The 42,215-nt window shown below is 37.9% G+C and carries 53 protein-coding genes; 9 read left to right on the top strand and 44 right to left on the bottom strand.

The window, feature by feature from the left end:
* From BM327_RS09740 to BM327_RS09545, 40 genes are all read right to left on the bottom strand, one after another.
* The coding region (locus tag BM327_RS09740) for a hypothetical protein (protein ID WP_139230326.1) at positions 1-2,040 on the bottom strand (2,040 nt) is incomplete at its 3' end.
* A gap of 4 nt (positions 2,041-2,044) precedes the next feature.
* Entirely contained in the window at positions 2,045-2,407 is a 363-nt protein-coding gene (locus BM327_RS09735) for a hypothetical protein (RefSeq protein ID WP_139230325.1), read from the bottom strand.
* Positions 2,408-2,511: 104 nt separating this feature from the next.
* Positions 2,512-3,795 (bottom strand): phosphopyruvate hydratase, encoded by a 1,284-nt coding sequence (gene eno, locus BM327_RS09730; RefSeq protein WP_090248886.1) that lies wholly within the window; start codon positions 3,793-3,795, stop codon positions 2,512-2,514.
* Positions 3,796-3,797: 2 nt separating this feature from the next.
* On the bottom strand, positions 3,798-4,901 hold the full coding sequence (gene carA, locus BM327_RS09725) for a glutamine-hydrolyzing carbamoyl-phosphate synthase small subunit (protein WP_090248884.1): 1,104 nt from the start codon (positions 4,899-4,901) through the stop codon (positions 3,798-3,800).
* Positions 4,902-5,035: 134 nt separating this feature from the next.
* Complete coding sequence (gene rplQ / locus BM327_RS09720) at positions 5,036-5,533, bottom strand: 50S ribosomal protein L17 (protein ID WP_090248882.1); 498 nt, start codon at positions 5,531-5,533, stop codon at positions 5,036-5,038.
* 21 nt (positions 5,534-5,554) lie between these two features.
* Entirely contained in the window at positions 5,555-6,547 is a 993-nt protein-coding gene (locus BM327_RS09715) for a DNA-directed RNA polymerase subunit alpha (protein WP_090248880.1), read from the bottom strand.
* A 16-nt stretch (positions 6,548-6,563) separates the two neighbouring features.
* A complete protein-coding gene (gene rpsD, locus BM327_RS09710) occupies positions 6,564-7,169 on the bottom strand; it encodes a 30S ribosomal protein S4 (RefSeq protein ID WP_090248878.1) in 606 nt (201 codons plus the stop codon).
* A gap of 83 nt (positions 7,170-7,252) precedes the next feature.
* Complete coding sequence (gene rpsK / locus BM327_RS09705) at positions 7,253-7,636, bottom strand: 30S ribosomal protein S11 (RefSeq protein ID WP_090248876.1); 384 nt, start codon at positions 7,634-7,636, stop codon at positions 7,253-7,255.
* A gap of 8 nt (positions 7,637-7,644) precedes the next feature.
* Complete coding sequence (gene rpsM / locus BM327_RS09700) at positions 7,645-8,019, bottom strand: 30S ribosomal protein S13 (RefSeq protein WP_090248874.1); 375 nt, start codon at positions 8,017-8,019, stop codon at positions 7,645-7,647.
* Positions 8,020-8,036: 17 nt separating this feature from the next.
* Positions 8,037-8,153, bottom strand: a complete 117-nt coding sequence (gene rpmJ / locus BM327_RS09695) for a 50S ribosomal protein L36 (RefSeq protein WP_090248872.1) — start codon at positions 8,151-8,153, stop codon at positions 8,037-8,039.
* A gap of 28 nt (positions 8,154-8,181) precedes the next feature.
* The gene (infA, locus tag BM327_RS09690; protein WP_090248870.1) at positions 8,182-8,400 is read right to left on the bottom strand and encodes a translation initiation factor IF-1; all 219 of its coding nucleotides are present in this window, start codon (positions 8,398-8,400) and stop codon (positions 8,182-8,184) included.
* 8 nt (positions 8,401-8,408) lie between these two features.
* Positions 8,409-9,722: a preprotein translocase subunit SecY gene (secY, locus tag BM327_RS09685; protein WP_090248868.1), complete on the bottom strand. Its 1,314-nt coding sequence runs from the start codon at positions 9,720-9,722 to the stop codon at positions 8,409-8,411.
* A gap of 28 nt (positions 9,723-9,750) precedes the next feature.
* Positions 9,751-10,197: a 50S ribosomal protein L15 gene (gene rplO, locus BM327_RS09680; RefSeq protein WP_090248866.1), complete on the bottom strand. Its 447-nt coding sequence runs from the start codon at positions 10,195-10,197 to the stop codon at positions 9,751-9,753.
* Positions 10,198-10,218: 21 nt separating this feature from the next.
* Positions 10,219-10,395, bottom strand: a complete 177-nt coding sequence (gene rpmD / locus BM327_RS09675) for a 50S ribosomal protein L30 (RefSeq protein WP_090248865.1) — start codon at positions 10,393-10,395, stop codon at positions 10,219-10,221.
* A gap of 12 nt (positions 10,396-10,407) precedes the next feature.
* Positions 10,408-10,926: a 30S ribosomal protein S5 gene (gene rpsE / locus BM327_RS09670; RefSeq protein ID WP_090248863.1), complete on the bottom strand. Its 519-nt coding sequence runs from the start codon at positions 10,924-10,926 to the stop codon at positions 10,408-10,410.
* Positions 10,927-10,931: 5 nt separating this feature from the next.
* The gene (rplR, locus tag BM327_RS09665) at positions 10,932-11,285 is read right to left on the bottom strand and encodes a 50S ribosomal protein L18 (RefSeq protein ID WP_090248861.1); all 354 of its coding nucleotides are present in this window, start codon (positions 11,283-11,285) and stop codon (positions 10,932-10,934) included.
* A 17-nt stretch (positions 11,286-11,302) separates the two neighbouring features.
* The gene (gene rplF, locus BM327_RS09660) at positions 11,303-11,854 is read right to left on the bottom strand and encodes a 50S ribosomal protein L6 (RefSeq protein ID WP_090248859.1); all 552 of its coding nucleotides are present in this window, start codon (positions 11,852-11,854) and stop codon (positions 11,303-11,305) included.
* Between the two features lie 27 nt (positions 11,855-11,881).
* A complete protein-coding gene (rpsH, locus tag BM327_RS09655) occupies positions 11,882-12,280 on the bottom strand; it encodes a 30S ribosomal protein S8 (protein WP_090248857.1) in 399 nt (132 codons plus the stop codon).
* An 18-nt stretch (positions 12,281-12,298) separates the two neighbouring features.
* Positions 12,299-12,568, bottom strand: coding sequence for a 30S ribosomal protein S14 (gene rpsN, locus BM327_RS09650; RefSeq protein ID WP_090248855.1), 270 nt, complete (start codon positions 12,566-12,568; stop codon positions 12,299-12,301).
* 3 nt (positions 12,569-12,571) lie between these two features.
* On the bottom strand, positions 12,572-13,123 hold the full coding sequence (gene rplE, locus BM327_RS09645) for a 50S ribosomal protein L5 (protein WP_090248853.1): 552 nt from the start codon (positions 13,121-13,123) through the stop codon (positions 12,572-12,574).
* Complete coding sequence (gene rplX / locus BM327_RS09640) at positions 13,123-13,440, bottom strand: 50S ribosomal protein L24 (protein ID WP_090248851.1); 318 nt, start codon at positions 13,438-13,440, stop codon at positions 13,123-13,125. Before rplX ends, rplE begins: the two co-directional genes overlap by 1 nt.
* Positions 13,441-13,453: 13 nt before the next feature.
* The gene (rplN, locus tag BM327_RS09635) at positions 13,454-13,822 is read right to left on the bottom strand and encodes a 50S ribosomal protein L14 (protein ID WP_090248849.1); all 369 of its coding nucleotides are present in this window, start codon (positions 13,820-13,822) and stop codon (positions 13,454-13,456) included.
* A gap of 9 nt (positions 13,823-13,831) precedes the next feature.
* A complete protein-coding gene (rpsQ, locus tag BM327_RS09630; RefSeq protein ID WP_090248848.1) occupies positions 13,832-14,089 on the bottom strand; it encodes a 30S ribosomal protein S17 in 258 nt (85 codons plus the stop codon).
* A 26-nt stretch (positions 14,090-14,115) separates the two neighbouring features.
* Positions 14,116-14,310: a 50S ribosomal protein L29 gene (gene rpmC, locus BM327_RS09625; RefSeq protein WP_090248846.1), complete on the bottom strand. Its 195-nt coding sequence runs from the start codon at positions 14,308-14,310 to the stop codon at positions 14,116-14,118.
* Positions 14,311-14,318: 8 nt separating this feature from the next.
* Positions 14,319-14,747 (bottom strand): 50S ribosomal protein L16, encoded by a 429-nt coding sequence (gene rplP, locus BM327_RS09620; protein WP_090248844.1) that lies wholly within the window; start codon positions 14,745-14,747, stop codon positions 14,319-14,321.
* Between the two features lie 26 nt (positions 14,748-14,773).
* A complete protein-coding gene (gene rpsC, locus BM327_RS09615; protein ID WP_090248842.1) occupies positions 14,774-15,481 on the bottom strand; it encodes a 30S ribosomal protein S3 in 708 nt (235 codons plus the stop codon).
* A gap of 6 nt (positions 15,482-15,487) precedes the next feature.
* Positions 15,488-15,886, bottom strand: a complete 399-nt coding sequence (rplV, locus tag BM327_RS09610; RefSeq protein WP_090248839.1) for a 50S ribosomal protein L22 — start codon at positions 15,884-15,886, stop codon at positions 15,488-15,490.
* Positions 15,887-15,904: 18 nt separating this feature from the next.
* Positions 15,905-16,183: a 30S ribosomal protein S19 gene (rpsS, locus tag BM327_RS09605; protein WP_090248837.1), complete on the bottom strand. Its 279-nt coding sequence runs from the start codon at positions 16,181-16,183 to the stop codon at positions 15,905-15,907.
* Positions 16,184-16,186: 3 nt separating this feature from the next.
* On the bottom strand, positions 16,187-17,011 hold the full coding sequence (rplB, locus tag BM327_RS09600) for a 50S ribosomal protein L2 (RefSeq protein WP_090248835.1): 825 nt from the start codon (positions 17,009-17,011) through the stop codon (positions 16,187-16,189).
* Between the two features lie 11 nt (positions 17,012-17,022).
* Positions 17,023-17,319 carry a 50S ribosomal protein L23 gene (gene rplW, locus BM327_RS09595; protein ID WP_090248833.1) on the bottom strand — a complete coding sequence of 99 codons (297 nt, stop codon included), beginning with the start codon at positions 17,317-17,319 and terminating at the stop codon, positions 17,023-17,025.
* A 6-nt stretch (positions 17,320-17,325) separates the two neighbouring features.
* Positions 17,326-17,952 (bottom strand): 50S ribosomal protein L4, encoded by a 627-nt coding sequence (gene rplD, locus BM327_RS09590; protein ID WP_090248832.1) that lies wholly within the window; start codon positions 17,950-17,952, stop codon positions 17,326-17,328.
* A complete protein-coding gene (rplC, locus tag BM327_RS09585; protein WP_090248830.1) occupies positions 17,952-18,566 on the bottom strand; it encodes a 50S ribosomal protein L3 in 615 nt (204 codons plus the stop codon). The genes rplD and rplC overlap by 1 nt, the downstream gene beginning before the upstream one ends.
* A gap of 17 nt (positions 18,567-18,583) precedes the next feature.
* Positions 18,584-18,889: a 30S ribosomal protein S10 gene (rpsJ, locus tag BM327_RS09580; RefSeq protein ID WP_090248827.1), complete on the bottom strand. Its 306-nt coding sequence runs from the start codon at positions 18,887-18,889 to the stop codon at positions 18,584-18,586.
* A gap of 11 nt (positions 18,890-18,900) precedes the next feature.
* Positions 18,901-21,036 (bottom strand): elongation factor G, encoded by a 2,136-nt coding sequence (gene fusA / locus BM327_RS09575; protein ID WP_090248825.1) that lies wholly within the window; start codon positions 21,034-21,036, stop codon positions 18,901-18,903.
* Between the two features lie 10 nt (positions 21,037-21,046).
* The gene (gene rpsG / locus BM327_RS09570; RefSeq protein ID WP_090248823.1) at positions 21,047-21,517 is read right to left on the bottom strand and encodes a 30S ribosomal protein S7; all 471 of its coding nucleotides are present in this window, start codon (positions 21,515-21,517) and stop codon (positions 21,047-21,049) included.
* An 18-nt stretch (positions 21,518-21,535) separates the two neighbouring features.
* A complete protein-coding gene (gene rpsL / locus BM327_RS09565) occupies positions 21,536-21,910 on the bottom strand; it encodes a 30S ribosomal protein S12 (protein WP_090248821.1) in 375 nt (124 codons plus the stop codon).
* A gap of 317 nt (positions 21,911-22,227) precedes the next feature.
* Positions 22,228-22,839 carry a MarC family protein gene (locus BM327_RS09560; RefSeq protein WP_090248819.1) on the bottom strand — a complete coding sequence of 204 codons (612 nt, stop codon included), beginning with the start codon at positions 22,837-22,839 and terminating at the stop codon, positions 22,228-22,230.
* Positions 22,840-22,877: 38 nt separating this feature from the next.
* The gene (locus BM327_RS09555) at positions 22,878-23,465 is read right to left on the bottom strand and encodes a sugar transferase (protein WP_090248817.1); all 588 of its coding nucleotides are present in this window, start codon (positions 23,463-23,465) and stop codon (positions 22,878-22,880) included.
* The gene (locus BM327_RS09550; protein WP_090248814.1) at positions 23,465-24,676 is read right to left on the bottom strand and encodes a DegT/DnrJ/EryC1/StrS family aminotransferase; all 1,212 of its coding nucleotides are present in this window, start codon (positions 24,674-24,676) and stop codon (positions 23,465-23,467) included. Before BM327_RS09550 ends, BM327_RS09555 begins: the two co-directional genes overlap by 1 nt.
* Positions 24,677-25,170: 494 nt before the next feature.
* Positions 25,171-25,698 (bottom strand): hypothetical protein, encoded by a 528-nt coding sequence (locus BM327_RS09545; RefSeq protein WP_139230324.1) that lies wholly within the window; start codon positions 25,696-25,698, stop codon positions 25,171-25,173.
* A gap of 220 nt (positions 25,699-25,918) precedes the next feature.
* Between BM327_RS09545 and cmk the strand changes: the two genes are divergently transcribed.
* Positions 25,919-26,623 (top strand): (d)CMP kinase, encoded by a 705-nt coding sequence (gene cmk, locus BM327_RS09540; protein ID WP_090248811.1) that lies wholly within the window; start codon positions 25,919-25,921, stop codon positions 26,621-26,623.
* Between the two features lie 9 nt (positions 26,624-26,632).
* Here the strand turns inward: cmk and BM327_RS09535 are convergent, their stop codons facing one another.
* Positions 26,633-27,925, bottom strand: coding sequence for a TlpA family protein disulfide reductase (locus BM327_RS09535; protein ID WP_090248809.1), 1,293 nt, complete (start codon positions 27,923-27,925; stop codon positions 26,633-26,635).
* A gap of 59 nt (positions 27,926-27,984) precedes the next feature.
* The gene (locus tag BM327_RS09530) at positions 27,985-29,505 is read right to left on the bottom strand and encodes an FAD-dependent oxidoreductase (RefSeq protein ID WP_170853728.1); all 1,521 of its coding nucleotides are present in this window, start codon (positions 29,503-29,505) and stop codon (positions 27,985-27,987) included.
* Positions 29,506-29,705: 200 nt separating this feature from the next.
* Here BM327_RS09530 and BM327_RS09525 point away from each other — a divergent pair, with 200 nt between their 5' ends.
* Both BM327_RS09525 and BM327_RS09520 read left to right on the top strand, forming a co-directional pair.
* Entirely contained in the window at positions 29,706-30,662 is a 957-nt protein-coding gene (locus tag BM327_RS09525) for a transglycosylase SLT domain-containing protein (RefSeq protein WP_090248805.1), read from the top strand.
* A gap of 179 nt (positions 30,663-30,841) precedes the next feature.
* Positions 30,842-33,136, top strand: coding sequence for an ATP-dependent helicase (locus tag BM327_RS09520; protein ID WP_090248803.1), 2,295 nt, complete (start codon positions 30,842-30,844; stop codon positions 33,134-33,136).
* A gap of 6 nt (positions 33,137-33,142) precedes the next feature.
* Here BM327_RS09520 and porQ read toward each other — a convergent pair whose 3' ends face one another.
* On the bottom strand, positions 33,143-34,183 hold the full coding sequence (gene porQ / locus BM327_RS09515) for a type IX secretion system protein PorQ (RefSeq protein ID WP_090248801.1): 1,041 nt from the start codon (positions 34,181-34,183) through the stop codon (positions 33,143-33,145).
* Positions 34,184-34,226: 43 nt separating this feature from the next.
* Complete coding sequence (locus BM327_RS09510; RefSeq protein WP_317614731.1) at positions 34,227-34,712, bottom strand: metallophosphoesterase family protein; 486 nt, start codon at positions 34,710-34,712, stop codon at positions 34,227-34,229.
* 160 nt (positions 34,713-34,872) lie between these two features.
* Here BM327_RS09510 and lysA point away from each other — a divergent pair, with 160 nt between their 5' ends.
* The 6 genes from lysA to BM327_RS09480 all read left to right on the top strand — a co-directional run bounded on the left by lysA (position 34,873) and on the right by BM327_RS09480 (position 42,149).
* Positions 34,873-36,042 carry a diaminopimelate decarboxylase gene (gene lysA, locus BM327_RS09505; RefSeq protein WP_090248797.1) on the top strand — a complete coding sequence of 390 codons (1,170 nt, stop codon included), beginning with the start codon at positions 34,873-34,875 and terminating at the stop codon, positions 36,040-36,042.
* 103 nt (positions 36,043-36,145) lie between these two features.
* A complete protein-coding gene (locus BM327_RS09500) occupies positions 36,146-37,606 on the top strand; it encodes a hypothetical protein (RefSeq protein ID WP_139230323.1) in 1,461 nt (486 codons plus the stop codon).
* Positions 37,603-38,367 (top strand): SDR family NAD(P)-dependent oxidoreductase, encoded by a 765-nt coding sequence (locus BM327_RS09495; RefSeq protein ID WP_090248793.1) that lies wholly within the window; start codon positions 37,603-37,605, stop codon positions 38,365-38,367. Before BM327_RS09500 ends, BM327_RS09495 begins: the two co-directional genes overlap by 4 nt.
* Positions 38,368-38,486: 119 nt before the next feature.
* Entirely contained in the window at positions 38,487-40,592 is a 2,106-nt protein-coding gene (gene recQ / locus BM327_RS09490) for a DNA helicase RecQ (protein WP_090248791.1), read from the top strand.
* Positions 40,589-41,791 carry a tRNA lysidine(34) synthetase TilS gene (tilS, locus tag BM327_RS09485; RefSeq protein WP_090248789.1) on the top strand — a complete coding sequence of 401 codons (1,203 nt, stop codon included), beginning with the start codon at positions 40,589-40,591 and terminating at the stop codon, positions 41,789-41,791. The genes recQ and tilS overlap by 4 nt, the downstream gene beginning before the upstream one ends.
* 67 nt (positions 41,792-41,858) lie before the next feature.
* On the top strand, positions 41,859-42,149 hold the full coding sequence (locus BM327_RS09480; protein ID WP_090248787.1) for a hypothetical protein: 291 nt from the start codon (positions 41,859-41,861) through the stop codon (positions 42,147-42,149).
* Positions 42,150-42,215 lie beyond the last annotated feature (66 nt).

The raw sequence follows: 42,215 nt of genomic DNA, 5'->3' as shown, positions 1-42,215 counted from the left end.
CTGCACATCATAAGCTCCCACCTCTGGTATATTTACAGTTAATGGATCTACATTCATATAAGCACTATCATTACTTAAATTCCAGTACCAATTTCCAACCATAGTAGGGTCTGTATCATTGGTCAACGTAAAGGTACCCGGAGCACAATCTTCTGTTATATCTGCACTGAATTGAACATCTGGTTCTGGTAATACTGTTACCGTTACCTGCTGTGGGAAAGGTGTAGATTCACATCCATCGGTAATGATGGCCGTATACGTTGTTGTAGTTGCAGGGTTTGCAGAATAAGTATTTGCTGATCCTACTGGATTTCCTGCGGCATCTAACCAATTGTAGTTGTAAGGTCCACCATTTCCTCCAGAACCATCAGCAACAAGTGTTGTTGGGTAACCCGGACAAATATCAACATCTGGACTTATTGTTCCACTCAATGGTGGATTAACGCTTACCACAATAGAATCTGGATCTGAAGGACAGTTATTCTGGTTGTAAGCGATTACATCAACTGTTGTAGTCGCTGTTGGACTGTAACTTTCTGTTGTACTTGTGTTGGTAGATGTACTCCAGTTATACACAAAAGCTGAACCTCCGGTTGCTGTTGCAGTCATGGTTGCCGTACCATTTTCACAAACCGTAGTATCGTTACTTGTTGTTAAAACCACTGGTGCAGGATCTGTTAAGACAACAGTAGCGTCATCTGTACATCCATATTGGTCTACAATTTCAACATCGTAAGAACCTGCTGCCAATCCTGTTAAGAAGTTTGCGGTCTGATACGTTTGACCTCCATCAAAACTGTATTGTGAATTTCCAACTGAATCTAAGTATATCTCACCATCGGCAAAGCCATTACAGCTCGGATCTATCAATGAATCTTGAAGTTGAGGTACAGAAACATAGACGTAAACACTGTCTGTGGCATCTGGACAAACTCCGTTGGATTCTGTTAGATAAAGTGTAAACATACCACTACCCAGGGTTTGGAACTGAGGATTGATAACATCATTACCCGGTGCAAAGAAAGGCGTAGCAGAACCTGTGGCGGTCCACATAAATTCATTGTTCGGGTCTGACGGGATACCTTGAAGGTAAGCGATGGCTCCTTGACAAATCGCTGTATCCGTTCCTGCATCTACAAAAACTGGAGGTAAAACGTTTATAATAAAAGATACGGTATCATATACACCTGTTGTATCTGATAACTCCACAAAATACTCCGTAGTGTCAGAAGATAAAATTGAAAGTTCTGGCCAATTCGCTGAACTCACTAAATCAGATGCATTATTTAAAAATTGAAAAGTAACATAATTAGAGTCTATCCCTCCTAAATCTATGGTAGCCAAAGCAGTATCACCTAAACAAACTGTAGAACCCAAAGCTGAAGGGTCACAAGTTACAGAAGCTGTAGTTGTGCTTGATGAATTACCAGGAATATCTGTTCCTGTATAAACAGGCACCAATTGGTTTTGTAAGCCTGAAAAATTCGAAAAACACAAGACATACTGAGAACCCGCGGTTACAAAAATTGCATTTTCAAAATTTGTCTGTACTGCACCTGTTGGTAAATTTCCGGGTTGACACATTCCTGTATACCCCTGAGAAGAACCGTTCCAGTTACAAGCAACAGGAGGCAATAAGTTGTTGGTAATGTCTGAACACGCATCATTACTTGATAAATTCCCACCACCGGCTTGATAATAAGGCCAAAGTGCCCAATCATAGAATCCTCCACTTCCTGGTGAACCTAAAGTAAACTCGAACCATCCATCCTGTTGAATAGTAAAAATCATCCAAGTTGGATTCAACTCATTCGATAACAAACAGCCTGAATTCCCAGCTGAACCCGGGTTTGTAGAAGGGTTTGAAACATTGTTCCCAGAAGGTAAATCATTCATGTTTCCCTGACCTATACCTGCGGTAAAATCATTTATTGTACATCCGAATACAGCTACGTTACAATCTGCTGGATTTGTGGTTGTTTGTGCATAACCATTGAAAAACGATGCAATTAATGCTAAGCTTGCTAAAATTCTTTTCATACCTCTATTGATTTACATTAGAACAAAAAGAATTATCGAAGGCCAAGTGGTCATCAAACCCTTGTATACCTATACGCGAACATTCTATCGTATTTTCATAATTCCCCATCCAAGACAAAAGATCGTCTTGTTTAAAATCACTCAACTCTTTGGTCACAATGAGTAATCCATTGGTAATCCTATCCAAACGAACGATGTAACAGTTGGGATTGTTTCGAATAGAAGTTTCTATTGCATCTTGAATACTTGCATCATTGGTGTTTAATTGAACTTGTGCAAAGTACTTCAAGTTTTGATTTCCTCCTCCTTGAAAAGAAGAGGATAGTAGTAGCATAACTACACAAAGTAGTAATGTTTTAAATTTCATAGTTTCTAGCTTTCCTACCTTGACGTAAGCTATAAACTAGTGGTTGCTCTAAAATAAAAAAGAGGGGTTAAAAACCCCTCTTTTTACACTATTGTTTGTATCTGTTATAAAAACTTAAAGTCTTTACCAGGATAAACCGCAGCTTCTCCTAATTCTTCCTCTATTCTTATCAACTGATTGTATTTTGCCATTCTATCTGAACGAGATGCAGATCCTGTTTTAATTTGACCACAGTTCAATGCAACCGCTAAGTCTGCAATGGTATTATCTTCTGTTTCTCCAGAACGGTGAGACATTACAGAAGTGTACTGGTTACGTGTAGCCAATTGTACAGCTTCTATAGTTTCCGTTAATGATCCAATTTGGTTTACTTTCACCAAAATAGAATTTGCTATACCTTGATCAATTCCTTGTTTCAGACGCTTAGAGTTGGTAACAAATAAATCATCACCTACTAACTGTACTTTATTTCCAAGAACTTCAGTAGCTTTTTTCCATCCAGCCCAGTCATCTTCTGCTAAACCATCTTCAATAGAAGCGATAGGGTATTTATCACACCATTGGTTCCAGAATTCAACCATTTCATCAGAAGTCATTTCATCTCCAGTAGATTCGAAAATGTACTTCCCTTTTTCTTCGTTGTAGAATTCAGAAGAAGCAGCATCCAAGGCGATCCACATATCTTCACCTGGCTTGTACCCTGCTCTTTCAATCGCTTCTAAAACAACTTCTATAGCCTCTTCGTTAGATCCTAAAGACGGTGCAAAACCTCCTTCGTCACCAACGTTTGTAGACATTCCTTTTTCTTTTAAAACTGCTTTCAAGTGGTGGAAAACCTCCGTACCCCATCTTAGTCCTTCTGAGAAAGAAGAAGCTCCGAATGGCATCACCATAAATTCTTGAATGTCAATTTTATTATCAGCGTGAGAACCACCATTTAAGATGTTCATCATAGGTACTGGCATTGTTACTGCACCTACACCACCGATGTATTTGTAAAGCGACATACCTGTTTCAGATGCAGCTGCCTTAGCCACTGCTAAAGAAACACCTAAAATTGCATTCGCTCCTAATTTACTTTTGTTATCTGTACCGTCTAAAGCGATTAATTTGTAGTCAATTGCCTTTTGATCCAACACGTAATCCCCTTCTAACTCTTCGTTGATTACAGTATTGATGTAATTCACTGCATTTAATACCCCTTTTCCTAAGTATCTTCCTTTATCTCCGTCTCTCAATTCAACCGCCTCATGAACTCCAGTTGATGCACCTGATGGCACTGCTGCTCTACCAAATCCACCATTAGAAGTATACACATCAACTTCAACAGTTGGGTTACCTCTAGAATCTAAAATTTGTCTACCTACAATTTTAGCTATATAACTCATTTCTAATTGTTTTTCATGTTATCAATAAACTGGTCGAACAAGTATCTTGAATCGTGTGGACCAGCTGAAGCTTCTGGGTGATATTGTACAGAGAATACTGCTTTATTCTTTAAACGAATACCTGCAACCGTATTATCATTTAAGTGAATGTGCGTTAACTCTACATTTTCATTGTTCTTTAAACTCTCTTCATCTACTACGAAACCATGGTTTTGAGAAGTAATTTCTCCTTTACCCGTAATTAAGTTCTTTACAGGGTGATTTAAACCTCTGTGTCCGTTAAACATTTTCTTCGTAGATAAACCTTGAGAAAGTGATAATAATTGGTGACCTAAACAGATACCGAATATAGGCGTATCACCTTCAACCAAAGTCTTCACTTTTTCTATTACCTCAGGCATAGCTGATGGATCTCCAGGTCCGTTAGACAACATAAAACCATCAGGGTTGTATGCTTTTAACTCTTCTACTGAAGCATCCATAGGGAATACTTTCACATCACATCCTCTTTCTTGTAAACATCTAACGATATTTTTCTTTACTCCGAAATCGTATAACGCTACTTTGTATTTAGATTCTGTTGTTGCTTTTACTTCGAAAGCTTCTTTGGTACAAACTTTAGATGAAAGCTCCAATCCCTCCATAGAAGGAACCTCTTTCACTTGTTGTTTTAATGCCTCGATATCTATGTTTTCTTCCGTTGAGATGATAGCATTCATCGCACCTTTATTACGAATGTATCTAACTAGGGCACGTGTATCCACATCACAGATACCTATCTTGTTATCCTTAACCATGTTCTCTTCTAAAGAACCTGATGCTGATGCTCTTGAATAAACTTCTGAGAACTTTTTGATTACGATACCAGCAATCTTCATTTCATCTGACTCTATTTCTTCTGCATGTACACCGTAATTACCGATGTGAGAAGTTGTCATCACTAAGATTTGTCCGAAATATGAAGGGTCTGTAAATACTTCTTGGTAACCTGTCATCCCCGTATTAAAGGCGATTTCTCCATAAGTTACACCTGGTTTACCGATTGATTTTCCGTGAAAAACCGTTCCATCTTCTAGTACTAGAACTGCTGGATTTCTTTCTTGCATTTCAAAAAGTTTTTGCAAAGTTAATGTATAAATAAGGTTTAAAGAAATGTTTTGAGCAACTTTTCTTCACACTTTAAAAAATGGGCATAAAAAAAGGCAATCCTAAGATTGCCTTTTTTCTTCGAAAAATAAAATTATTCTTCTTCGTCTTTTGCTTCAGTAGATGCTTCAGCTTCAGAAGTTGTTCCTTCTGCTGCAGTATCAGCTGCTTTTGATGCTCCACCTCTTCTAGAACGACGAGTCGTTTTAGCTGGCTTATCATTTAACATCAATTCGTTGAAGTCTACTAATTCTACCATACACATTTCAGCATTATCCCCTTGTCTGTTACCGATACGGATGATACGCATGTATCCACCTGGACGGTCAGCAATTTTAGGAGCTACTTCACGGAACAATTCCGTTACTGCTTCTTTGCTTTTCAAGTAGCTAAATACAACTCTTCGAGAGTGAGTAGAGTCTGTCTTTGACTTTGTCAATAAAGGCTCTAAGTATACTTTCAAAGCTTTTGCTTTTGCTACGGTAGTATTAATTCTTTTATGTTCTATAAGCGAACAAGCCATATTAGAAAGCATAGCTTTTCTGTGTGCTGACTTTCTGCTTAAATGATTTACTTTTTTACCGTGTCTCATTTTCTTTTAATTCTAAGATTCTTAATCCTTGTCTAATTTATACTTAGACACATTCATTCCGAATGAAAGACCTTTAGCTTCCACTAAATCTTCCAACTCAGTTAGTGATTTTTTACCGAAGTTTCTGAACTTCAATAGATCGTTCTTGTTGTAAGAAACAAGATCTCCTAAAGTTTCAACGTCAGCAGCTTTCAAACAGTTCAATGCTCGAACTGATAAATCCATATCTACTAACTTCGTCTTCAATAACTGTCTCATGTGTAGAGAAGTTTCATCAAACTCCTCAGTTTCAGACTTCACTTCGCTATCTAAAGTAATTCTTTCATCAGAGAATAACATGAAGTGATGGATCAAAATCTTAGCTGCTTCTTTCAAAGCATCTTTAGGATGAATTGAACCATCAGAAGCAATCTCCATAACTAATTTTTCATAGTCAGTTTTTTGCTCTACACGATAGTTCTCTATAGAGTATTTTACGTTCTTAATAGGAGTAAAAATAGAGTCTATAAAGATAGTACCAAAAGGAGCTCCTGATACTTTGTTCTCTTCTGCTGGCACGTATCCACGACCTTTAACGATAGATAATTCCATCTCTAATTTCACAGAAGGCTCCATATTACATAATACAAGATCCGGATTCAATACTTGGAATGCTGAAGTAAATTTACCTAAATCCCCTGCAGTAAGTTTATCTTGACCAGAAATAGAAACAACAACTGTTTCAGTATCTTGATCTTCTATTTGCTGCTTAAAACGAACTTGTTTTAAGTTTAAGATTATCTCAGTAACATCTTCAACGACTCCTTTAATAGTAGAGAACTCGTGGTCTACCCCTTCGATTCTAATTGAAGCGATGGCAAATCCTTCTAAAGAAGAAAGTAAGATTCTTCTTAAAGCGTTACCTACTGTGATTCCGTATCCTGGTTCTAATGGACGAAACTCGAATTGACCTTCGTGCTCATCAGATTGAATCATAATTACCTTGTCAGGCTTTTGGAAGTCTAAAATAGCCATGTTAATGCGTTATATTTTATTTAGAGTATAATTCGACGATAAATTGTTCGTTAATGTTCTCAGGGATCATATCTCTTGTTGGAACACTAATCATAGAACCAGCCATTTTAGCTGAATCCCAATCTAACCAGTCGAATCTATTATTACTAGAAGCCAATGAAGATGTAATTGCTTCTAATGACTTTGACTTTTCTCTTACACCTACAACATCACCAACTTTTAACTGGTAAGATGGAATGTTTACCACTTCACCGTTAACTGTAATGTGTTTGTGAGATACTAATTGACGAGCACCTCTTCTTGTAGGAGCGATTCCCAAACGGAAAACAGTATTATCTAAACGGCTCTCACAAAGGATTAACAAGTTTTCACCAGTAATACCTTTCATTGCAGATGCTTTCTTAAATAAGTTAGAGAATTGCTTCTCTAAAATACCGTAAGTGTACTTCGCTTTTTGTTTTTCTCCTAATTGGATAGCATATTCTGATTGCTTTCCTCTTCTTTTGTTAGGACCGTGTTGTCCTGGACCGTAACTTCTTCTCTCCAACGCTTTGTCTGGACCGAAGATTGGTTCTCTAAATCGACGCGCGATTTTTGATTTTGGACCTGTATATCTTGCCATTTTATTAAGTAATGAGTGGGGTTATGAATTAAGGCTTTATTCCTTCGATAACCATAAATCCACTCGGGTTAAAAATTCTTTTATTAAACTCTTCTCTTTTTCGGTGGTCTACAACCGTTGTGTGGTAATGGAGTAACGTCAACGATTTCAGTTACTTCAATTCCTGAGTTATGTAAAGATCTGATTGCTGACTCACGTCCTGCTCCAGGCCCTTTTACAAAAACTTTAACTTTACGTAATCCGAAGTCATGAGCTTCTTTGGCACAATCCTCAGCAGCAACTTGTGCAGCGTATGGAGTGTTTTTCTTAGAACCTTTGAATCCCATTTTTCCAGCTGATGACCAAGAAATAACTTGTCCAGCATTGTTAGTTAAAGAAATAATGATGTTGTTGAAGGTAGCTTGAATATGCGCTTCACCAACTGCATCTACTTTAACATTTTTCTTCTTCTTTTGTGCTTTTGCCATCTTACTTATTATTTAGTTGCTTTCTTCTTGTTTGCAACTGTTTTTCTCTTACCTTTTCTAGTACGAGAGTTGTTTTTTGTTCTTTGTCCTCTTAAAGGTAATCCAGCTCTGTGACGAATACCTCTTTGACATCCGATATCCATTAAACGTTTGATGTTCAATTGTACTTCTGAACGTAAAGCCCCTTCAACTTTAATTGTGTTGATAGACTCACGGATAAGTCCTAATTGCTCATCAGTCCAATCTTGAACTTTGATGTTCTCGTCGATGTTGTTCTCAGCTAAAATTTTCGCTGCTGTAGAACGACCGATTCCAAAGATGTATGTTAAACCAATAACACCTCTCTTGTTCTTTGGTAAATCTATACCTGCAATCCTTGCCATAATTCAAATAATTAAGCCTAACCTTGTCTTTGTTTAAGTTTAGGATTCTTTTTGTTTATCACGTAAACTCTTCCTTTTCTCTTAACGATTTTGCAATCTGCACTACGTTTTTTTACTGAAGCTCTTACTTTCATCTTCTTTTTGTTTTTATTCGGATCTCTCCTACTTGTATCTAAAAGTTATTCTCCCTTTTGTTAAATCATAAGGAGACATTTCTACTTTCACTCTATCTCCAGGAAGAATCTTAATGTAGTACATTCTCATCTTTCCTGAAATGTGTGCGGTGATCACGTGTCCATTCTCCAACTCAACTCTAAACATTGCGTTAGATAAAGCTTCGATGATCGTTCCGTCTTGTTCTATAGATGCTTGCTTTGCCATTTTTTATCTTAAAATCCAGATACTTCTCCGGCTGTTCTACGTCCTCTGATTTTCGTTCCTTCCATTAATCCATCATAGTGTCTGTTTAAAAGGTACGTTTCAATTTGCTGAAGCGTATCTAAAACAACTCCTACCATAATCAATAGAGAAGTTCCTCCAAAGAACAATGCAAAAGCTTGTCCAACACCTGCCATGTAAGCAACCGCTGGTAAAACTGCAATCAATGCCAAGAAAATAGATCCTGGTAAAGTAATTCTAGAAACTAGGGCATCAATGTAGTTAGCTGTTTCTTCACCTGGTCTGATACCTGGAATGAATCCACCGCTACGCTTCATATCGTCCGCCATTTTCTTAGGATTAATCATGATAGCAGTATAGAAATAAGTAAATACTACAATCAATACAGCTAATACCAAGTTGTACCAGAATCCGAAGATTCCGAACGTAGACGCATCAAACACCATTACTGGAACAGCCATAATAGCTTGAGCAAAGATGATAGGCATTACACCTGATGCATTTACTTTAATTGGCAAGTAAGATCTAGCAGATTGATCACCTGCTTCCGCTCTTCCTGAAGCTACTCTCTTCGCGTAATTCATAGGAACCTTTCTTACACCCTGTACAATTAATACAGTTGCTAAAACGATAGCCATGAAACATACGATTTCAAGTAAAATTGGAATAGCTGGACTTTCCTTATCAATTGCTTCTGCAAAAACCGCTTGTGGGAAACGTGCTAAAATACCTACAGTAATCAATAACGAAATTCCGTTACCAACTCCTTTGTCTGTAATTCTCTCACCTAACCATACAGCGAACATTGCTCCACCTACTAATACCATAACAGATTGTACCCACCAAATTGGAGAGCTCATTAATTCTGCCGGAATAGCACCTTTTGAACCAACATAAGCACCAATGTAAGTTGGCGCTTGAACAGCACAAATGATAATCGTTAGTATACGTGTATAGTTGTTAATTTTCTTACGCCCACTTTCTCCCTCACTCTGCATCTTCTGTACAGCAGGAACTGCCATACCTAATAACTGCATAATGATGGAAGCGGAGATGTAAGGCATAATACCCAATGCTAAAAATGAAGCATTGGTAAATCCTCCACCCGATAACAATCCTAATAAACCTTCAAACGTACCAGCAGATTCTGATAAGTCAGAAGTTAATTTAGAACTATCTACACCAGGTAGAACGATATAACATCCTATACGGTAAACAAGAATAAGAGAAAGGGTTATTACTAACCTCTTTCTCAATTCTTCAACTTTCCAGATATTCTTAATATTTTGTATAAACTTTTTCATTTTGGGTTAAAATAGTTGGCAAAGTTAATTAGATTTCTGTACAATTCCCACCTTTATCTTCAATTCCTGCTTTAGCAGTTGCTGAAAACTTGTGAGCAGTAACGTCTATCTTCGATTTCAACTCTCCTCTTCCCAAAACCTTAACTAACTCATTACGAGAGCACAAACCGTTCTCACGCAATACTTCAGGGTTTATTTCTGTTACTCCTTTTTTGTCAATTAAATTCTGAATAATATCTAGATTAATTGCTTTGTACTCTACACGGTTAATGTTTTTGAAACCGAATTTAGGTACACGTCTCTGTAATGGCATTTGACCACCTTCGAAACCGATTTTTCTTTTGTATCCAGATCTTGACTTAGCTCCTTTGTGTCCACGAGTAGCTGTACCACCATGTCCTGAACCTTGACCTCTACCAATACGCTTATCGCTTTTGATAGAACCATTTGCTGGAGTTAAATTATTTAGATTCATCTTTCTTAATTTTTATAGGTTCTACTCAACTACTTCAACTAAGTGTTGAACTTTTTTCACCATACCAAGAATTTGAGGAGTTGCTTCCTTCTCAACAACTTGGTTTAACTTCTTCAATCCCAACGCTTGAATCGTTCTCTTTTGTCTTTGTGAACGATTAATTGCGCTTCTTACTTGCTTAATTTTAATTGTAGCCATTTTCAGATATTATTAACCGTTAAACACTTTATCCATAGAAACTCCTCTTTGCTTCGCTACAGCTACAGCATCTCTCATTTGAGATAATGCATCCATAGTTGCTTTAACCACGTTGTGTGGGTTAGAAGATCCTTGAGACTTTGCTAATACGTTGTGGATACCAACACTTTCCAATACAGCACGCATCGCACCACCTGCGATAACTCCTGTACCGTTAGAAGCTGGCTTAAGTAGAACGCGAGCTCCACCAAATTTACCTTTTTGTGCGTGAGGCACAGTTTGGTTGATGATTGGAACTCTGATTAGGTTCTTCTTCGCATCATCAATTCCTTTAGAAATTGCTTCAGTTACTTCTTTTGCTTTACCTAATCCGTGACCTACAATCCCGTTCTCATCACCTACTACTACGATAGCTGAGAAAGAGAAAGTACGACCACCTTTAGTTACTTTAGTAACTCTATTAATACCAACTAATTTATCTTTTAGTTCGATATCAGATGATTTTACTCTATTAATATTGTTTGCTGCCATAACAATTAAAATTTAAGTCCGCCTTCTCTTGCTGAGTCAGCCAACGATTTAATTCTACCGTGGTATAAGTATCCATTTCTATCGAAAACTACTTTTTCCACGCCTGCTTTGATTGCTGCTTCAGCGATCATTTTTCCAACAAATGCTGCTTGCTCTACCTTTGGTAATTTCTCAGCGTCTTTGTTTCCTAAAGAAGATGCAGATGCAATAGTAACTCCTTTGTTATCGTCAACGATTTGTGCGTAGATTTGTTTGTTACTACGGAAAACTGTTAATCTTGGAGTTTCTGAAGTACCGAAAATATTCTTTCTGATTCTTCTTTTGATCTTAGCTCTTCTTGCTTCTTTACTAAATGCCATTTAATCAAAAATTAAGATTATTTACCTGCTGCTTTACCAGCTTTTCTTCTAACTTCTTCACCTTGGAAACGAATACCTTTACCTTTGTAAGGCTCTGGTTTACGGAAGGAACGAATTTTGGCAGCTACTTGTCCTAACAATTGTTTATCGTGTGATTCCAACGTAACAACTGGTGCTTTACCCTTTTGAGTATCAGCAGTAACCTTAATTTCATTTGGAAGTTCTATGATAATTGGGTGAGAGTAACCTACTGACAAGTCCAATTTTTGACCTTGCGTAGTAGCTCTATAACCTACTCCAATTACTTCTAAAACTTTCTTGTACCCTTCCGATACTCCAACAATCATGTTTTGTACTAATGCACGAGATAACCCGTGTTTTGCTCTGTGATCAGGAGCGTCAGATGCGCGGTTAAAAGTTAACACACCGTCAACGTTCTCAACAGTGATTGCTGAATCTAAAACTTCAGTCAATTCACCTTTAGAACCTTTAACAGTGATTGTTTGTCCGTCAACTTTCACTTCAACTCCACTCGGGATTGTGATGGGGGATTTACCTATCCTTGACATTTTAAACTTTTTACTTATTCTTAACTATTAGTATACGTAGCACAATACTTCACCACCTACGTTCAATTTTCTAGCTTCTTTATCAGTGATAACACCTTTAGAAGTAGAAACGATTGCGATTCCTAAACCATTCAAGATTCTAGGTAACTCAGTTGAGCTACTGTACTTTCTTAAACCTGGCTTAGAAACTCTTTGCAATTTTGTGATTGCAGGAACCTTCGTAGAAGGATTGTACTTCAAAGCGATCTTAATTACGCCTTGTTTGTTATCCTCTTCAAACATGTAGTTAGAGATGTACCCTTGATCAAATAAGATCTTAGTCAACGCCTTCTTTGTGTTTGAAGCTGGAATCTCAACTATCTTGAGTTGAGCACTACTCGCGTTACGAACGCGAGTAAGAAAATCTGCTATAGGATCTGTTACCATATCTTTCCTAAAAAACGATTACCAACTTGATTTTTTAACTCCTGGGATCTTACCAGCTAATGCCATTTCTCTAAAAGTTACCCTTGAGATACCAAACTGACGCATGTAACCTCTTGGACGACCAGTTAAAGAACATCTGTTGTGTACTCTAACTTTAGATGAATTTTTTGGCAACTTCTGAAGAGCATCCCAATCACCAGCTTCTTTCAAAGCGGCTCTTTTCGCAGCGTATTTTTCAACTAACGCTTCTCTCTTGCGCTCACGCGCTTTCATTGATTCTTTAGCCATTTCTTATTTTTTTGTAAATGGGAATCCAAATGCATCTAACAATGCTTTTGCTTCTTCGTCACTGTTCGCTGTTGTAACGAAAGTGATGTCCATTCCTAAAATTTTATTAACCTTATCTATATCAATCTCTGGGAAGATGATGTGTTCTTTAACTCCCATGTTGAAGTTACCACGTCCATCAAATCCTTTTGCAGGTACTCCTTTAAAATCACGAGTACGCGGCAAAGATACAGAAATGAAACGATCTAAGAAATCGTACATTTTATCTCCACGTAGAGTAACTTTCGTTCCTACAGGCATCCCTTTTCTTAATTTGAAGTTAGAGATATCCTTTTTAGACATAGTAGCTACTGCTTGCTGACCAGCGATGATTGATAAATCTGCTACTGCAGAATCAACCAATTTCTTATCAGCTACAGCTTCACCTACACCTTGAGATAAAACTATTTTAGTTAACTTAGGTACACGCATAACCGTTTTGTACCCAAATTTTTCAGTCAATGCTGGAATGATCTCAGCACTGTACTTTTCGCGAAGTCTTGGTGTATAACTCATTACTTAATCTCCTCCCCTGACTTTTTAGAATAACGTACTAATTTACCCGCATCGTTTAACTTACGACCAACTCTTGAAGCTGTTCCGTTAGCTACTACCATAAGGTTAGAGATGTGGATAGTTCCTTCTTTCTCTTCAATACCACCTTGTGGGTTAGATGCACTTGGCTTAGTATGACGTTTAATCATTTTTAAACCTTCTACTGTCGCGCGGTCGTTTTTCTTGTCAATAGCAAGAATTTTTCCTTCTCTACCGCGAGCTTCACCGCTAAGTACCTTAACAGTGTCTCCTACTTTAATGTGTAATTTCTTTTGCATGACTTTACAATTTTTAAAGTACCTCAGGAGCTAATGAAACAATTTTTAAGTAATTGTTTTCACGAAGCTCTCTCGCTACTGGTCCGAAAATCCTTGTACCTCTCATTTCTCCCGCTTGGTTCAATAGAACAACAGCGTTATCATCAAAACGAATGTAAGATCCATCTGCACGACGGACCTCTTTTTTCGTTCTTACTACCACAGCCTTGGCTACCTGACCTTTCTTAACTCCACCAGAGGGCATTGCGTTCTTTACAGTAACAACTATTTTATCTCCAACAGATGCATAGCGACGTTTTGTACCACCTAATACGCGGATACACAACACCTCTTTAGCACCACTGTTGTCTGCTACTGAAAGTCTTGATTCTGTTTGTATCATTACTAATGATTATTTAGCTCTTTCAATAATTTCTACTAATCTCCAGTTCTTTGATTTACTCAAAGGACGTGTTTCCATGATGCGAACTGTATCACCTATGTTACAGTCGTTATTTTCATCATGGGCCACAAATTTAGTAGTTTTTTTTACGAACTTACCATATTTTGGGTGTTTTACTTTTCTTTCTACAGAAATAACGATAGATTTTTCCATCTTATCGCTAGTAACAACCCCAATACGTTCTTTTCTTAAATTACGCTTTTCCATTTCAAGCTTATTTCTAATTTAACAGGTTACGCCTGCTTTTGTCTTTTTGTCATCTCTGTATTCAATCTCGCGATTGATCTTCTCAAATCCTTGATTTGTAAAGGGTTCTCCAATGGAGAAACGGCGTGCGTTAACTTTAACTTAGCCATTTTCTCCATAGATTCTTCAATACGATTCTTCAAGTCTTCTACTGACAATTGATTGATTTCTTCTTGTTTCATTACCTTAATTATTTACCAGGTATTACATAATCCGGGCGAACCACGAATTTACATTTAACTGGAAGTTTTTGAGCTGCAAGACGCATAGCCTCTTTTGCAGTTTCATAAGGAACTCCTTCTGCTTCGAATAAGATTCTTCCTGGTTTTACTACAGCAACCCAGTGACTTGGAGCACCTTTACCTTTACCCATCCTTACCTCTGCAGGCTTAGAAGTTACAGGCTTGTCTGGAAATATTCTAATCCAAACTTTACCTTCTCTTTTCATGTAACGCGTAACAGCGATACGAGAAGCTTCAATTTGTCTAGAAGTAATCCATCCTGGTTCCAAGGTTTTTAATCCGAAAGATCCAAAAGCAACTTGACTCCCTCTGTGAGCTAAACCACGATTACGACCTTTCTGTGCTTTTCTAAATTTGGTTCTCTTTGGTGATAACATCTTCGAGTTTTTTAAAAGTCAATAACTTATTTCTTCTTTCTTCTTCCACCTTGCTTAGATCTTCCTCCTTTTTGAGAAGCCAATCCAACGTTTGGTGATAAATCTCTCTTTCCGTACACTTCACCTTTACAGATCCATACCTTGATACCGATACGACCGTAAGTTGTGTGAGCTTCAGCTAAAGCGTAATCGATATCAGCTCTAAATGTATGCAATGGAGTTCTTCCATCTTTGTACATTTCTGAACGTGCCATCTCTGCTCCGTTCAAACGACCTGAAATCTTAACTTTAATACCTTCAGCTCCCATTCTCATTGTAGATGCAACAGCCATTTTGATTGCTCTACGGAAAGAAATTCTTGCTTCGATTTGACGAGCGATTCCATCTGCAACTAATCTCGCATCAAGTTCTGGTCTCTTGATTTCGAAAATGTTGATTTGGATTTCTTTTTTCGTCAATTTCTTTAACTCTTCTTTAAGCTTGTCAACTTCTTGACCACCTTTACCAATGATCACACCTGGGCGTGATGTATTGATAGTAACAGTAACCAATTTCAACGTACGCTCGATGATAATCTTTGCGATACTTGCTCTTGACAAACGTGCGCGAAGGTAACGACGGATCTTATCGTCTTCAACGATTTTATCTCTGTAGTCTTCTCCTCCGTACCAGTTAGATTCCCATCCTTGGATGAAACCTAATCTATTTCCTATTGGATTCGTTTTTTGTCCCATTACATCCTAATTTTTTACTCCATCTACGACAAGCGTAACGTGGTTTGATCTTTTTCTAATTCTGTGAGCTCTTCCTTGAGGTGCAGCCTGAATTCTTTTCAACATTCCTGCTGGTGAAACTTCGATCGACTTAACGATTAATGTTTCATCCTCAAGAACCTTATCTTCGTTCTTCTGCTCCCAGTTAGCAATTGCTGAACGCAATAACTTCTCTAGACTCTTTGAAGCCTCCTTAGGATTATGTTGCAATATGTTAAGAGCCTTATTAACTTCTACTCCCCTTACAAGATCTGCAACTAATCTCATCTTTCTTGGAGCGATCGGAGAATCTTTCAACTTAGCGATTGCCGTTGTAGCCTTCTCTGCTTTTAATTGCTCTGCTTTTAATCTTTTTCTAGCGCCCATGTCACTACCGATTTAATTCTATCTTCTTTTATCTTTCTTATTACCACCGTGACCACGGAAGTTACGAGTTGGAGCAAATTCACCCAACTTGTGACCAACCATATTCTCTGTCACGTAAACAGGAATAAATTTCTTCCCATTGTGTACGGCAATTGTCAATCCTACGAACTCTGGAGTTATTGTAGAAGCACGAGACCAAGTCTTGATTACTCCTTTCGCTCCAGTTTCCTGTGCTGTATCCACTCGTTGCATCAATTTGTAATGAACAAATGGTGGTTTTTTTAACGAACGACTCATAACCTATTTCTTTCTTTTCTCAATGATAAACTTATCTGAATACTTATTCTTTGCACGTGTTTTGTATCCTTTAGCTGGCATACCGTTACGTGATCTTGGGTGTCCTCCAGAGTTACGCCCTTCACCACCACCCATTGGGTGATCAACTGGGTTCATAACTACACCACGAACGCGTGGACGACGACCTAACCAACGAGAACGACCTGCTTTACCAGATACTACTAAACTGTGCTCAGAATTAGAAACAGAACCGATTGTCGCAAGACAAGTGATTAAGATCATTCTAGTCTCACCTGAAGGTAATTTTACTGTAGCGTATTTTCCTTCACGTGCGTTTAACTGAGCGTAAGTTCCTGCTCCTCTTGCGATAGCTCCACCTTTACCAGGCTTTAACTCGATATTGTGAATCACAGTACCAAGTGGAATATCACTTAAGAACATTGCGTTACCAACTACTGGAGTAGCAGTTTTTCCTGAAACTACTGTATCTCCAACTTTTAAACCTTCCGGAGCGATAATGTATCGCTTCTCTCCATCTGCATAATACAACAAAGCAATACGAGCTGTTCTGTTTGGATCATACTCGATAGCTTTAACCGTTGCAGGTACATCGTGTTTCTCTCTTTTGAAATCAACAACTCTGTACTTCTGCTTGTGACCACCACCGATGTAACGCATAGTCATCTTACCTGTGTTATTACGTCCACCAGACTTCTTTTTAGAAGCTACTAACGCTTTTTCAGGAGTAGACTTAGTTACCTCTGAGTAATCACTAATGATTTTGTGTCTTTGCCCTGGAGTTGTAGGCTTTAACTTTCTAAGACTCATTCGTCAATTAATTAAATGTTATTAAACAAATCAATCGTTTCTCCATCTGCAACAGTAACGATAGCTTTTTTCCAAACTGAGTTACGTTGCTCAACGATACCTTTGTTAGTATATTTAACAGAGGATTTACCACCGCCATAAGTCATGGTACGAACTTTCTCAATCGTTACTCCGTACATGTTTTCGACAGCTTTCTTTATTTCAATCTTGTTAGCTCTTCTATCAACTACAAATGCAAATCTGTTGTTTTCCTCAGAATCCAACGTTGCTTTTTCTGTGATGATTGGCTTTTTTATAATTTGATTCATTCCAAATTAGTTTAAGATCTTTTCAATTGCTTCAACAGAGCTCGCTGCTAAAACTACTTTTCTTGCATTTAACACATCGTAAGTGTTTAATGAATCTGCAGTTACAACTTTTGCTCTCTGAAGGTTACGAGATGATAAGTATACGTTATCATTCTGACTTCCTACTACTACAAGAACTTTCTCGTTCTCTAACTTTAAGTTACCTAAGAACGCTTTAAAATCAGCAGTCTTTGGAGATGCCATAGACATATCTTCAACTACCATTAATGCATCGTTCTGTGCTTTGTATGCTAAGGCAGACTTTCTTGCTAAACGCTTCAACTTGATGTTTAACTTGAAAGAGTAGTTTCTTGGACGAGGTCCAAAGATTCTACCTCCACCTACACGCGTACCAGACTTAATGTTACCTACACGAGCAGTACCTGTTCCTTTTTGCTTCTTGATCTTCTTAGTAGACCCAGCGATCTCAGCTCTTTCCTTAGCCTTGTGCGTACCTTGACGTTGGTTAGCCAAGTATTGCTTAACGTCTAAGTAAATTGCGTGATCGTTTGGTTCGATACCAAAAATTGAGTCTGAAAGCGTAACTTTTGTAGAAGTTGCTTTACCTTGTGCGTCTAATACTTTTACTTCCATTATTTCTCAATTATTACAGTTGAACCTTTTGCTCCAGGGATAGACCCTTTAACAACTACTAAATTCTTGTCAGTTAAAACTTTAAGAACTTGTAAGTTCTCAATAGTAACCGTTTTGTTTCCAGTTTGACCCGCCATACGCATTCCTTTGAATACTCTTGCTGGGTAAGACGCTGCACCGATAGAACCAGGAGCTCTTAATCTGTTGTGCTGACCGTGTGTTGCTTGACCAACTCCACCGAATCCGTGTCTTTTTACAACCCCTTGGAATCCTTTTCCTTTAGAGGTACCAGAAATGTTAACAAATTCTCCTTCAGAGAAGATATCAACACCAACTGCGTCACCAATGTTAAGACCGTCAAATCCATCAAATTCAACTAATTTTCTCTTTGGAGAAGTGTTAGCTTTTTTGAAGTGACCTTTTAGTGCGTTTGGAGTGTTTTTTTCTTTACGCTCTCCAAAGCCCAATTGTACAGCCTCGTAACCGTCACGATCTACTGTCTTGAGTTGAGTTACAACACAAGGACCAGCCTCTATCACTGTGCATGGTGTTGCCTTACCCTCGGCACTGTAGATGCTAGTCATTCCGACTTTTCTTCCTATTAATCCAGGCATTCTTTATTTATTACTAATTAAACTTTAATTTCTACGTCAACCCCACTTGGTAACTCTAATCTCATCAATGCATCTACTGTTTTAGATGAAGAGCTGTAGATATCTAACAATCTCTTGTATGATGATAATTCGAATTGCTCACGCGCTTTCTTGTTTACGTGTGGAGACTTTAATACTGTGTAAATTCTCTTGTGCGTTGGTAATGGAATTGGACCACTAACTACTGCACCTGTAGTCTTTACTGTTTTAACAATCTTCTCAGCAGATTTGTCTACTAAGTTATGATCGTATGATTTTAATTTGATTCTAATTTTTTGACTCATCTTACTTTAAATTAAGCAGTAACTTTTCCTTTTGCTTTTGCAACTACATCCTCTTGAACGTTTCTTGGTGCCTCTGCGTAGTGAGAGAACTCCATAGTAGAAGATGCTCTACCTGATGAAATCGTTCTTAAAGTAGTAACGTAACCGAACATTTCTGATAACGGAACATCAGCTTTAACAACTTTAGCTCCAGCTCTATCATCCATACCTTTCATCAATCCACGACGACGGTTAAGGTCAGCTACAACGTCACCCATGTTTTCTTCTGGAGTAACAACTTCTAACTTCATGATAGGCTCTAACAATACTGGGTTAGCTTTAGGCAATGCGTGTCTGTATGCCATTTTCGCTGCAACCTCGAAAGATAAAGAATCTGAATCGACTGCGTGGAAAGATCCATCATTCAACTCAACTTTTAATGAATCGATAGGGTAACCTGCCAATACACCATTCTTCATAGCTTCTTTGAATCCTTTCTCAACTGAAGGGATAAATTCTCTTGGAACGTTACCACCTTTAATGTTGTTAATGAATTCTAAACCTAATTTCTCTTCATCTTCTTGCGGCATGATTTTCACAACGATATCTGCGAATTTACCACGACCACCAGACTGCTTCTTGTACGTCTCTCTGTGTTCAACTGTACCAGAGATTTTCTCTTTGTAAGATACCTGAGGAGCTCCTTCGTTCACTTCTACCTTGAACTCACGCTTTAAACGATCGATCAATACTTCTAAGTGAAGCTCACCCATTCCTGAGATTACAGTTTGACCTGAATCCTCATCAGTGTTGATTTGGAATGTTGGATCCTCTTCAGCTAATTTATTTAAACCTACAGATAATTTGTCCATATCCGCTTGAGTTTTAGGCTCAATAGCGATACCAATAACTGGCTCTGGGAACTCCATAGATTCAAGAATGATAGGTGCTTTCTCGTCACATAAAGTATCTCCTGTACGGATATCTTTAAATCCAACACATGCACCGATATCTCCTGCGTCTAATACGTCAATTGCATTCTGCTTGTTAGAGTGCATTTGGAATAAACGAGAGATACGCTCTTTCTTGTTTGTTCTTGTGTTAAATACGTAAGAACCTGCTTCGATCTTACCTGAGTAAGCTCTAACGAAACATAAACGTCCTACGAATGGGTCTGTAGCGATCTTAAATGCTAAAGCTGATAATGGAGCTTCGTTAGAAGGCTCTCTTGTAGCTTCCTCATCTGTTTTAGGATCGATACCAACAACTGCTCCCTTATCCATTGGAGAAGGTAAGAATGCCATAACAGCATCTAACATTGTTTGTACCCCTTTGTTTTTAAATGCAGATCCACACATCATTGGTTGGATAGACATGTTGATAGTAGCTACACGAATAGCTTCCATCATCTCTTCAACTGTGATAGAATCTGGATCTTCGAAGAATTTCTCCATCAATTTGTCGTCAGACTCAGCAACTGCTTCAACCAATTTCTCTCTCCACTCGTTTGCCTCATCTACTAAATCTGCAGGAATATCGAACTCTTCGTAAGTCATTCCTTTATCTTCCTCATTCCAAGAAATTCCTTTCATTGTGATCAAATCAACAACTCCTGCGAAATCATCTTCCGCTCCGATAGGAATTTGTAAGGGAACTGGATTACCTCCTAAACGCTCCTTAACTTCGTTGTAACATCTAAAGAAGTCAGCTCCTGCACGGTCCATTTTGTTTACGAAACAAAGTCTTGGAACCTTGTACTTATCTGCTTGTCTCCAAACTGTTTCAGACTGAGGCTCAACTCCTGATGCAGCACAAATTAATGCTACAGCACCATCTAAAACTCTTAACGAACGCTCCACCTCAACTGTAAAGTCAACGTGACCTGGAGTGTCAATAATATTTACTCTGTAATCTTTAGTACCGTCTACTGCTTGCCCTTGAACTGTTGGGTATTTCCAGAAACAAGTAGTTGCAGCAGAAGTAATAGTAATACCTCTTTCCTGCTCTTGCTCCATCCAGTCCATTGTTGCAGCACCATCGTGTACTTCTCCAATTTTGTGACTAATACCTGTGTAATACAAGATACGCTCAGTAGTTGTTGTTTTACCAGCATCTACGTGGGCCATAATCCCGATATTACGCGTGTATGTAAGATCTCTTTTTGCCATGACTTTATTTTTAGAATCTGAAGTGAGAGAACGCTTTGTTTGCCTCAGCCATTCTTAATGTATCTTCTTTCTTTTTGTAAGCAGCACCTTCTTCTTTCGATGCAGCAATAATTTCGTTAGCTAATCTTTGCGCCATTGATTTCTCGTTACGCTTTCTTGCGTATCCGATCAACCATTTCATTGCTAATGACTGCTTTCTTCCTTCACGTACCGGAGTAGGAATTTGGAAAGTAGCACCACCAACACGACGGCTTCTAACTTCTACTGAAGGAGTTACATTGTGAAGAGCTTTCTTCCAAATCTCTAATCCTTCTTCTTCTTCAACTTTTGTATTTACGATCTCAATAGCTTCGTAAAATATCTTAAACGCAAGGTTCTTCTTCCCATCCAACATCAAGTTGTTAACGAACTTAGTTACTACTACTTCGTTAAACTTAGGATCCGGAAGTATCTGAATCTTTTTGGCCTTTCTTCTTCTCATCTCTAAAAAGCTTTAAAATTATTTCTTAGGTCTTTTTGCTCCATACTTAGAACGACGTTGAGTTCTACCCTCAACTCCAGCAGTATCCTCTGCTCCACGAACGATGTGGTAACGTACCCCAGGAAGATCTTTTACTCTTCCTCCACGTACTAACACCATCGAGTGTTCTTGTAAGTTATGACCTTCTCCACCGATGTAAGCATTTACTTCCTTACCGTTTGTTAAACGTACTCTGGCTACTTTACGCATTGCCGAGTTCGGCTTCTTAGGAGTAGTGGTGTAAACCCTTACACATACCCCTTTACGCTGCGGACAAGAATCAAGTGCTGCTGACTTGCTCTTCTTTACCGGCGCTGTTCTACCCTTGCGAACTAACTGTTGAATAGTTGGCATATTTCTATTTATTATTTACAAAAAATTACTCCCCCAAACACACTTTGGGGGGTGCAAATGTACACAATTTAATTTATAAACCAATACCGAATTGAATAAAGTTGCTGATTTTTAACACAGTGCTGTTCAAAGTTATCAACATGTGTGAATAGCATTTTTGGATTTTGAAGAAGAAAATTCCAACTCCTTCTTTCCAGTGATTTTAGAAAAACCTGAGTAAAACAAGCCCTTTGATTGATTTTTGACTTTTCTTATTGTTTTTCAAGGAGTTAAATCTAACCGGTTGAATGGCTCAAAATTGAGCTTAAATAAAATTCTTATAAATTTCCGATAAAACCTTTCAAACCACTCAACACACTTTGCACCGCATAAGAGGCTAAAATGAGTCCCATAATTTTACTAATTACCGTAATTCCATACTCACCTATCCTCTTTTGAACCCAATTTGCCGCCAATAGTATTACAAGCGTCAATCCTACAACTAACACAACCAACAAAGTTGTGATTGCTTGCTGCTCTATAGAATAAAGATGATTATCTGTCATTAGCACTACGGCCATAATTGCACCTGGAGATGCGATAGAAGGTATAGCTACCGGAAAAATAGTTACATGCTTATAATCTTTGATGAGATGCTTTTCCGACTCGGGCTTACCTTCTCCAAAAATCATGGTTAAGGCAAAAAGAAACAGTATGACTCCTCCAGAAATTTGAAAAGCATCCAGAGATATCTCCATAGCTTCTAAAATGAGCTGACCAACCACAATGAAAAACAAAAGCACACCTAAAGCTATAAGTGATGCTCTCACAGCTATAATACGTTTTAGTTTTTCGTTGAAATTTTTTGTAGCCTCCAAGTAAACGGGAACCGAACCAAAAGGATCTAATACTGCAATAAGGAAAAATATCTTTGTGATAAGCTCTGTCATGCCGCAAAGATAATAACAGAAACTTTCATTATTGTGAATTATGAAACAATCTTCTTAAATGTCAACCACATGATTTTAATATCTGTCCCAAGGGTGGGCGATGCGATATACTTCATGTTTAATTTAAGTTTAGCGGGCATTACCTCTTCTATATAGGTCTTTTGAGGATCATCACTTTCACCCAATATTCTATTCTCGTCGAAATACTCCAAAGAGGCGTAATCTGTAATTCCTGGTTTTACGTCTAGAACTTTCGCTTGTTCAGGTGTATATAGATCGACATACTCTTTCACCTCGGGACGTGGACCAACTATACTCATTTCCCCTTTTAACACATTGATAAATTGAGGAAACTCATCTAACTTGTATTTACGTATGAACTGACCTGACTTTGTAATACGATTGTCTTTCATTCCTATGGTAAGTCGACCTTGCTTATCGGCATCCTTACGCATAGAACGGAATTTGAACAAATAAAAAGGCACGCCGTTTTTACCGATGCGTTCTTGTTTGTAAAACACACCCCCTGCACTTTCCAAAGCTATCCATATTCCCAAGACGATACCAAAAGGAAGAATGATTAGAAGTATCACAATAGAAACTACTACATCGAACAATCTTTTCATTACCCTATCACTTTTTGAACCGCATGTTTAACTGCAGCGATTACCGTTTGTACTTGTTCATCATTTAAATCGAAGTACACGGGTAAACTAATCTCATTGGCGTATTTATTCCATGCCTCTGGGTAATCTTCCATTTTGTATCCACGCTTTTTGTAGGCTGTTAATAAAGGCAAAGGTTGGAAGTGAACATTTACAGATACATCTTGTTCAAAGATTTCTTGTATGATGGCATCGCGCTGCGCTTCTGTTACACCAGCAATACGCAATAAGTATAAATGATAACTACTTGTTTTATCTACTGTCTTGTAAGGAGGGATAATGGCCCATTCTTCTTTTTCGAAAGCTGAAGTATAAGCCGCGAAGATTTCTTTTCTCCTTGCTAAATTTTCTTCATAACGCGAAAGCTCTACCAATCCTATAGCAGCTTGCAAATCTGTCATGTTACATTTGAAACCTGGTTCTTCTACATCATAACGCCAGTTTCCCTTTTGGGTTTTAGCCAAAGCATCTTTAGATTGACCATGGAGAATAAGAGCATTGAATTGCTTGTAGATATCTTCATGATCGAAACCCGCCGGCATATTAAAACAAACCGCACCACCTTCAGCAGTAGTCAGGTTTTTAACCGCATGAAAAGAGAAAGCTGTGATATCTGCACACGAACCAATGCGCTTACCTTTGTATTCAGCACCGAATGAATGGGCAGCATCAGACAACACCAAAATTCTCCCCAACTGTTTTTGCAAATCATTCGAAGGCTTGAACTGTGCTTTTGCAGCATCACTGTTTACTACATCGTAGATTTCATCGAAGTCGACCGGGAAACCGCTAATATCTACACCCATTATCGCTTTCGTATTTGGAGTAATAGCCGCTTTAATGGCCTCAACACTTGCATTGAAATCTTCTTTATTCAAATCAACCATTACAGGAGTTGCACCCGTATGCACGATAATGTTTGCTGATGCACAGTAAGTATATGCAGGAATGATTACCTCATCACCTGGACCTATGCCCCACCAACGGAGCACTACCTCCATTCCGTTTGTCCAAGAACTTACACATAATGTTTTCTGTGCACCCGTATAGTCTGTAATCTCTTGTTCAAACTTTTTGGTACGCGGACCTGTAGTAATCCAACCACTCAATAAAGCTTTGCTTACTTCATCTACAACTGCTTGGTCTATCCTTGGCGGAGAAAATGGAATCATATACCTGTATTAATTTGAGGCAAAAATAGGGAATTAGACTTTTAGACGGTTAGATTTTTAGACATTTAGATTCGAAGATTTTTAGACCTTTAGACAGTTAGACTTTTAGATGACTCTACTTTTAGACACTTAGACAAGCTACACACTAGTCTTTTTCAACCTCTACACTCCATATTCACACTCAAAACTGTAATTCTGTTAGGGATATGAGCGTATACCCCGCAGGAGACTTTAGGTGTAAAACTTAATTGACACAGGCGACTTAAGAAGCCTGATGGAGATTTAGTTGCACCCTAAAGGAAACCAAGCGTAGCAGCGTTAGCCTGTTAAAACAGCCTAAAAAATAAACTGAGACTTTTAGACAGTTAGATTTTTAGACCTTTAGATCACTAAAACTTTGACCTATTAAAATTAAACGATAAGTAAGATTAGGGAAAAGAAAAATGGAGCTCATGTTACATGAACCCCATTTTCATTTTTTATTGAAATTTATCTTATTGATAAGTAACGCTAAACTCTCCCTCAGTTATACTGTAGGAATCATTTCCTGTACTAAACTCATATTCTTCGGCATCAAAACTGAAAAAACCTCTAATTTCACCTTCGTCGCTAAAAGTAGAAGGAGAGTTATATGTAATATTCAAAGTTCCTGTTCCAGTTGGACAAGCATATGGACTATCCCCGTCGTTATAATAACCACCTAGATCCCCAACAAACGGATTTGAAAAACTGTATGTCCCCACTGCTTTTTGCTTCGGTACGTTTAATAATATTCGTGTATTGTTCGGTCCTGAAGCCTTAATGGTCAACGTACCAGAATTATACGTTACCTCTACATCCGTTTCAACAAACTCTACACCATCTACTTTTGCATAAAACTCTTCTGTTGGCTGAGTAGGCTGATTTGTATTGCCATTTCCATTGTTGTTTGTTGTCGTGTTTGTTGTTGGCTCGACTTCCTCTTTTTTACATGCCATAAACACTAAAGTAAGCGCAAGCGCTGCGAAAAAAATTCTTTTCATAGAATTATAATTTAAGTTAATTAAGTTAAGTGCAGTTCATCTAAAATTTAAACCACACCCTAAAATTATATTTTTTTTCAAAACCGATGGATTCATTTGCACTTGAACTTAATTAGGCTTTAGCAAGGACTATCCATTAAATCAATAAAAAATACCACAGTGGATTAAATTACTTCTTAAAACAAGATTATCTTCGCAGAATACATCTAAGATTACAAACATGAAAAAACTTACGATAGCAATAGACGGATATTCTTCTTGTGGAAAAAGCACTTTGGCAAAAGCATTGGCAAAAGAATTGAACTACATTTTTGTAGACACGGGCGCCATGTATAGAGGAGTGAGTTTATATGCCATCGAAAATGAATTGATCTTGGATGGACAAATTGCCGAAAACGTTTTGATTTCTCGTTTACCTGAAATTGATTTGAGTTTTGAGTTCAATGAAAAAGAACAACGACCTGAATTGTTATTGAACGGTAAAAACGTAGAACACAAAATTAGAACGCTGGAAGTTTCTCAAGTGGTTTCTCAAGTGGCCAAGATTAGCGAGGTAAGATCTTTCTTGGTCGACAAGCAACGCAAGATGGGTGAAACGGGCGGTGTTGTAATGGACGGTAGAGATATAGGTTCTGTGGTATTCCCCAATGCTGAATTGAAATTGTTTGTAACGGCTGCACCTGAAATTAGAGCCGATAGACGCTTTAAGGAATTGCAAGCAAAAGGCGAAGATGTGAACTTGGAAGATGTAGCTGCCAACTTGAAAGAAAGAGATGAGTTAGATACCTCGAGAAAAGAGAGTCCCTTAATACAAACCGACGACGCCATTGTTTTAGATAATTCAAATCTTACCCCAGATGGCCAATTGGAATTGGTTTTGAAATGGGTTGGGAGAATACAAAACGGACATGTGGTTTATGAGTAGACTTTTATTCTACTGTTCAAGTAACTCCTTTAATCGCTTTATTGCTCTTTCATCATAAAAAGGTATAAAACGTGGTTCCAAGATCTGTCCATCTCTTCCTATTACAGTATAACTAGGAGCTGCGATTAATAAATAGAATAACAACTCTGGATTATTGAATTGTTTAAAAGCGATTAGATGATCACCTCTGTAACCCATTTCTTCTATTGTTTTCTTCCACCTCTCTAACTTTGTTGAATCTGATTCTAATGCTATGTTTAAAAACACGATAGAATCCTTTGAGAACTTCTCGAAAGTCTTTTCATATTTAGGAACAGACTCCAAACATGGTCCGCACCATGTGCCCCAAAATGTAATTGCGACAAGCTTACCTTTATAATCATCCAAGGAAACACTATCACCCAACTGGTTCAACAGTGTAAAATTAGGAGCGTTGGAACCTGGTTTTATTTTTTCAAATTTTTCAAACCATCTCTTTAAATAGATATCGAAAAAATTAGAATTACCCATGTTAATTCCGGCACAAAACTTCTCAATACGGCTATAGGAAGTTGAAAAATCAGTGGTGTAATTCATCCTCTGATTTTTTAAATGGTTATACATAGCGATCATTCTATCAACATCATTAAAAACACTATCAATGAAGTTCAATTTATATTCTTCAAATTTTTCAACACTCTTTTCATCTTCCCTTAGGTTCTGATAATAATAATTCGCATTATACTCTACTTTTTTACTGAGCAACCTAGAATATTGTGGATTCATAAATACAAGCTTAGAACTAAAACCTAACCACTTCTCAAGGTTCTTACCTATAACCGTATCTGGAAGAAGCTCAAATTCACCTCTGGTATATAACACATGATAATTGAGGTAATTATAAACCTCAATAGCTACATTGGTTTGCAGCATAATTTCTAAACTCAACTTCAACTGAAAATCATTTATAGGCTTGTATAATACATATATACTGTCCAATCTTTCTCGATACAACTCGTACAAATACGAATTATACTCTTCACTTGACAATTTATAATCCTTACTCGTGAACTTTAACTGTGTTAACCTATACAATTGTTCAATAAGTATACTATCCAAATCCTTACTAAAAACAGGTTTACTAGAAACATATTCTCCACGCGGAGTATCTTCAACCTGGAAATAAAATGATGGGGTTTGTTCCATCTCCAGATCTGGAGAAACTTTAAACCCAAAAGCATCATAATACTCTTGACCCAAAACAATTGAGTTAAGTGAAACGAGGAATATGAAGGAGGCGATTAAGAATAGTATTTTTTGCATTTATAAAACTTCATTGAGTCTATAAATATATTATTTCCAAATAAAACTCACCTATAGTTTCAATCAGCCAATCCTTTCACCGCCTGTATTCCAGAATCCAGCGCTTCAAAAAACAAGGGTAAATTACCGGTATCAACACCTGCGTAGGTAAAGTTTTGTATGGGTCTGTTTTGGTTCCAATCGTTTAACAAATATCCTGGTTTGGGCAAAGGCATCGCATGACCGAGTATGTTAACATTCGCATACTTTAGTTTCTCGGGATAATTTCCTCCCAGACTTTCTTTGAGGTAGACTATGGTTTGTTCTATAATTCCACTCGGGTCTTTTTCAAAGGCAATTAACTTTTCTCTTTCCTCCGGTGCAAAACAATAATAAGCCGTTAGTACATCGTACTTTTCTATGTAATCGAATTGGGCGCGAGAATCAGAGAAGCCCATGAAGTTTTTATTTTCTCCTATGAAGTCGTTTTGCCAAAAGACGTGCTCCACTTTTTCTTTTGGACGAGTATATACAAAATTGATACTTATCCAAGCACTAGCTTCAGCCATGAGTTCTGGTCGGTGCGCTTTAGGAAAGACATATTGCAAACTGTGTTTTTGTCCGGCATAAACAATTTGCTTTGCCCTAAACTTTTCTACTTGGTCTTTTTCAAAGTTATAGGCCTTCACATCAAAACCATTTTCTGTTTCTTGGATATGTGCGGCCAAAGTATTAAGGTGAATGTTTTGGTAATCACTCAAACCTAAAAGCTTTTCTACAAAGTATAGATTGCCTTCTGGTGGAGAAAGTAATTCCGGAGATTTGCTATAATCTCTACACATGTAGTAATGTATACCTGCAATTGCCGACACTTCTTTTGAAGTCCCTCCCCAATCATCTAACATTTGATAATCTACAGCTCTAATAAATTCATCGGAAAAAGAATGTTGCTGCATTAACCAAGTATGGAAATCGATTTTGTTTAGTTCATGGAGCTCTTGTGGAATGAGTCGGGTGGGCATAGGCATCTTGCCCAAGTAGGGTTGTAAGAGTTTTTCAAAGACGGGCAAATCTTCAAAGTCCGACAAAGGTTCATGCACACGTTCTCCAAAACGCATACAGGTACTTTCCTTTTTGGGATCAATGAGATATTGGGTATCTATAAAATGATATTCCTTGGTAAACTCATTTTGCGTTATGACCTGAGCCTTTTGCAAAAGACCCAATGCATCCTTTCCGTAATAAGAAGGATAAATTAAATCGTAGTGGGCACCTTTGGCAAAACGGGCAGATTTAAAATTACCTCCTCCGGCACTTCCTCCTAAATAAGAATTGGTTTCGAGCAGGGCAACATTCCTTCCTTCTTGCTGGGCCGTAACATAAGCAGCCACTCCGGCCACTCCTCCACCGATTACCAAGAGGTCGTTTTCAAAAGTTCGAGAAACAGGTTTACTCAATTGTTCACGCAAAACATGTCCACGCAAACGATTACTATCTATAGCAACATCGTACCCCTCTTCAATTTCCGGCAAACTACATGCGCCAAAAAACAAAGGGATACTTCCGAGTCCTGTCAATTGTATAAACTTTCTTCTCTCCACAGCTTTCAAAGATAATTGAGTCTTTGAGATTATTAGACTTTTAGAAGATTAGACTTTTAGACCATTAGATTTTGAAAGACTGAATTTCAACTAAAACCTTAAGCTACTTTTCAACAAAGCGCTTTTTGTTAATAATGCGTTAACCTCTTTTTCACACATACTTTATTTGCTAGATTTACGTTGAAACCAAAAGTAAACGCATGAAAACTTTATTCACTATACTCGCCCTTTTTCCTTTTCTATTGTTTGCCATAGAACCAGACACAACGGCTCAACACCATTGGAAGGAAGAGTTTCGAAGTTTTCAACCGGCGTTTGATACCAATGAGTTAACCATCCTCTCTACACATCAGATATTTGAGGAATGTTGGGATGAATTGGCGCATCCTAATTTTTGGAAGACCATCATGCGTTTGTCGCCCGACTCATGCGTAATCAATATTGCAGCTACAAGAACTATTGTTCAAAAAATGGCCATTAAGGATTGGGACAAGAATTCAGAAGAAAGAAAAGATGCCATAAGAGATTCTATTCGCACTGCTCATGGATTAAGTGCTGAAGATAAAATTTACATGACCACAGGAAAAAACGATTTCTATCAGTTTGAAAAAGTAATTCCGAGTTTAGCAAAAGGGGTAGAAGTTTTTCATCAGGAAGGTGTAGATCCTTGGTACGCCCAAGCTATACTTTTAATTGAGAGTCCAGGTAAATTAGCCAAATCTAATGTAGGAGCTTACGGTGCATTTCAGTTAATGAAGGGTGTAGCCCGTTCTCATGGTTTAAGAGTAGACAAATATGTAGACGAACGCAAAGATTTCACGAAATCTGCTCAAGCAGCAGCAAGTTTATTGTCCAACACTTGTATTCCACATGCGAGAAGAATTTTAGACGAGCACGATTTAACCTACAATGAAAATGATTTATGGTTTAGACTTTTTGTTTTGCACATCTACCATGCAGGAGCTGGAAATGTAGAAGCTGTTGTTAACGTTATCAATCCTGAATACGGAGGAATGAATGTTATACAAGACATGTGGGTGAATTCAGCCGCGCATTTCAAAAACAGTTCACAAAACTATTCTCAATTGGCCTTGGCTTCTTTAATGATTTTAGATGAGATTGTACACGCTTCTTCTGCCCTAGCTGGAATAGAATAAAAATCTTATGGGGTTAATGCCCTTATTAAATTTCTTTGCTTCAGAAGACCATCCTTCCAGAATTTTGACGTAACTTAAAAAAGAGAAATACGTCAACTTTTAACCAACATCTAAAGAGTTCTTATGAAGATTTTTTCAAATCTGAGGGATACTCTAGAGAAGTTTCTATTTTTGTTTTTATGGATTATTTGGAGGGATTAAATAAGAGTCAGCGCGTAGCCGTTGAACATATTGATGGACCTATAATGGTCATTGCGGGTGCGGGATCTGGAAAAACCAGAGTATTAACCTATAGAATAGCGCACATGATGAACAGAGGAATTGATTCCTTTAACATCTTGGCACTTACCTTTACCAATAAGGCAGCACGTGAAATGAAGGAAAGAATCTCTCAAATTGTGGGAGATCAAGAGGCTAAAAATTTGGCCATGGGTACTTTCCACTCGGTGTTCGCCAAACTCCTTAGATACAATGCTGAAAAGTTAGGTTATCCTTCTAACTTCACGATTTACGATACGCAAGATTCAAGAAGTTTGATTAAATCTGTCATCAAAGAATTGAAGTTAGACGACAAGGATTACAAACCGAACTCTGTACACGGAAGAATTTCAAGTGCAAAAAACAACTTGATATCTCCAGAAGAATATGCCAACAATGCAGAAATCGTTGGAGAAGATAGAATGTCGAAACGACCACTTATCTATCAAATCTATAAAATGTACATGGATAGATGTTTCAAAGCAGGAGCGATGGATTTTGATGATTTGTTGTACCAAACCAATGTATTGTTGAGAGACTTCCCTGAAGTTCTACATCATTACCAACAAAAGTTCAGATACATCTTGGTAGATGAGTACCAGGATACCAATTACAGTCAGTATCTTATTGTTAAGAAATTAGCAGCGGTGTATGAAAATATATGTGTTGTAGGTGATGATGCCCAATCCATCTACTCTTTCCGTGGAGCGAATATCCAAAACATCTTAAACTTCAAAAGAGATTACCCTGATTTCACATTATACAAATTGGAGCAGAACTACAGGTCTACCAAAACCATAGTAGATGCAGCCAACAGTGTGATAGAAAAAAACCAAGACCAAATAAAGAAGAACGTTTGGACAGATAACAATCAGGGAGATAAAATACGAGTAATTCGTTGTTTGACCGATAACGAGGAAGGTAAGGTAATTACCAACTCTATCTATGAAATTAAACAGGGTCAAGGTTTACAATATTCTGACTTTGCCATTTTATACAGAACCAACGCACAATCGAGATCATTCGAGGAAAGCTTGCGTAAGTTAAACATGCCCTACAAGATTTACGGTGGTCTATCTTTCTACCAACGTAAAGAGATAAAGGATTTGATTGCCTACTTTAGGTTAAGTGCCAACTCGAATGATGAAGAAGCATTAAAACGTGTGATTAACTATCCGAAAAGAGGTATAGGAAACACGACGATGGAACACATTATTATTGCAGCGCAGCAGTATGATGTGAGTCTATGGGAGGTTATGAGTGATTTTAACCGTTACCCATGTAATGTTAATGCCTCTGCACAAAAGAAGATTTCTGATTTCGTTAGAATGATGCAAAGCTTTACAGCAGATTTGGATAGAGTACCTGCTTTTGATTTAGCACAACGTATAGCTACCACAACTGGTTTATTGAAGACTTTACACGAGGACAAGACGCCAGAGGGTGTTACTCGTTACGAGAACATACAAGAACTTTTGGCCGGGGTAAAAGAATTCTCTATTGCCAACAAGAACAGTGAAAACAATTCTTTAAGTGACTTCTTGATAGATGTAGCTTTGATGACAGACGCTGATGACGAATCAGAAGACGACAAAAACAAGGTTACTTTAATGACCATACACGCTTCAAAGGGATTGGAATTTCCACACGTGTATGTAGTAGGTTTAGAAGAAAACCTCTTCCCTTCTCAACTCTCTATTAACTCAAGAACAGAGTTGGAAGAAGAAAGAAGATTGTTCTACGTAGCCATTACGCGAGCAGAAAAGAACTGTACCTTGAGTTATGTACAGAGTAGGTTTAGATTTGGTCAGTTAATCACTTCAGAATCGAGTAGATTTATTGATGAGATAGACGAACAATTCTTAAACTTTGAATCGACCTATTCGGACAAAGGAACTTCGGGAAGATCATTGAACGCAAGAAGAGGATTGGATAGTAAGTTCAGTAACCCTGCTGCAACTGGAGGTTTATCAGGATTGAGTCAGCGAAGGTTGAAAAAAGTAAATGTGAACGACATAAGCTCTACCCCTTCGAAAAGTGGAGGAACTACAACAGACTTAAAAGTAGGATTCAACGTAATGCACGATAGGTTTGGAAAAGGTAGAGTTACCGCATTAGAAGGTACTGCACCAAACCAAAAAGCTACTGTCTTCTTCCCTAGAGTAGGAAACAAAACATTGATATTAAAATTTGCAAAACTAGAGGTGCTTGATTAAGCACCTTTATTTTTTCCACCTATCCAGATTGGTGGTTAGTGTAAACATGTTGCTGTAACCTGCCTGCGAATAAATATTCAATCCGTAATCTAGCGAAAATCGCTTGAAGTAGAATCCTGCTCCAAAACTAAAACCAGCTAAACCTGGTCGTGTTTCCACCGCCATAATATATCTTCTATGTACATCAAATGCCGCGCGTACATGTACATGGTCACCAAACAAAGCTTCCAGCTGAAAGGTAAAGTGATGCGAAAGCTTTCCTAAAAAGTTAGCTCCTGTATCAACCAGTGTATCCCCGCTAATAGCGTCTATGGACTCTGCCTGACTCGGATCAAAATAAGACAAATCCCAACGGTTTAGATCATGAGCAACCAAAGAGAACCTAAAAGGTGCGTGGGCCAATTTGTGTGAAATAGCGACTTGTGCATCGGTACGAAGGGCTTCTCTATTTTTACTTGTATAGGATTTAAGTTGAGCACCTGCATTTTTTACCAACACAGTTAACATAGTTCTGTCTTCCGTACCTATTTTATAATTCGCTCCTAAATCTATCCCTAAACCGAAAGACGAATAAGTATCCAGTTGAGAATAAATCATATTAAAGTTTGCTCCAACAGAGATTCTAGGATTTAACACCCTTGCCAAACCAGCTCCCAAAGCAAAATCATTGGCAGAAAAAGTTCCTTGTTCTATTCCGAACTCGTCTCTTCTAGACATTTCAACGTAAGAAACATAGCGCAAGTGAGTAGACAGGGTTAAATCATCTTTTAAACTTTGCCCAAAACTTACCATTCCATAATTAATCCCACCGGCTAAAAAACCATGGTTAAACCCTAATTGATGGTGCATACCTTTGTTTAATAAAGAAGGATTGATTACGCCTAGATTGATGTCCTCATCTTGAACAGCGATGAAATCATTCCCTAGCGCATTCGCTCGGGCGTTATACCCTAAGTTTAAAAAACTATACACGTGTTCTCCTCCCGTTTGGGCAAACAATGTACTAGCAGCAAATAGTATAGTGGTTAAAGCAAAAATCTTTTTCATAATCTTCTTGAAGAACGTAATTCTAATTTAAAAATTGTAGGACCTAACGATTTCTATCCCCTAATTCAATAACTTCCATGTTTTGGATATTTTCACCGTCAATTTCAAAACGCAACAAAGTCCTCACCTTATGAAAACCTTTATAGCCGCAAGCTCCTGGATTTAACCACAACATCTTATAACACGCATCCATTTTTACTAACAATATATGACTGTGACCACAAACTAAGATCTTGGGCGCTCCATTTTTTTCCAATTCATCATACAAAGGTTTGGAATATTTCATGGGTTTACCTGCAATGTGCGTCATCAGCACCTCTACTCCCTCCACTTTAAAACGATTGAATTCTGGAGCCTCTAACCTTATCTTATGATCATCAATATTTCCATATACAAAACGCGTAGGTTTAAAAGCGCGAAGGTCATCGATTAGCTGAACATCACCTATATCACCGGCATGCCACACTTCATCAACTTCTTTAAAATGCTGGTACACTTTAGGATCTATCCATCCATGTGTATCCGACATCAGTCCTATCTTTTTCATCCTAAACCTCTCCTAAAACACAAAGTACCACACTATTTCATAAAAGCTTTCAACTTCCTTTTCACAATGTGTTAAAATTTAAACTTTATGTTATTTATATTAAAAACCGCTTTATATTTGCCTAAAAATAATAGAAAAAGACATGAAACAATCAGGAACATACCAAGAGCCGCATTACAGATATGATATTTCTTTATTAAGAAAGACATTGAAGAAGGCGAAGGCTGCAGCTGAAGTTCATGCTACTGAATTGTACTATGCAGTTAAAGCAAACAATGAGGCTGTTATTTTAAAAGAGATACAACAGATGGGCTTAGGAGCAGACTGTGTATCTATGGAAGAGATTGAAAGAGCTTTACAAATTGGTTTCCCAGCAGAGAGAATTGTTTTCGCTGGATCAGGAAAAACGATTCGTGAGATTGACTACGCTACAGCTCAAAACATTGCAGTTATTCACTGTGAGTCTGTAGAGGAGTTTGACATCATCCAAGAATTTTTGGAAAGCAATAATTCTACAACAAAAGTTGCTTTGCGTATTAATCCAGATTTAGAAGCGGGTACACACAGCAGAATATCTACAGGTAAAAAACACCACAAGTTTGGGATGCCGTGGGAAGATGCAATGGAACTCATCTCTATTCACAAAAACATCGTTGGTTTCCACTTCCATATTGGTTCTCAGATTTTGGACATGACTTACTTCGAAAACTTATCTTCTCGTATAGCTGAATTGTTGTTAAGTACGCCACTAGATTTCAAAACAGAATACTTAAACATGGGTGGTGGTTTAGGAATAGACTACGAAGACCCTATTAAAAATAACATCGCCGACTTCGAAGGATGGATGAGTGCGATTAGAAAAAACCTTCCCAAAAGAACTTACCCTGTGATTCGTTTAGAACCAGGAAGAAGTATCGTTGGACAATGTGGAATGTTGGTAGGTCAAGTGCAGTATGTAAAGCACAGAGAAACTTGTCCTACAGCAATCTTAGACATAGGAATGACAGATTTACTTCGTCCTATGCTCTATGGAGCGAGACATAAAATAACTACGGTTATAGATTCGTTAACGCTCATTCCACAAACCATAGCAGGACCATCTTGTGAAAGCACAGATGTTTTTGGGAAAAATTACTACCTACCAGAATTGAACCGTGGAGACATCGTTCGTGTACACAGTGCGGGAGCGTATGGATCTAGCATGAGGTTAGGCTATAATTTAAAAAGTCCAATTAAGGCTATGTATATCTATAGCGAAAGCAAAACAACTTTCAACGCCAACTACAAAGAAAGAACGAAAGTAGCGGTTTAAGTTTGTTCATTATTTTTACTATTGCCTCGATACACAAGTATCGGGGCTTTTTTATGATTAATCGTATAGAATTCCCTAAGAAAAAGTACTTTTAAATGCAGAAATGGCACCATACGTACTTACATCTTTACTCCTTGTCCTCCTACTTTTCACACTTTACAGAAAAGGGAAGAAAATGGGAGAATTTCCTGGGTATTTTTTACCGCTACTCTTTGTTGTAAAATTATTGGTTGCAAGTTTTTTCCTTTACGTTTACACCTATATCTATGGTGGTGGACTTCTTACCCACGACGCAGGAGAATTTTTAAGAGAAAGTAAAATCCTTCATGATGTTTTCCATCAATCCCCTAGGGACTACTTCACTTTTCTTTTTGGTTGTGAACCCAATACTGATTTCATACTCAAACACCTCGGTGAAACCAACCACTGGTCTGCCTACGGTAAACCCTTTTTTAATGATTCCCAAAATGTAATTCGACTCAACTCCATCGTTTACTTCCTATCAAAAGGATGGGATTTCACTCACGTTCTAGTAGGATCCTTTTTTTCCTTTGCCGCTATTTTCATTACTTATCAATGGGTGAAACTAAGAAGTAGCTTACCAAAAAAGACCCTCTTCCTCCTACTTTTTCTTTTACCAAGTTTACTCTTCTGGAGTAGTTCTTTTTTGAAAGAACCCTTCATGCTTTTTGGTTTAGCGCTTTTGTGCTACGGAATATTCAACAACAGCATCAAATGGCCGCTGAGATTATTTTCAATAATTACAGGAATACTTTTCTCGCTTTTATTCAAACCCTACGTTGTAGTAATATTTGCCGTAGCCCTCCTCTTTTACCTCATCCATTTATTCCTCAAAGGTTTTAAAACCCGCATTAAATTGGGAGTATACTTCTCCTTTCTTCTACTGGTTTTAGCCATCCCAAATATTCATTCTTCCGTCATCAATAAACTAACACGACAACAAACCAATTTTATAAATGTGGGTGCCGGGGGCTTACATATTGCGCGTAACGACAGTATTCTTTTTTTCACTACCAAAGATGTGGAAGGATTAAGGGTTGAGCACAACAAGGCATACGTGGACAAGGAAACAGAGGGTTTCTATGTAACCAATAATGTACGCTACACCTTTGTACCTCATACAGTACAACCCAGCAAAGTGCCTTACACTGTAATTTACCAAAGAAAAGGTTCTGCATCTCACTTTGAGATCACACGCTTAAACTATAGCTGGAAGAAACTTCTTTTCTCCATTCCGGAAGCCATGGGTAACAGTTTCTTTCGACCTTTTTGGTCAGACAGCGGCACATGGTTGATGACTCTCGCTAAAATTGAAAACCTACTACTTTTGGTCTTGACTTTGTATTTCTTTTACAAAGCCAATTTCAAAAACAATCCCAACCTTCCAATAATAATTACCTTCGCTTTATTCTTACTAATGCTTATGTTAATCATAGGTTATACTACACCGGTTACAGGAGCAATAGTCAGATACAAAATCCCTGCGTTATTGGCGCTAGGTATAATGATAATTTTAGGCTTTAATACAAAACAAAAAACGTGAAAACTATACTAATTACAGGAGCTACTTCTGGCTTTGGTTTGGCCATCGCTAAAAAATTCTATGCTCAAGGATACAACCTTATTTTAACTGGTAGAAGAAAAGAGAGGTTTGCAGAAATTGAAAGTATTTTAACAGAATTGGGTGAAGGTAAAATTCACTTTTTACACTTTGATGTAAGAAATAACGAAGCTGTAAAACAAGCCGTGAATCAAATTCCTGCAGACTTAGCAAACTCTTTATCGATACTTGTAAATAATGCTGGCTTAGCCTTAGGTAGATCTACCATAGACGCAGGAGTTACTGAAGATTGGGATGCAATGATGGACACCAATGTAAAAGGACTTTTATACGTGAGTAAAGCAGTAATACCTTTACTTCAAAACAACGGTGGAGGTCAAATTGTAAACATTGCAAGCATTGCCGGAAAAGAAGTTTACCCGGGAGGAAATGTTTATTGCGCCAGTAAGCACGCGGTTGATGCCTTAAGTAGAGCCATGCGCATAGATTTACTCAAAGACAATATTGCTGTGAGTAACATTGCTCCAGGAGCTGCAGACACAGAGTTTAGCCTTGTCCGCTTTAAAGGAGATGCGCAAACGGCTAAAGACGTTTACAAAGGCTATACACCTTTATTTGCCGAGGACATAGCAGATGCCGTTGAATTCGTGTGTAACCGTCCGAGACACGTAAATATAGACGATCTTCTCATTATGCCCCGCGCCCAGGCAAATGCAACTATTTTCAAGAAAGAAGAAAATTAATTTTATACGGTCCTAAGTTCTACTTAGGACTTTTTTTATGCCTTTTTCTGCCCGAAAATTTATTTGAATTTCTTTGCAAATTCTTGTAACTTTAATACTCAACCTAATACCTTTGTATCATGATGCAATCCGCACTCAACGTATTAAAATCTGTATACGGTTACGATAGTTTTCGTCCGCAACAATCAGAAATTATTCAATCCATTTTAGCAGGTCAAGACACCGTGGTGTTAATGCCTACGGGTGGAGGTAAATCCATGTGTTTTCAAATTCCAGCACTGCTTAATGATGGAATCACCTTGGTTATCTCTCCTCTGATTTCTTTGATGAAAGATCAAGTTGAGGCCTTGAGAGCAAATGGAGTAAATGCTGCCTTCTTTAACAGCACGGTGGATGACATGGAAAGAAATGCAATCATCAATGCATGTAAAAGCGGTGAGCTTAAATTGATTTATATCTCTCCAGAAACTTTGGTTGGGGTGATGCATACCTGGTTAACCGATTTAAATATTTCCTTAGTCGCCATAGATGAAGCACACTGTGTTTCTATGTGGGGGCATGATTTTAGACCAGAGTACACACAATTAAGTTCCTTTAGAGCATCTTTACCCAATGCAACCTTTGTAGCGCTAACAGCCACAGCGGATAAGATTACGCGTAAAGACATTGTAGATCATCTCGGTTTAAAAGATCCTAAAGTTTTTATTTCCTCTTTTGATAGACCCAACATCAATTTAAGTGTTGAAGGAAATGTTCCAAAAAAGAAAAAGATTGAAAAAATCATACGTTTCATTCACGATAGACCGAATGAAAGTGGAATTATTTACTGTTTAAGTAGAAAGGAAACCGAAGAGTGGGCTGAAATATTAAAAAGCAGAGGCATTGCGGCTGATCATTATCATGCAGGTTTAACACCTGAAGAAAGATCGCGTGTACAGGAAGAATTTATAAAAGATGAAACGCCCATCATTTGCGCAACCATAGCCTTTGGTATGGGAATCGATAAATCGAATGTGCGATGGGTTATTCACAATAACCTTCCTAAAAATATAGAAGGATACTATCAGGAAATTGGTAGAGCCGGAAGAGATGGTTTGGCGTCAGAAGCTTTATTGTTTTACAACATGAGAGATGTTGTATTATTGGCTCAATTTGCCAAGGAAAGCAGTCAAAAAGAAGTCTTACTCGAAAAACTCAACCGTATGAAAGAGTTTGCACAGGCCACTTCTTGTCGACGAAAAATATTACTTGCCTATTTCTCTGAACAACTGGATGAGAACTGCAACAATTGTGATGTTTGTGAAAATCCTCCAGTTTCTTTTGACGGTGTAGTTATCGCCCAAAAGGCCTTGAGTGCCGCAATTCGTGGTAAAGAACAACTAAATAACCGCTTATTGATAGATGTTTTAAGGGGGGCTAAAACCAGTGAGATTTACGCCAAACAACTCAACACCATTAAAACCTATGGCGTAGGAAGAGATTTGAGTTTTGATGAATGGAACCATTACATTACGCAATGTATTAACTTAGGACTATTCGAAGTGGCTTATGACGACCATTTTCATCTTAAAGTGACCGACTTTGGTAAAGAATTACTTGGAGGCAAAAAGAGTTTTTCTTTGGTAAAACCAAGTCTAGAACAAAGCGTTAAAACACCTAAGAAAAAAGCCCCTAAAGCGCTTACAGAAAACGAAGTACTCTTCAATGCTCTACGCCTATTAAGAAGAAAAATCTCTGTAGAAGAGAATGTTCCTCCCTATATAGTTTTCAATGATGCTACCTTGAAGGAGATGGCTTCAGAACAACCAATAACCAAAGATGACTTGTTGGCAATCTCTGGTGTGGGTATGCAAAAAGCAGAAAATTACGGACCAGAATTCATCGCTGAAATCAAGAAATTTCAGGAAGAAAACAAACCCAAGGCTAAAAAATCTACCTACGAAGTAACGGCAGATATGATGCAACAAAACTTGAGCATAGAAGAGATTGCAGAGCAACGAGAATTAAACATTTCAACGGTTTATTCTCATGTAGCAAAAATGCTCAAAGACAACAGCGACATGGATTACCGTCCGTACATTTCTGAGGAAGAATTGGCAAAAATCAATACGGCTTTTGAAGAAATTCAGGAACCTCTTCAATTGAAACCCTACTTTGAATACTTTAACGGCGAAGTAGAATATCATAAAATTAGACTCGGTCTAAGTGTGCTTACCAGAGAATGAATAAAAACACCAAAATATGGGTAGCTTGTAGTGGCGGAGTGGATTCTATTGTACTCGCCCATTTGTTACATGCACAGGGTTTTCAGGTAGGACTACTCCATTGCAATTTTCATTTGAGAGCAGAAGAGTCTGACGGCGACGAACAATTTGTACTAGATTTCGGTAAAAAACTAAACGTCGAGGTTCGTGTTAAACATTTTGAGACCCCAACATTGGTTAAAAAAAGGAAAGGGAACACACAAATTGTAGCACGCGACTTGAGATATGAATGGTTCCACGAAGTAATAAAAGAAGGCAACAATTGTATCGCTCTCGGTCATCATTTCGACGACCAAATTGAAACCTTTCTCATTCAACTAGAACGCGGAGGTGGAATAAGAGGTTTGTGTGCCATGCCTAAGGTTCAAGGTAAGTTCATTCGACCTTTACTGGAAAAAGACAGGGCTTGGATCATTACTTACGCACATCAAAACAAGTTGACTTGGAGGGAAGATAGCTCAAATGCCTCTACAAAGTACAAACGTAATTTTTACAGACATTTCCTCGTTCAGCGCACGTCTTTCCAACAAGGAAAAATGGAAACTGCCGCTTTAATAAATGCGTTTCAAACACTACAAAAAGCTATACAAAAAGCTGTAGAAGTTCACATAGAGACCATTCAATCCCAAAACTTCCTCACCACAAAGCTCTGGGATTCGCTTCCTGTACTTCTTCAAAAAGAGGTGTTATTTCAATTAGACATTCCTCGAAATCAATTGTTGAGTATTGAAAAATTAATCAAAGGAAATATAGGTAGCACCTTGGCTTACAAGGCCGTAAGTTTCGTTAAAGAAACAAAGGGACTTAGTTTAATAGTCCCAACAAGCAAAACTTACATTTTAGAGAGCAAACTTGTTCAAAAAGATGAAATTGAATTTGACGGGAAGCACTTTTACATTGATGCAGATAAAGTGAAAGGAGAATTATCTATAAGACCTTGGAAAGAAGGTGACAGATATTCCCCCTTGGGTCTTCAAGGAAGCAAGCGTGTCTCTAAATACCTAAAGGATTTAAAGATAAGTTCTGCGCAGAAGAAAACTGCCAGGGTTATAACTGATAATGAAGAGATTATTGCTGTGGAGTTTGGTAATCCTGCCAATCGCGTTAAAATTTCTAAAAAGACAAATAAAGTTTTACGGCTTACAATACGTGAATTATAGCCTCTGAATTAATTTGAAAATATCAGATTATTTCGCTAAATTGTTCTTCCATTAAAACTTAAAACGCATGCAAGACACCTTAGAAACCCAAGCTACGCTTGTTGAAAAAGAAGTTATTCCTACACTTCATTTTAAGCATGTAGCCAAACATAATTATAGTAAAGAACTTCACGAAAAATTAAAGGAGGCCACCACTCTAGGTAATTTACACCATGGAAAATGTGCCATTATTTTTGAAGATGAAGGCGGATTGAAACGTGTAGAAACTACCGTTTGGGCAACAGGAGCTAAGTATATTTGCTTAAAAGGAGGTATTTGGTTACCCATCTCCTGTATACACGAAGTAAGATTTTTATAATGAATTCTTACAACTCAACAAATTAGACAACTTCGGTTGTCTTTTTTTATTTTAGAAAACCAAGAA

The organism is Lishizhenia tianjinensis (assembly GCF_900116425.1).
Classification (GTDB): domain Bacteria; phylum Bacteroidota; class Bacteroidia; order Flavobacteriales_D; family Crocinitomicaceae; genus Lishizhenia; species Lishizhenia tianjinensis.
The sequence above is the reverse complement of the archived record's forward strand: the minus strand, read 5'-3'. Positions and strand labels throughout refer to the sequence as shown.

Coding starts and splice junctions, on each gene's coding strand:
- BM327_RS09735 (WP_139230325.1), bottom strand. CDS start 2,407: ATGAAATTTAAAACATTACTACTTTGTGTAGTTATGCTACTACTATCC.
- eno (WP_090248886.1), bottom strand. CDS start 3,795: ATGAGTTATATAGCTAAAATTGTAGGTAGACAAATTTTAGATTCTAGA.
- carA (WP_090248884.1), bottom strand. CDS start 4,901: ATGCAAGAAAGAAATCCAGCAGTTCTAGTACTAGAAGATGGAACGGTT.
- rplQ (WP_090248882.1), bottom strand. CDS start 5,533: ATGAGACACGGTAAAAAAGTAAATCATTTAAGCAGAAAGTCAGCACAC.
- BM327_RS09715 (WP_090248880.1), bottom strand. CDS start 6,547: ATGGCTATTTTAGACTTCCAAAAGCCTGACAAGGTAATTATGATTCAA.
- rpsD (WP_090248878.1), bottom strand. CDS start 7,169: ATGGCAAGATATACAGGTCCAAAATCAAAAATCGCGCGTCGATTTAGA.
- rpsK (WP_090248876.1), bottom strand. CDS start 7,636: ATGGCAAAAGCACAAAAGAAGAAGAAAAATGTTAAAGTAGATGCAGTT.
- rpsM (WP_090248874.1), bottom strand. CDS start 8,019: ATGGCAAGGATTGCAGGTATAGATTTACCAAAGAACAAGAGAGGTGTT.
- rpmJ (WP_090248872.1), bottom strand. CDS start 8,153: ATGAAAGTAAGAGCTTCAGTAAAAAAACGTAGTGCAGATTGCAAAATC.
- infA (WP_090248870.1), bottom strand. CDS start 8,400: ATGGCAAAGCAAGCATCTATAGAACAAGACGGAACGATCATCGAAGCT.
- secY (WP_090248868.1), bottom strand. CDS start 9,722: ATGAAAAAGTTTATACAAAATATTAAGAATATCTGGAAAGTTGAAGAA.
- rplO (WP_090248866.1), bottom strand. CDS start 10,197: ATGAATCTAAATAATTTAACTCCAGCAAATGGTTCTATCAAAAGCGAT.
- rpmD (WP_090248865.1), bottom strand. CDS start 10,395: ATGGCTACAATTAAAATTAAGCAAGTAAGAAGCGCAATTAATCGTTCA.
- rpsE (WP_090248863.1), bottom strand. CDS start 10,926: ATGGCAGCAAACAATATTAATAGAGTAAAATCATCTGATATCGAACTA.
- rplR (WP_090248861.1), bottom strand. CDS start 11,285: ATGGCATTTAGTAAAGAAGCAAGAAGAGCTAAGATCAAAAGAAGAATC.
- rplF (WP_090248859.1), bottom strand. CDS start 11,854: ATGTCAAGGATAGGTAAATCCCCCATCACAATCCCGAGTGGAGTTGAA.
- rpsH (WP_090248857.1), bottom strand. CDS start 12,280: ATGGTAACAGATCCTATAGCAGATTTTCTTACTCGCGTTCGTAACGCG.
- rpsN (WP_090248855.1), bottom strand. CDS start 12,568: ATGGCTAAAGAATCAATGAAAGCGCGTGAGCGCAAGAGAGAAGCGTTA.
- rplE (WP_090248853.1), bottom strand. CDS start 13,123: ATGAGTTATACACCAAGACTTCGCGAAAAGTACAGTGCTGAGATCATT.
- rplX (WP_090248851.1), bottom strand. CDS start 13,440: ATGCAAAAGAAATTACACATTAAAGTAGGAGACACTGTTAAGGTACTT.
- rplN (WP_090248849.1), bottom strand. CDS start 13,822: ATGATACAAACAGAATCAAGACTTTCAGTAGCAGACAACAGTGGTGCT.
- rpsQ (WP_090248848.1), bottom strand. CDS start 14,089: ATGGAAAAGCGTAATTTAAGAAAAGAACGTATTGGGGTTGTTACTAGC.
- rpmC (WP_090248846.1), bottom strand. CDS start 14,310: ATGAAACAAGAAGAAATCAATCAATTGTCAGTAGAAGACTTGAAGAAT.
- rplP (WP_090248844.1), bottom strand. CDS start 14,747: ATGTTATCACCAAAGAGAACCAAATTTAGAAAAGCACAGAAAGGTCGT.
- rpsC (WP_090248842.1), bottom strand. CDS start 15,481: ATGGGACAAAAAACGAATCCAATAGGAAATAGATTAGGTTTCATCCAA.
- rplV (WP_090248839.1), bottom strand. CDS start 15,886: ATGGGCGCTAGAAAAAGATTAAAAGCAGAGCAATTAAAAGCAGAGAAG.
- rpsS (WP_090248837.1), bottom strand. CDS start 16,183: ATGAGTCGTTCGTTAAAAAAACCACCATTTGTTCATTACAAATTGATG.
- rplB (WP_090248835.1), bottom strand. CDS start 17,011: ATGAGTCTTAGAAAGTTAAAGCCTACAACTCCAGGGCAAAGACACAAA.
- rplW (WP_090248833.1), bottom strand. CDS start 17,319: ATGAATCAAATTATAAAAAAGCCAATCATCACAGAAAAAGCAACGTTG.
- rplD (WP_090248832.1), bottom strand. CDS start 17,952: ATGGAAGTAAAAGTATTAGACGCACAAGGTAAAGCAACTTCTACAAAA.
- rplC (WP_090248830.1), bottom strand. CDS start 18,566: ATGCCTGGATTAATAGGAAGAAAAGTCGGAATGACTAGCATCTACAGT.
- rpsJ (WP_090248827.1), bottom strand. CDS start 18,889: ATGAGTCAAAAAATTAGAATCAAATTAAAATCATACGATCATAACTTA.
- fusA (WP_090248825.1), bottom strand. CDS start 21,036: ATGGCAAAAAGAGATCTTACATACACGCGTAATATCGGGATTATGGCC.
- rpsG (WP_090248823.1), bottom strand. CDS start 21,517: ATGAGAAGAAGAAAGGCCAAAAAGATTCAGATACTTCCGGATCCTAAG.
- rpsL (WP_090248821.1), bottom strand. CDS start 21,910: ATGCCAACTATTCAACAGTTAGTTCGCAAGGGTAGAACAGCGCCGGTA.
- BM327_RS09560 (WP_090248819.1), bottom strand. CDS start 22,839: ATGACAGAGCTTATCACAAAGATATTTTTCCTTATTGCAGTATTAGAT.
- BM327_RS09555 (WP_090248817.1), bottom strand. CDS start 23,465: ATGAAAAGATTGTTCGATGTAGTAGTTTCTATTGTGATACTTCTAATC.
- BM327_RS09550 (WP_090248814.1), bottom strand. CDS start 24,676: ATGATTCCATTTTCTCCGCCAAGGATAGACCAAGCAGTTGTAGATGAA.
- BM327_RS09545 (WP_139230324.1), bottom strand. CDS start 25,698: ATGAAAAGAATTTTTTTCGCAGCGCTTGCGCTTACTTTAGTGTTTATG.
- cmk (WP_090248811.1), top strand. CDS start 25,919: ATGAAAAAACTTACGATAGCAATAGACGGATATTCTTCTTGTGGAAAA.
- BM327_RS09535 (WP_090248809.1), bottom strand. CDS start 27,925: ATGCAAAAAATACTATTCTTAATCGCCTCCTTCATATTCCTCGTTTCA.
- BM327_RS09525 (WP_090248805.1), top strand. CDS start 29,706: ATGAAAACTTTATTCACTATACTCGCCCTTTTTCCTTTTCTATTGTTT.
- BM327_RS09520 (WP_090248803.1), top strand. CDS start 30,842: ATGGATTATTTGGAGGGATTAAATAAGAGTCAGCGCGTAGCCGTTGAA.
- porQ (WP_090248801.1), bottom strand. CDS start 34,183: ATGAAAAAGATTTTTGCTTTAACCACTATACTATTTGCTGCTAGTACA.
- BM327_RS09510 (WP_317614731.1), bottom strand. CDS start 34,712: ATGTCGGATACACATGGATGGATAGATCCTAAAGTGTACCAGCATTTT.
- lysA (WP_090248797.1), top strand. CDS start 34,873: ATGAAACAATCAGGAACATACCAAGAGCCGCATTACAGATATGATATT.
- BM327_RS09500 (WP_139230323.1), top strand. CDS start 36,146: ATGGCACCATACGTACTTACATCTTTACTCCTTGTCCTCCTACTTTTC.
- recQ (WP_090248791.1), top strand. CDS start 38,487: ATGATGCAATCCGCACTCAACGTATTAAAATCTGTATACGGTTACGAT.
- tilS (WP_090248789.1), top strand. CDS start 40,589: ATGAATAAAAACACCAAAATATGGGTAGCTTGTAGTGGCGGAGTGGAT.
- BM327_RS09480 (WP_090248787.1), top strand. CDS start 41,859: ATGCAAGACACCTTAGAAACCCAAGCTACGCTTGTTGAAAAAGAAGTT.